The following is a 57,671-nucleotide window of genomic DNA, read 5'->3' as shown; positions in this document are numbered from 1 at the left end:
TTTGGCAAATGACCACAGAAATAGCTAAAGCCGACATGGCCTTTGCCCGTTGTTGGGAGGGGCATAACAATGCGCTTATGCTAATTGACAACTTGGGTAGCTATATTCAAAAAGAAATGTGGTTTTCAGGAGTTGTAAATGAAGGTGAAATATGGACGGTGTGGAGCGGTGAACCTTTGTTGCGAACCCCGGGTCAAAAAAGTACAATTGGCACTTTTCTTACCAAAACCCCCAGTGGTTATATTCTAAATGGGTCTAAAGTGTTTTGCTCAAGTGCCCCTGGCGCGACTTGGGCTAATTTATTGGTAAACACCGAAGGATCTGGTGGTGCCCGTCATGCCGAAGGTAATGCAGAATCTGTCATTATGCTTGGTTGCAAACTGGACGATCCCTCCATCACTTTCGATGATTCCTGGTGGAAACCTATTGGTATGCGAGGCTCGGTGAGTTACAAGGTAAACTTCGACAACACCTTTATTCCCTTGGAAAATCAGATAGGTGGCCCTGGCGACTTCCTTTTGGAAGATTGGCAAACAAGATGGGTTCCTCAATATGCTGCTACATTTTTAGGAGGAGCAGAAGCAGCTTACGACTACACTTTGAAACACATAAAAGTTCAGGGAAGGGAAGATGATCCCTTTATTCAACAAAGAATTGCCAAAATGACCCTCAATATCAAGTCCGCGAACATGTGGCTTGATCATGTGGCCGAATTATGGAATGAAGGACGAATTGATGAAGCTAAATCCGTTGGAAATATGGTTCGCTATCAAGTGGAGCAATTGGCCACGCAAACTGTAGATCATGCCGTTCATATCTGTGGCGCACGGTCGCTGATTAAACCAAGTCCTTTAGAACAGATCGTCAGGGATATTACACTTTATGTACGTCATGACAATGATGATCAGTTACTTGCCACAATAGGCAAATCGGTTTTGGGGAAAGACCATGATCGATCCTTTTATAACAGCAAAAAACAAGGTAACCATGAAAAGTAAAAATGTTAGCATTTGGTATTTGGCATTGGGATATTTTGCCTTTTATGTTCCTTATAGCGGCATGACCAAACTACTGTCTAAGGGAATGTTTTCGGAAACGGGAAATTCTATTTCTGGAGCCGAATTGCTTCCTGCCGTACTTATGGGAACGGTCTTAGGGTTTATTCTTATCCTTTTGTTTACTGGATGGTGGAAATATGCCGGGAAAATTAATATCCTAGGACTAAAAGTTCCATTTGCCACACATAGGTTCACCTTTTTCTCGGGGATTGCAACTGCCGTTATTATTGCAACAACAACCTTGGCATATAGCTTTACAGGAATCTCTATCGTGTTCGCTGCATTGCTTATGCGCGGTGGGGTATTGCTTATGGCTCCATTTATAGACAAGGTATACAAAAGAAAAATACAATGGTATTCCTGGTTGGCCTTTGGCCTTACCCTATTTTCCTTGCTGATTGTTTTTTCGGAAAAAGCAGCATACAACCTTAGTATGGCAGCTGGGGTTAATATCATAGCCTATTTGTCCGGGTATTTCTTCCGACTTCAATTCATGACCTATTCCGCCAAAACAAAGGACAAAAATTCGAACTATAAATTCTTTGTAGAAGAAATGCTTTCTGCTGCACTGGTAATCTTAATACTACCCGCAATACTCGCGCTTATGGCAACTGGTGGGTTTTTACTCCAGATTAGGGATGGATATACGCTCTTTTTGAAAACAGGATTACTTCCAGTAGCGATGGGCATAGGATTGTTATATGCCGGACTCTACATTTTCGGGTCACGAATTTACTTGGACAAACGCGAAAATACCTTTTGTATTCCCATAAATCGCGCTATGAGCCTCCAAGCAGGTGTGGTAGCTGCCCTCATACTTACAATGGTTTTCGAAACGCCATTTTATTCGCCAATGCAAATCACTGGAGCGATCTTTTTAATGCTTGCCATTTTCGCACTTAGTACCCCTAAAATAATCGAGATCATACGCGGGCAACCGTATTCGCAACGCACCTATATGTTCGTTTGCCCCGGTAATACAGGACGCTCGCCCATGGCTCAGGCTATTTGTATAGATAAAATGGTTTCCTTTTTACAAACGGACTCCAAAAAAAACAAATCCCCCAAGGTAACCGTATTAAGTGCGGGCATTAATACCGAGGGAGGCAGGCCTATTCATGAAAATGCACAACAAGCACTACAGCATTTAGGTGTTAGTGTTCTACCGCATCATTCAAAAAGGATAAGTAATGATGACCTTGACAAAGTAGATAAGGTTTGGTGCATGACACAGGATCATAAAGACCTTATCCTTCAAAAATTCCCAGGAATGGAATCCAAAATACATTATCTCGATCTAGATGGTTCCCTCCCCGTCCCTCACGGAAAAGGTATAAGGGCATACATTGAGTGTGCGGAAAAATTGGAGCAGATTATCGATAACCTAATAAGGAAGGAAGAAATTCAATTTACATGATTCCACCTGTACAACATATAACCAAAACGATTCCCGATCTTATCGATTCGGGCAAGAGCTTTGGAAAAAAAGTCTGTATCGTCGCACCGGGTCCAAACGGAGCAGATCATTACCATCGTATTCCAGAAGATTTTAGCATTGTCGCTGTAAACAAGGCTGTACTTATTGAAAATTTAAAACCAGATTGGTGGGTCCTCGCCCATAATGATACCTATTGGTTTCCTGAAGCAGACGAATATTTTACGGGTAACCGGGTGTATCGCGATGTACTCGTTCCTGAGATCACCAAAACAGCGTTTACAAGATCCCCGGAACGCATTTATCAATTCGAAACCGCGGAAGATTCCCTGCAACCTGATAAGGTATTGCCGCTTAAGGGATTCATTAGAAAGGGAGCTTCGGTAAGTAGTTTGTCGGTTCAATTGGCCTATAATTTGGGGGCAACCGAAATACTTCTATGCGGGGTAGATATGTCCGGAAACAAGTATTGGGATAATAGCGAGAACAAAGATCCTAGTGTATTGCATTTGCACGGTACAACTTGGCATAGTGTGTCCAGGTTTAATCCTTTGTTGGATCATATGAGAAACGAACTAGGGGTTACAATTTCTACCCTTAGCAAAACACAATTAAACGTCCCCTTATACGAAAGATCATGAAAAACATTCCTTTACGATTTCATTGGACCCTTTCTCAGGCAGGCGATAACCTTCGGGCTTCTGGAGAATTTAAAAATCTCACCGGACTGCTAAGTTTCGGGGAACAGTTGAAATTGTGTAAAACAGCTGAAGAAAATGGAATCGATTCGGTACTAATGGCTATCGGCTTTACGCGCCCTGACCCATTACTGTTGGCTGTGGCTTTGGGGCAGGAAACCAAGCGTATTAAATTCTTGGTAGCGGTTCGTTCTGGATTAATTACACCTGCCTATTTTGTGCAGCAAATGAACACTGCATCCCATCTCATTGGGGATAGACTGTACATAAATGTGGTAAGCGGGCATACACCCAGCGAACTGAAATACTATGGGGATTTCAAAAATAAGGAAGAGCGAAATGAGCGCACCAAAGAATTTTTGGAAGTATGCCATACTTTTTGGAAAAACGGGAATGGAATAGATTACGACGGCGCATATTATCAAGTAGAGAATGGAGCCATTCACACACCTTTCAATTCTGAAAAAAGAAGACCTACCATTTACATTAGTGGTAATTCTGAAAGGGCTGCCCATTTAGTGGCAGAACATGGGGATTGCTTGTGGCGATTTCCAGACACCCCCGAAATACTTTCAGAAAAAATAAGCCCTGCCATCGAGGGAGGAAAAGAAGCTGGCTTGCTTACTTCAATTATTGCTCGACCTACACAGGAAGAGGCAGAGAAAGCAGCACAGGAATTGCTCCTGAATTTTGTTGGCAATACAAAAGAGGTACACCAAGGTTTTAATGAACGTTATGATTCTGAAGGCTTCCGGGAAATTTTGAATAATGCGTTCAAAAATGATTCGCACTGGCTAACCCCTTATCTCTGGAATGGCGCAGTACCCTATTTAGGTGCTCCCGCTATTGCCATCGTGGGTTCTTACGAGAACGTTGCAAATGCCCTGATGGAATACAAAAGCATTGGAATTACCCAATTCCTTTTTATTGGCTGGCCCGATATTGAGGAAATAGTGCATTTTGGCAAGGGAGTATTGCCTTTGGTTCGTGAAAAAGAAGTGGAACAAATGGTATCGATATCATGAAAAATAAAGACAGTTCAATACATTTTCATTGGAGACTCATCCAATCTGGGGAAGAAAACATGATCACTGCTACCTCTCAAAACGACGGTGCAAAAGCAGCCCTACCCGATATAGAACAGCAGGGCGAATTTTGTAAAATTGCCCAAGAATTAGGAATCGAATCGGTGCTCATAGATATAAATTATGGCAAACCGGACCCAATGCTGCTCCCTTTGGCCTTGGCTAAATATGCCCCCAACATGGGTTATATTATTGCCATACGATCGGGGCTGCTTTCGCCTACTCTTTTTGCCCAGCAGATTAATACCCTTTCTACACTTATAAAAGGGAAAATATTCATCAATATCGTAGCCGGTTACAATCCAGCAGAATTAAAAACGTATGGAGATTTTCTAGATCACAATGAACGATATGCCCGCACTGGGGAATTCCTTGATATCTGCACAAGATTTTGGGCAAAAAAGACACCGGTGAATGTAGATGGAAACTACTTTAAAATTGAAGAAGGCTTACTCAATACGCCATTTGTCTCCGAACATGGGGAAAGACCCTTTCTGTTCATTTCTGGCGGTTCCCAACCAGCCATAGATCTCTCGGAAGCCTATGGCGACTGCTGGATGCAATTGGGAGAGCCTCCAGAGAAATTGCATGCCAAATTAAGTCCTTTATTGGAAATGGGGAAATCGGCAGGATTACGATTTGGGGTAATCTGTCGGGAGACTGCAGAAGAGGCTTTAGCGGCGGCATTTCAGTTAAAAGAAAGCACGGAACAAGACGAACAGCGACAAACATCGCTTGTATTAAAAAGTGATTCGTATTCCCTGCGTGAGAACCTGTTGTTGGCAGACCAGGATTGGCCCAGTAGTCGTGTTTGGACTGGACTAATTAAAAGTGTGGGACCAACGGGAATCGCTTTAGTGGGCAGCTATGAAGAAATCGCCTTGAAGATTATGGAATTCAAGAAGGCTGGGGTATCCCATTTCATTCTTTCGGGGTGGCCCAAATTGGAGGAGATGAAACGATTCGGGACACACGTATTACCCCTCGTAAGAAAAATGGAAGCCCAAGAGGAACCTGCAGATTACCTAGCTTAAAACAGCTCCTTGCTCATTGATGAAGATTTATGTCTCCACGAATCAGAATTACCCAGCTTTAATGAACGGAGCCGGTTCTGAACGAATAATGGACAATATCGTAAAAGGACTTTCCGAATTGGGTCATGAGGTATTCCATCATATAAAAAAGAAGATAAATGGACCCGCATTTAAAGGAGTGACCTTTGTCTCGCAAATGCCCAAAGAAATAGATATCGCGGTAATACAGGATCTTCCTAGCCTAAGAGAGCCTTTTTATCCAAAAATCCCTTGGCTAAAAACACATCACGGCCCCGGTGGCGCACATTTTATTCATCCCAAACTAATGGACCATATCATTTTTGTTTCCCGTGCGCAGGCTCAATTTCATCAAAGCGAGCGATATGTGTACAATGGAATTGATCCATCCGAATTCATGTACTCAGAGACCAAAGAGGATTATTTGCTTTTTATGGTTTCCCATCTGGAAAGGGCGGTCGATAAAGGGATTGAAATCGCACTACAGTTGGCAAAAAGAACAGGCATTCGTTTGTTGGTGGCTGGAGGTGTTCGCAAGGCAGAAACATTAACTCGTTTTTTACCCATTTTCAATACCCACAATGCCGATTATATAGGGCCGATTTCCGGTACCCAAAAAGGGGAACTTCTTGCGGGTGCCAAGGCCGTCTTATTTCCTACACAATTGAACGAAGCTTTTGGCTTGGTAATTACTGAAGCTTTGATTTCTGGGACCCCAGTTATTTGTAGTGATTTTGGCGCGTGTCCAGAGATTGTAACTTCAGATGTTGGATTCGTATGCGAATCGAAACAGGACTATGAAAAAGCAATTGATAACCTAAATACCATTCAATCGGCGCGTTGCCGTAGTAAGGTCATGACTCAATTCCATTACCTAGAAATGGCCAAAAATTATGTGAGGGAATACGAAAAGCAAATTGCGAATTATGCCTAAAATGCTCAACCCTTTCCTCTTCAAAAATTTTGTTTCTTTGGTATGTTTTAAAACCTATGACTTGTTATGAAAAAAATCACCATTGTATCCGCATCCATTCGAGAAGGCAGAAAAAGTCATTGGGTAGCTCAGAGTTTGCTTGAAGCTTTTGGCATTCATGAAGAAGTGAATGTACAGTTATTAGATCTGAAGAAGTATACCTTTCCCGTGATGGAAATTAGGATGAATCAATTGGATTCATTACCCGAAGGGCTCCAAGAATTCAGTGATGCCCTTTCAACTGCCGATGGGATTATTTTTGTAAGCCCAGAGTATAAAAATGGAATTCCGGGCACTTTAAAAAACGCTTTGGATTTCCTAAATCCTCAAATTATAAAGCGAATTCCCTTTGGGGTTGCATCGGTTACCTCTGGAGGGTTCGGAGGGCTCCTTTGTTTATCCCAACTTAGAACCGTTGGGCTTGCCTTGGGAGGAATTGCCATACCCGAGAAGTTATGTGTGTCCAAAGTGAATGATTTGTATTCGGAGGACGGAACGTTACTGGACGAGAGTCTGCAGGAAAAAATAAATGCTTTCGCCGAGAGTGTTTTGTGGTATGTACAACGCTTTTAATAATTAAAACCCCAGAGCATCGTACAATACCCTGGGTTATTCTACCTTTTTTTAGGTGTTATTTACTCAGCATCAATAATTCATTGCATAGTATTTCCGTAACATATCTTTTATTTCCGTCCTTATCGTCATAAGAGCGGTTAAAAATTTAACCACATCCTAAATTTATCCCAGAATCCCTTTCGGTCATTTTCGCAATTAGTCAGTTCATGCTTTTTAGATTTATGCTTCTCTTCAACGGATTTTTCTGTAGAGCCGTAGTACTTCGACTTTATTCTTTTATCAAAAGTGCGATTGCGTTTGATTCGGCTTTCAGACCAGGTTTTTGCCCATACTACCTCACTATCCTCAATCCAATAATGAGAACGGCATTTGAAACTCCAGTTCCCTATAGAAGGGAATAAACTTATATTCTTTCCGTCATAGGCAAGCTTCCAATCTGTTGGTGAAAGAGGGGTGTTTACTTCCTCTCCACAACCACAAGCGCATAAATGTATTACGGCGCCATATTCTAAAGAAATGTAAACAGTTCCTTCCTCGATTTGGTCTGGCATAAAACCGACAAACTTATACTGCATTTTCATTGTTGAAAATTGTATTGACGTTAATTGAATAAGTGCTATGGAGCTCAAGCCGTTGGTCATTAAAAAACCCATAGTACTTTTTCCATTTCATAACAGCGAACAAAGCATTTAGGTCATTTAGGTCGGCAATTTGAATATTGGACCTGTACTCATCCTCATCATCATTGGCGAAACTGATGATGCCTTTATACATATGTTGCCTATGATCTGGTGTGCTGAGGGTCGTCCGCACAATTCCTAGTAGTTCATCCCCAACTCTCTCGACCCCCAATCCACAATCAATGAATGGTAAGTCTAAGGACTCCAGCTTTTTGAATATAACAGGTTTTAACTCTCCTTTATCAATAGCAATAAAAACGAAATCCAATTTATTTAGCAGGCCTAAGTTTTTCTCGTTGATATAGGTAGGGTGAGGGTAAATATGTTTATGCATTTTACCATACTCTTCAGCCCAATGATCAGCCTTGTTATACCCCATATCAATTACCTCTTTTGTAGTTGGGCTTGGCGCCCTAAATGCATTGTTCTGCTTATAAGTATCTCCATCGAAAAGATGAATTTCAGCAACCAAAGTTTTGGCAACCTTATCCAAAATATAAGACCCAGTACCTCCTAAGCCAATGATTCCTATCTTCAATCCAGATAACTTCTCATTTACAGCTTCAATTTCAGCCTTTGATGAATTGGTATCCGTATAGTGTAGAACCGATTTCTTCTCTTTGGGTTCAATAATCCTACCGGTTCTTGCAGTTGCTTTTGGATAAAAGTGTTGAGCCTGAGCAGACAAAATTTTAATATAGGTCACCATTTTTTCATAATAGGTCGGATACATAGGATTAGGCTTATGCGAAAACATATGGTCTGCCACAATTCCATTCCCAAGGTTCCTGCTATTACTGTTATTTATTAATTTCTTCATTGGAGACCCATTCAGGTCGCAAGGGGTTTCGCCAATAAAATAAACAACATGGTCTTTAGGTTTTGGTGATGGCACGTTAGAAACTAACGTGCCATAAACCAATTCCTTTTTCGAGTTCAAATATGGAACATCGTGTATCAAGAGATAACTACCGGTTATCTCTACCACGTAATCATCATTACGCAGTTCTTTGACCCCTTGGCTATGATTTATCTGTTTTGGTGACATTGAATATCATTTTATTGTTAACAGAAACCACATCGCCTGGAAGCATACTGCCCTCAGGCTTGCTAGGAACACCATTTACATAATTCACAGTGTAAATTATATCAGGATTATTCGATATCTCTCCATAAGCAAGAATCACCACTTCCTCGAAGGATATCTCACCTTTAGACCATTCCTTTGGCTTTGCATTCACTATTACACATTCAATTTCAACAGGAATCTCACAAGTTATAAAGCACGAATTCCTTGTAATGGATATCTTATGCTCAACATCATCTTTGTAGGTAACCTCAACACCACCATTTCTGATTTCAATTAAAGAATACCTATCAGAATTGATGCCAGCGGCTTCCATTATTTCCAAGGGTGTCATAATGCACTCTTCAACTTCGACCTCTTTATCATCAACTTTAATGATGAGTTTTTTGTAGGGCCTAGCTCTGAAACCTTCGATTCCAGCTTTTTTGAGGTCTACTTCCTCACCAAGTTGAATCGGGGTAAACCCCTTTTCATTGATTTTATATAGAAGTTCGAAGTCTTCAACAGGCATCAAGCCTGCTATTTCAAGTATTTGTTGTCCAGTAATTTTAGATTCGCTGGATTCGAATCTTCTATTGTTTACCTTGAATTTATACATGGTATATCTATTTAAAGTTTAAAAAAAATATTACCCCAAGGCTCTTTAAAACCTCAGCGTTGAGGGAAGGTTAAGGATCAAAGCTCTGCTTTACCTTAATTAAATGAGGAGAGAATCTTAAAAAATAGACGTACCTAAAATGTGTTTATATTAATACCATTACAGACGGAAATACCAGATTTGGTAGTTTATAGAAGAATATATACCTTTGTAATAATCACAGAAAAAGGATTTCTGGGCTTACGAAACCCAGATTATTCTTACAATAATACCAAAATCAGGTAGTCATTCTGCCTGATTTTTTGTTTTCAGGTGTTATTTGAAAACAATATGAAACAAAGATAAGCAATTAAATTATACCAGCAAAAAATATAAAAAATTCTTTTATTTTGCTTGGTTTACAAGCAAAATTGTTTATCTTTGTAGTATCCAATATATATATGGTAAGCAACAAACAAGCATTCTACAAGCTTATAGGGAGTAATATTAAAAAGCTCCGTAAGAAAAATAAGATTGGGCAAGAAGATCTAGCTGCTAGGATATATCTAAGTAGATCTTCTCTTTCTAATATAGAAATTGGAAACCAACAACCGTCCCTTCACGCAATTTTTGAGATTGCAATTGCGTTAAATTGTGATGTAAACGACATCCTACCTACAATACTGGAATATAAGACTGGTTTTAGCGAGATAGATGCAAATTATATTGATTTATTGAACAAAAGTACCAATTCCGGTAACGTAAAGACAATAAACGTATTGAAAGAAATTCTTCGAAAAGATGACATCGACAACAATTAGGAACATTGAAAACAAAACAGAAGAGCTTTTGTCTGATTTTGACATGTTACAAGCTCCTGTTAAGGTTGACAAATTGGCGAAATTTCTTGGCGCCACTATTGAGTATCAAGACTTAGATGATGAAGTTTCAGGTTTTTTGGTACGTAAGCACAATAAAAATATTATTGGGGTTAACCAGAATCATCCACCTGTCAGAAAACGGTTCACAATTTCACATGAAATTGGGCATTTAATTTTGCATCTGCATAAGCAGGCGCTATTCGTTGATTACTATAAAGATAAAGGAGCTAAGTTTTATCGTAGTACAAATAAGGAATACGACTATAGAATGGAAAAAGAGGCCAATCAATTTGCCGCTTCATTGCTGATGCCTGAGCCACTAATAGAGGTTGAAATACAAAATTTGCCTGAAAACCTTAATTACTCAATGATGATGATGATGTTAAGCAGAAAATTTAAAGTGAGTACTCAAGCTATGGATTTTAGGTTAAAGGCATTGGGTTACTATGATTATGGTTTTTAGCGTAGTGAAAAGCTAACATTTTCCTCATTATAAGCTTATTGAAGACCTCCCTGTTTAATAAAAAATTATTCTGGAGTTGATGGGTGGTACAACCCCAGAATAATACATGAATTATCATTTTAAAAGTCCTACTTACTAAGCATTAATAGCTCGTTGCATAGTATTTCCGTAACGTATCTTTTATTTCCGTCCTTATCGTCATAAGAGCGATTGGTGAGTTTTCCTTCTATGGCAATCTCCTGTCCCTTTACCACATAATTCTCTACCACATTTACGAGCCCGTTTCGTACTACTACATTGTGCCAATAGGTGCGTTCCACTTTTTGACCATCTTTGTCCTTGTAACTATCATCTGTAGCCAAGGAGAATTTTGCCATTTTGTTCCCATCGTTAAAGGTCACGATTTCTGGTTCTTGTCCTAATCTTCCAATCAACTGTACTTTGTTTCTAAGTGCGTTCATAATTTCTTGTTTTAATAATTAAACAGTTAATACTATCTCACCGTCTTTCGGTTCGACAGTGCAAATATGGAACGTCGACCAATTAACAGTCGGTTGCTACGCACTTACTTTCGTTTATAAGCGTTTGTAAGCGTTTAAAAGTGAATAACCCTGATCGTGCCCCCAACATCCAAGACCGCAAAGAAGGCCCTACTACTGGCGTTTTAATCATATTTAGAATAACTAGTCCCTTTCGTTTCTAAAATTTGCCAAATATTTTCAGTTATTACATGGATTTTGATAGCTTTACACTAACGAAAACTTTCGACCCTTCTTCGTTATCCCCAAATCAATTAACTTTTTGATTATGAATTCGTCAATACCCCTTATGTACAAATTACAGCGATTCAATTTTTTACCCTGCATCCTTCTCCTGCTATGTTTATATAGCCCAAACAACTATGCGCAGGAAAGTGAACCCTCTGTAATTGCAGCACAATTAAAGCAGGATATAGAAGCCGCTACCGAAGGTCCCGAAAAATTGAAGTTATTAGACAGCCTTACCCATTGGATCGAGGATCATGAGTTACCTGGATACGAAACGCAACTGCAGGAAACGATCGACTATGCAATACAAATAGATTCCTCTAAGCGGGCCATACAATACGCAACCAAATTTTTGGATTATCTCGCTCCCGAAACCGCTCAATTTCCGAAGGCCATCGCAACCTTCCAACATTACATCCCAATATTTGAACCGTATCAAAACTGGCCAGAACTCTGTGAGTTTTATATGGAAGGCGGCCGCACCTATGCCATGAGTTCACTCTTTGTGGAGAGTCAAGAATATTTGGATCAGGCATATGCATTAGGCGTCAAGGCACAGGACAGTATATTAATCGGGACGGTAAAAGAACTCAATGGGCATAATTTTGCGATGATGGGTGACTTTGAAAAATCGACCGCTACCCTTCAGGAATCCATCGACATTTTTAGCAATGTGAGTCCATCCGATGCTAATTCCGTTAAAACAAGTTTGTCCATTTTATATTCTCAGAATGGCTTACAACAAGAAGCCAAGTCCATACGGGAAGAGGTGGTTGCTTCTGCCAAATCCCAAGGAGATATCAATTTGGTATACACTACTTTTTACAACCAAGCATTCGATGAAATGCTTCATGGCACCAACGAGGAAAGAATTAGGTATCTCGATTCTGCTGCGATATATGTAAACAATATCGAAGACGACTATCCGCATATCGAATTATCCATTTCCCAACTCAGTGCCTATTCACAAATGGGGGACCTTGAAAAAGCCGAAGGAGCCCGGCGCAAACTAATGGCCCGATTGGACAATGCGGAAGAGACCAATTTCCCGGAATTCTTCCTATCTATGGCGCATTATGAATATGCCAAAGGCAATTACAATCAGGCGGCCAATTGGGCAGAAAGAGAACTCGAGGCACTCCAAGAGACCAATTTCTATGAGGGCATCTACACGGTGAATCGATTTTTGTCAAAAACCTATAATAAGCTTGGACAACACAAAAAGGCATATGACTATTTTGAGACTTACAGAGCAATTAAGGACTCTATAGAAAGTGTGCAAAAAGCCAATGGATTTTCTTACTATCAAACCAAGCTCGAGACAGAGAAGAAGGAAGCCAAGATAGCTGTTCAAAATTCAGAAATACAAGTCTTAGACGCGCAAAATAAGACCAAAAACCAATGGATCATTATTGGTAGTATATTGGCTCTATCTCTCATAGTGATCATAATTTTAGGCTACTATGCGCGCTACAATAGAAAGAAGAAGACCTTGCAAACCGAATTCTCCCAGAATCTAATCAAGGATCGTGAAAGTCAATACGCACATATTGCAAGAGAGCTTCATGACAGTATTGGACAAAAACTGATGTTGCTGGTTAAGAAGACAAACCTAGACAAACGGGAAGAGCTTAAATTCTTGGCAAAAGATTCCCTAGAAGAGGTAAGAACTATTTCCCGAGGATTGCATCCGGACAGCCTAAGGAGTACGGGTATAACCGATGCAATTTCCGCACTCGTAGACAGTATAGACCAGACTACGGATATCATATTTATGCTTGAAGTTGAAAACATTGATGGAACCTTAGGGGACGAACGTGAGTTACATCTCTACAGAATATTACAAGAGTCGCTAAATAATCTTGTGAAGCATTCGGGAGCCAAAGCAGCTTTCGTGGATATTGAAAAATTGGATGGGGAAATAAAAGCGACCGTATCCGATAACGGTAAGGGGTTTTCATTTCAAAAAAGCATCAATAAAGGCTCCCTGGGTATGAAAACCCTTTTGGAACGTGCTGAAATTATAGGCTCCAAGTTGCATATCAATTCACAGGAAAACAAAGGCACTAAAATCACACTTACGATTCCTATTTAATTCAATGGGTAATTAAATTGTTTTCCTTCGGCCTAAAGCGTTTGTGTAGACGACGGGAAAAAGGAACCCTCTCAAAACACGCAAATGAGAGGGTTACTCAACTTAAATCAATTATGAAAGAAATAAACACTACCAGCGTAGTTCGTTATGTTATGACTGCCTACTTCGTACACCCCAAGTTCCAAACCTTCCAGATACACTGTGAAACCAAGGCAGTAGTTCTTACTAACCTAAATGTTCTGGGGGTATGCAAAACCGAAGGTGATGTCCTAGGCACAACAACTGCTTACTACTAGCAATGCAACTAAGTTCATTAGTTTTCCTTCTTCTAAATATGTATTCAATTACTTAAAAATTGAAGAATACTGCAATAAGCAGAAATACCCAATAACTAAGTAGCATTACGTAGGTTCGGAAACCATTAATTTGAATCCTACACCAAACCTTCATTGAGGCGGAATTGAAAAGAAATTACAAGATAATTCTGCAGCAAATAAAGAACCCTCAAAGCATATTGCTCCGAGGGTTGCATTACAGGTCCGCACTTTGACAAGCTTCAAACAAGGTTTGGACCAGAATCAAATTTAATTATGAAAAAAATCTATACAACCATCTGTAGTTCGTTATTGCCTATTACCTGATTTACCCACAGTTCCAACTGGTCCAAGTGCGCCTCGGAACCGTAAGCTATTTCGTAATGGCAATCCGTGATAAGATTGGGATTAATTATTTTCCTAACCTTAGTATTCATATCGACTGTTTTCTGACTGTTTTTCATTCTTGTCTCCCCATTTCTGAAAGAAAAAGGAAATAACCAGAATGCTAAAAGCAATGAACAGCTTGTTACATAATATCCTCATACACTATTGCTTTACGATCCTTTTGGTTACCGAACCATAATCGGTATGTACCTTCAGGAAGTATACGGCCCCTGCCATATCTTCCAAGTTCACTTCCAGAAAATCCAACCCATTTCCTGCTTTTTCAACTACGGTACGTCCTTGCATGTCGTACACTTGTACTAGTTGAATACCAGTTGGGGATTGGATGTATAACATTCCATGGGTTGGGTTGGGGACTATCGCTATATTTCCCAGTAAATTATCTGTCGTTTCAAGTACTGAGGAGTAGAACGACAAGGTAAATCGACCCTTAAATTCACCTTCATTACTGCTGAAATAATAGTCCCCTTCTGAAAGATTAAAGGTTAAATTCAAAAGGTTATCGGTTAAGAATACCGTTGCATCGGAAATAGCATCTCCTTCCATATCTGAGATGGAAATACTATAAGTGGCTTCCTCTTCTACTACTGAGTTGAAGCCCATGAGCACTTTGGCATCTGTGGTAAAGGCCCCTAAGGTCTGTATCCCAAGTTCTTCAGGCCTGTCCTCTAGCTGCGAATACAATGAGATGACTGTAGCCAAACGGTTGCTATCATATCCTGGATCGAAGCCTTCTGTTGCTGTTGGATTGAAGGCCACTAGGGTATTACTACCTAGGCCGTACTCTAAGTTGTTTACTTGGAGCCATATCTTATCTACGTTTTCTTCTGCAAGGCGTAAGGTCGTATTCCCGGTAGCACGACGCATGCCGTTGTTAAAGACAACTTCTCCAGCGCCAAAGGCTTTTACCCCAAACCCTTGAGAAGTCGCGATCATGCCATTAGGTGCCGTGTCCGTACCCGTGGGGTCATTGGCTGCTGCCACACCCCCAGATAGGTTGTACATAGAGATGTCGTCCATGCTAAAGTTGATACCGTTGGCTCCAGGGAAAGAGGCGCTTGGTGGCGTTAAGTGCTCCCAGAAATAAAGCTCGCTTACCAATGCATTGGCATTGATAAAATCGTCGGCAGAAATTGGCGAAGCATAAGGGTTGGCGTAAATGTTGGGCGTTCCATCTGGGTTGCTCGATCCATTGTAAATCGCATCCTGTCGAATCGCACCATTATTAAGCGTCCCCAGATCATAGTTGAAATAGTACGCCTCATTGGCAGGATCGGTATACGAATCCTGTGGACGCACAATATAACCCCTTCCGGGCTCGATGGCTCCCCCAACCATCTGCACCCAGAAGTCGCCGTCTTCGTCGGCAAAATTAGTTCCCCCTTGACTTACGTCTGGGTGAGGAATGAAATTGGCCGGGAGGTGATCCAATACCAAAAAAGCAGTATTGTAAACATCCGTCCGGATTTCTTCTGTCATGGGGCTACCCATGACCATAAAGTCTCTTGTTTGTAGCACAGGAGTAGTAACATTGACACTAATGGACCCATTGTTGGTCACCGTAGCCGTATCATATACCTGCACTAAACTTCCCTGATGCTCTACGATTAAGGTTCCATTTACTACAATATCACCTTGAACTTCTACATACTCATCAGTACCGCCAATGGTTAAGGTAACACCCGAATTAACTATGAGTTTACAAGCCTGAATGTCTCCTGCATTCGTGTTGTAATCGGCAGCAATGACCACTTCCATCGTACTATCTGGGGTACCATTGTCCCAACCAACTCCATCCCAGGTGTTGGTAACTCCAGAACAAACAATAGGTATAGCGGCTCCTGTGCAGTCAAAAGTATCACTCGTAATTTGTACTCCTGGGAAATTGAAACAATCCGCACCAAAACTTCCTCCACAAGCGGTGAAGTTAAGATCGGTAAAGCCTGCTCCCGTTTCGAAACAAATCTCAGGATCTGAAGTCGTTTGTCCTGGCAGGTATTGTAACTTTAAATGCGTAAACAATTTGGGAGTAGTATTAATGATCTGGGCCGAACCGTAAGCAGATTCTGGAGCCAACTGTACATAAGCATAGGAAACCCTGGAATCGGTATTATCTGTGTATATCAAATTCCAATAGTTAGTACCTAATATAGACCCCGTATTATTAAATACCCCCGTACCATTGGAAGCTACCGAAGTGCCAAAGACTGCAGTACTATAATTGATATAGAATTGTCCCGTACCCAAGTATAAGGTTGCCGAACTGGAGACCATGACATCTACCTCATAGTAATCATTGGTTCCATCGTTGGTAACTTGGGCATTTTCCAAGGAAAATGTAACGTCTTGCGCCCAGACACCTCCTGCCATTAGGAATGCAAGTATGTATATTAGTTTTTTCATTTTTCTATGTTTTAAAGGGTTGAGTAAGTAGGTTATTATTAATAGGATTGTCCTTTCCCAAGGTTGGGAATTAGCATTAGATTGATGTCCGTGGTCTGTACTTGGCCATTCATATCAAGATCCGCCTCGCTGTAACCAGCTTCCCCCAACAGAGGTATTACCGAATTGAGGTCTATACTTTGTATCTGGCCGTTACCGTCATAATCGCCTGTAATCATGGCATAGATCCCGTTGCCCATGTCCACTACCGAATTGCTGCCTCCGTCTATCACTGTAGTATCCGAGCTAAAATCGAGCGTAGTAGGGCTAAGATCTGTAATGCTCTGGGTTGAAGCGGAGAGGAGTCCTAAATGACTGCGATGGTTCACCACAATGAAGTAGTCTCCCGGTGCGATGTCTTCCATCAAAAATGTAGTGGTAACTCCATCCACATCTACAATATCCCCATCGCGTTGGATAAGCCCGGACCGAGAATTTAAAACAATACTATTGTCAACTACATCACGTAATTCTACCAACACCCAATCAACAATAGCATCATCGCCCGTAACGTCAAAAACCGTAGCATCGCAGGTTAAGGCATCGCTATAGGGAGAGGTGGTCGGGATATCCCCAGACACCCGTAGATCATCACGCATTAGGGATTCTTCCCCTGAGAATGGATCTGATGTGGGTCCCTGCAAAAAGGCCTTTAGGTTAAGCTGAAGGTCTACTTGTAATTCTACTGCTCCGATATCGTCAGCTCCATAAGCCCCTCTCTCATTACCTATCTGATCATTCGGTTCAAGAATATCTCCATCATATAAAGTGCTAAAGTAGTCAGGACCATTTCCTGCATTGTAAGCAGGACTCGCTGTATTGGATATAGGGTGATGGTACGGAGTAGTTCCGCCATTGTTGGTTAAGGCATCCAATCCCGGATCGGTTACACCCACAATATTGCCATCGACCCCATCGGTCAAACCGCCGCCGATTCCGATAAGATTGTAACTACTGGTACTCTCCAAAGTCCCATTATCGATATCCGGTGAGGTTCCACCGGTATTCCCAGATATGATGGAGTTTTGGGCTTCAATCACCGCAAGGCCATCAAATCTAACAGCTGAAGCGTTTGAGGTGTTTTCGGTGATGGTACTATTGTTGATGTAGGCATAGGATGTATTAGCACCTTGTCCTGTGGCCAATATTGCCGAGGTATTCTGATTCGAGACATTACCACTCATAGTGCAGTTATTCATGTTTAAGGTCACATCAAGACCTACAAAATTGGATGCAAACAGCTTTATAGCATCTCTACCTGTGTTATTAATAAAAGAACAGTTGTTCATGTCAATAAGACCCCCCTCGCTTTCAAAGGCAGCTCCCCATTGGTCAGCAAAGTTGCCCTCAAAGGTGACATTTTCGAACAGCCAATGCGAACGTAATGCAGACATAGCACCTCCCCACCGGGTTTCACTGTTTTTAATGGTCACGTTGGTCATTTTAATATCGTAGTCGGTACTATTCACTCCTAGATTCAGGATAGCACCTCCCCAGTTTGGATAGGGTTCACTGCTTTCAGAATCTCCATTGGCCAAGGTCATATCAGAAAGTTCCAATAGCATATGGGCAAACCCCATATAGAATATCCGACTGCTTTTCTGCGCATCTATGGTTAATAGATCTTCACCAGGCCCAATAACCACGTGATTTCCACCGGTACCTCCAGGGCCACCAAATTCGATTTGCCCAAGCGAAAGAACTATGGTTTGCGGATTATCGAATAAAGAAGAGAATCTAATCGTATCGCGCCCGCTCGTTGTGTTCGATGCATGCACCGCCTCGCGTAGCGAGCAATCCCCGTCGCAGACTCCATCGTCGGTATCCTCTATTTTGGTAACCACAAAGGAGGTGGAGCGAAATCGGTTTTCATTTCTTTCTCTTAGAATAGCTTCTAAGTCAACCTTCTCGGCATAACGCTGTCCTGGTCTTGCCACCTGTCTGTTTGAAGAATCATCTTTGTAAAAGTCGTACGTTCCGTCACTGGTGATCTGGACATTCTCAATATTAGAATTAATGTCCTGGGCCCATATACCACTCACCATTAGTAGTGCTAGTATACATATCAGTTTTTTCATAATATTTTTTTAAGGGTTTATTGAATAGTTTAAAATGATTGTCCTTCCCCGAAAGTTGCTATTCATACTAATTCATTATATAGGGTTCGTATTTATTGTTATCATAGTTGCTTCTGCGCAGTAGTAAGATGCCATCGCCCATTTCCACAACAGCGTTGTTGCCACCATCAATTGGGGAAATATTTGAGCTAAAATGGATGGTCATGTAGGCATTGGATAAGGCAATGGCTTTGGTGTTCTTCGGCTCCAGCTGGTCGGTGATAATGCATTTGCCAATATTTTGGATGAAGCCTAATGGAATACTCCTATGGGCAATTCCCTCCAATAAAATAGAAGAGGTCACCTTGGATTTGTTTTCATTTAATACTGTGCATTTCATTTCTTTGGTCAGGTTTATCGGGGTAAAACTATACACCTCTAGTCATGGCATCTAAAAAAAGTGGGTTACAAAAAGGTTACGGTTATCCTACAAAAGGGTTACGGTTTTTGCGCAAATGGCTTAAGGTGTACATGTTCGATATGGTTTTATTAGAAGCTGCTTAAAAAATTATCTAAGTGTATTGTGGTATCTAGGCTGAGTTTTTTCCATAGCCTATTTCCAATCTTCTTCAAAGTCGATAGTTGGATATTTTGAAGCATCGCAAGTTGATTGGAATCAAAATTCATTCGAAAGAAAACAGAATGCTTACCAAGCACTCCTTCAGCAAAAAAGAAGGCGAATGCCAGAGGGATTGTATAACTCAAAGTTCTCTTTTTCATGTTAACTAATTTCTTTGTAAAGAACTTAAAACAGGAAAGACTGCACCATAAGTATTACTACCTTTTAAATAAGTAGTACTACTTACAAATAGACGTTTCACGCCAGAATTCACCTACAAATAAATGCCAAGACCATCATTTGTGCAGCAAGGAATGGAATTCCCTTCCAGTCCCTTCAACAACCAAAAAACCCTCAATGGGTAGATCCATGAGGGTTTCATTGTTGGCTATTAAGGCCAGAATCAATACATCTAATTCAATAAAAAAATCTAAACTTCAATTATATGGTTTGTCATTAAAAAGATTGTCCTTTCCCAAGGTTAGGGATTAATAATAAGTTGATATCGGTAGTTTGTACCTGGCCGTTCATATCCAGATCGGCCTCACTATAGCCCGAACTTCCAATAAGGGGAATCACCGAATTGAGGTCCGTACTCTGTACCTGGCCATTGCCGTCATAATCGCCCGTATACATCGCATAGATGCCGTTCCCCATATCCACTACCGAGTTGCTGCCTCCATTGATCAAACTGGTGTCACTACTTAAATCTATGGTTGTTATTGATAGAGATAAAGTAAAAGCATTGGCACTCATAAGTCCTAAGTGGTTGGTATGGTTTACCGTAACAAAGTAATTACCATCGGTTTGTAAAAAGGTCAAAGGAGAGGTACCATCGGTAGTCACCACATCACCGTCCCTTTGCAATAAAGCAGACTGGCCATCAATGATGATTGTGGTATCTGTTTCATCACGCAATTCTACCCAGACCCAGTCCACAATGGCATCACTGCCGGTGGTGGTGAGTATGGAAGCGTCTATTGTGGCACCGTCAGAATAGGGAGTGTCTGTTGGAATGACCCCGTCTACCCGTAAATCATCGCGCATCAGCGTTTCCTCACCAGAATTGGGATTGGTGAAGGCTCCCTGGAGGTAGACCTTGGGCGAGACTACAAGACCACAAATAAATCCCCCATCTGTAATCGTCCAATTGGGTCCCAAGGGGTCGGTTATGGTATTTCTTGCGGTTATGCCTGCACAGTAGTTGGAATCGGTATCAAAGATGACATTGGGTTGCAAATTAAGCTGGCTCCAGCTAATAAGCAGATTGTCATAGTTTTCCATGGAAAAAGCCGATCCTGTTAGCATCTCACTTGCATCTGTTAGATTGGAGACGTCCCAGGCATCTAAGGCTTGGTTGAAATTACTAGCGTTTTTAAACATTTCTTCCATACTGGTCACGTTGCTTACATCCCAGTTGTCTAAAGGTTGGTTGAAGTTACTAGCGTTTTTAAACATCAAGCGCATATTGACCAAATTGTCTACTTCCCAGTCATTCAAGGGTTGGTTGAAATTCGTGTTATTGTCAAAAATTCCTCGCATATCTTCCACCGAGCTCACATCCCAGTCATTTAGGGGTTGATTGAAAACAAAAGCATCCCTAAACAAAAAGTGCATATTAATGACATTACTTACATCCCAATTATTAATGGATGAATTTGCCACCATAGATTCGCAATCGTCGAACATTCTACTCATGTCCGTAACATTTGAAAGGTCGGGTGCATCTGTAGCGAGCATATCCATTTCTTTACAGTTGGCAAAGGCACCTTCAAAGTTGGTCCAAGCGTTTGTACCCCATTGTTCTATGGTAAGTAATTGATTTGCATTCTCTGGAGTTGATCCTTCAAAATAAATTCTAGGAAAGGTCCCAAAAACAGTCACGGTTTTGGTGCCGTTTGTGGTATAGGTGTGTGTGATATCTCCCGTAACACCATAATCAATATTTCCATCTCCCCAATCCACACTATAATCGTAGGTTTCTCCAGGAAACGTTGGAATGGTAATGGTTCTAGCACCGGTTCTTGATTCCCATGTGGTTATAAATGCATTTTCATCGTTTCTTACTAATGAAAAATCATTTCCGTCGCCCCCCACATAGCTAAGGGTAAACGGAATTCCGTCAATATCAATACTACTCCCTTCCGGCAAGTTTAAAAATGTACCCACGATGGCATCTGTATCATTATTAGCTATTAAGATCAACTCATCCGTATCACTTGGAAGCAAAATAGAGCTGTCTACAGGTGTAAATGTAGCATTGTTGAGTGTGACAGTTCCCTGAACGCTCACAAATGAATAGTTAGTTCCACTATTTATGTCAGAAGCAAAAGTACCGCCGTCAATTGCTATATTATTTGTTGTAAGGGAAGAAGTGGTTGTATATAGTCCTGGTTGAAAAGTTGCATCATTTTCAATGGTAATCAGACCTCCTGTCATGGATGAAGTAATTCCTTGAAAGACCGTGGTTGACCCTGTAAACGAAGCTTCATTCAGAATGGTTATTGAAGTTTGAGGAACAGTGAAAAATAAGCCCCCCGTAACATTGAGGTATCCAAATGTCAAGTCTGATGCGGATCCACCAATATTGATATTTGAAGAGGAAAAATCTGTAGCAGTACTTTGTAACTCCGTAGTGGTACCAGCCAGACCATCATAGGTAATATTTTCATATAAATCTATGGTTTCTGCTGTATATATAATGCTACCAGCATCATGATTAATAGTTGCATTTGTGGAATTACTATCCACTTCGATATCTCCTCCTGTCAAATAGCTGATGTCTGTTCCTGTTTTAGTGATTGCGGTTTCTTCCGTCAGGAAGATCGTACCCGTAGCGGTAATATCGAACTCAGTGGCTGTTAGTGTTCCAATAATCACATCATTAATGTCATTATATGCAACCTCTCTCATGGAAACAGTGCCAAAGGTCTGTAACAATCTAATATTGTTATCGCCGACACCAAGAGTAGCTCTAGTAGAGCCATTAGCCCTTCCACTTAAAGTAAGTACATCTGCACTAATTACCCCACTAATTTGGTTAATAGATGTAAAAGCGCTAAGATGTAACTCTGATACCCCAGCTGTTTGAACATTTCCAGATAATCTTACTGATCCTTGATCAATTCGAATATAATTTTCCCCCAATGTAGGGTCCGTAGCTGTGATATTCTGGAAGGTGGTATTAATCCCATCACCCACAAAGGTAATTCGAGATGCTTCTAAGGACACATCACCTATAAACGTTACATTACGGTCACTGGCATCATCCATGACAATGGTGTTCGTTGCCTGTAGGGTGGTTGTTCCTGTAATTCTAAAGACAGAGGATCCGAGAATTACATTATCTCCTATACTGTTGACATCGGTGATAGATAATCCCGTAGCGGTGAGTGCATCGAGTACTATGTCGGCATTGGGGCTATCAGCAATGGTAAATACCCCTCCAATATCTATAGCATCCGTTTGTGTGTAATCGGTAATGTCATTTAAGGTGATGTCATTATCAACTCCTGATAACGCCAGGGCATTGGCAAAGTTGATACCATTGGTACCCCCTTCCGCATCAAAAACAATCGCTGCTGTAATGTCTGCCAATAGAACACTCACGGTGGTTGCATCCACTAAGGTAAGACCACTTCCGGAAAGCTCTACGGGATCTTCAAGATTACTAATGGTTAAAGTGGTACCGTCATTAGACAAGGTAATATCGTCATCTGAAGTTCCGCCATTTATATCGGTAATGGTAATCGCTCCATTGGTTAAATCAACTTGTGTTTCCATATTTAACACCGTTATGCTAAACGAACACTCGCTGGTATTTCCATCTTCATCTTCAACCTCAAATGTGTTTACGGTGGTTCCTGTGGGGAAGGTACTGCCACTCGATAAGCCTTCCGTTTGTGTTATTGTGATATCTGCTGTAGCAGAACAATTATCGGTAAACGTAGGGGCAGCATAATTGACTACCGCAGAATTTGCGGCAACAGTGTCTTCTATCACCGTAATATCACCAGGGCAAACAATCGTAGGGGATTCATCATCTGTCACGGTGATTGTAAAGGAACTGGTTGCAACATTTCCCTCATCATCTGTGGCGGTATGAGTAATGACGGTATCTCCCAATGGAAATTGCGATCCAGAAGGCAACCCAGCTGTTTGTTGTATCGTTAAGTTAGCATCACAGTTATCTGAAAAAAATGTGGATCTATCGTAAGTATACGTATAGCCGCAGGTCCCAGTATTTGCAGAGAAACTTATATCTCCCGGATCACTCACGGTCGGGGCTTCGTTGTCCTCCACCGTGATTGTTACCTGGCAGGTAGCCGTCTGGCCGTTGCCGTCGTCCACGGTCCATGTGATGGTGTTATCCCCCACTGGAAGTATAGCACCGTTTAGGGTGTTGTTGTTGTTGAAGTTGTTGGTTACTGTAGCCGTGGTACAATTGTCACTGAAGGTAGGATCGAACTCTGTTCCCTGAATTATGTACTCACATTCCCCGGCATCGGTATCCTTCGTGGCATTCGCTACGCAGGTGATCGTCGGGGCCACGTTGTCCTCCACTGTGACCGTTATCTGACAGGTGGCCGTCTGGCCGTTACCATCGTTCACGGTCCATGTGATGGTGTTGTCTCCTACTAGAAGTGTGGCACCGTTCAAGGTGTTGCTGTTGTTGAAGTTGTTGGTTACTGTAGCCGTGGTACAGTTCTCACTAAAGGTAGGATTAAACTCGGTACCCTGAACCGTGTACCCGCATGTGCCGGTATCGACATCTTTCGTGGCATCCGCTACGCAGGTGATCGTCGGGGCTGCGTTGTCCCCAACCGTGACCGTTATCTGGCAGGTAGCCGTCTGGCCGTTGCCGTCGTCCACGGTCCATGTGATGGTGTTATCCCCTACTGGAAGTGCGGCACCGTTCAAGGTGTTGCTGTTGTTAAAGTTGTTGGTTATTGTAGCCGTGGTACAGTTGTCACTAAAGGTAGGATCGAACTCCGTTCCCTGAACCGTGTACTCGCATTCCCCGGTATCGGTATCCTTCGAGGCGTTTGCTACGCAGGTAATCGTCGGGGCCTCGTCGTCCTCCACCGTGACCGTTACCTGACAAGTGGCCGTCTGGCCGTTGCCGTCGTCCACAGTCCATGTGATAGTGTTATTGCCCAATGGAAGTGCGGCACCGTTCAAGGTGTTGCTGTTGTTGAAGTTGTTGGTTACTGTAGCCGTGGTACAGTTGTCACTGAAGGTAGGATCGAACTCTGTTCCCTGAACCGTGTACACGCATGTCCCGGTATCGACGTCTTTGGTTCCACCAGAAGCACAACTAATTGTTGGATCAGTAGTATCTTCAATAGTCACTGTGGTTTGACAAGAAGCGGATTGATTACCCGTATCTACAATGGTTAAAGTGACCTCATTATCTCCTATATCATCGCAGGTAAAGGTATCTTGTAAAAGAATCCGAGAAAGCACACCTATATCATCACTGCTTCCATTGGTTAATGCATTAAAGGTTGTAGTGACTTCTCCGTTTGCATCTAAGGTCAAGGTAACATTATTAATACAATTTATGGTAGGGGGATCATCTTTAACAATAATATCAAAATCCATATCCACACCGGCTCTGTTTTGCCAGGAACCAAGCAGACTTGTTAATCGGCTGAAATTACCACCGTCATACGGATCTGAGGTAGAAATTTGGAATTCAATATCAAGCGATAATTGTTCAAATGTTATGGAATATTCCTGTCCAGCGGTCACATTTATTGGAGATGGAAACGTAATAATGTCTTCCTGTCCCACTTGGTCTTCGTCCGTGAACTCATATCTATAATTCGACAACAAGGTACTACCTGGACTATGTACCGTGCCTTCAATAAATCCAACAAAAACTTCTGGACTAGGATCTGTAATAAGTTCCGTTCGTACCACAACAGCTTCAATTTGACCGGTACAAGGAGCTACCCAAGATTGAGCAGCAGCGACATGTGTCCTTTCGGTATTGCTATTATTTTGAGTTTGAAAAAAGTCATAAAGCCTTGTACATTCTTGAGCAAAAAGATATTGCGAAAAACACAAGGCGACTACTAGGATACTAATTCTTTTCATGATTGTAAGGTTTGCGGACTTGTTGATTTAAAAAATTGATTGTTAATGTCACATTAAAAGGAGCTTAAGAAGTTATCCAGATGTATTCCGGTATCTAGGTTGAGCTTTTTCCGCAACCGGTTTCTGCTCATCTTTACGGAAGAAGGATTGATATTTTGAAGCATCGCGATTTGCTTGGTATCCAAATTCATTCGAATAAGCGCACAAAGCCTGATGTCTGTTTTGGTCAAATTGGGATGTTTCTCCCGTAAGTTTCCATAGAAGGAACTTCCGAGCGACTCTACCTTTTCATAAAACAGCTCACTACTTTCATCAATCTTAATTCTATATTGAATTTCATTCCGCAGATGGTCCAGTGCTTCTTGTTGTTTTTTTCCAGTCGTATTTTGTAGGGCCTTAATCTTATCTAAAAGTTCTATGGCCCATTCTCTCTTTTGTGAAATTTCTAAGGCAAAGTTTTTAAGGTCTTTATTTTTATTTGCCACCTCTTTTTCCAGCAAGTTATTTTTACACTTATCCAGTTTTATACGTCCCAACAATTTTTGGAATACTATAAAGAATAGGATTATAATCAAGGCTGCAATTCCTATTACAACCATTAGAGTTTTCGAATATCCTGTCGATGCTTTTTCCAGTGCAACTGCAGGCTGTTCATTTCCCTGCGATAAAGACAAACTATCTTGGAGCTTCTCATTTTTAAATTCAATACTTCGCTCCAGTTCTTGAGTTTTGCCAGTATTCGGAGTGTTAACTACAGAATCATTTTTATATGACCGCTTGTCATGGGCGTGTAATAAGCTGCTTCCAATAAGTAAGGTTACAATCAAAATTATGTTTGGGGTTTTCAAAACGTTTCTTTTTTAGGGTTATGAATTTTGTCATAGTCATCACACTTGTCCACTTCTGCTTTTCGTCTTTTAAGCGTAAGGCAAAAACAGTATGAAATACGAAATCCAGAATGGGTAAACTGGAACGGTTCATTACTTTCAAAAAATTAGTTATAAGAAATTAGCGCTCCCTCAGATTGGGGGAGCGTTGATATGTTTTAAGATTACAAATACGTAATGGGGATAAAGGAGGGGATAATTTTTTCATCTCAAGGGTCTTAATTGTTTTACCCCTAAACTATAGTGGATAACCCTTCAGAAAAATAACTACTAGTGCTTATTATGTAAGCAATAGTAGGTAAGTATTATACTTAATACCACCTACCATATAAGTAGCGCTACTTATATACCGTGAAAATTGATGCTTATAAACCAGCAATGATATCCTTATTCATCACTGCCCAAATGGACAAGGAATTTGTGCCTTTTGCGAGCCCCAATTTATTGATAATGTTGGCACGGTGCTTATCAATGGTTCTTACCGAAACCCCAATTTCTGCAGCGATGGCTTTTGAGGATTGATTTTGGGAAATGCGCTTCAAAATTGAAAATTCTGATGCAGTCAAACGATTCAATAACTTAAGACCGTGTTCACTGTGATCCAGTAATTCGCTTGAAAGCGATGGGCTGTAAAAAGTCTTATTCTCCATGACTGCCTTTATACAGGCTTCGATAGTAAAAAAAGAATCCTCCTTCAGAAGGTAAGCAGGTATTTTTAAAGCCTTGGCACGCTGTACAATCTCCTTCTCCTTATGATAGGATAAAAGGATAAACTTAGTGTCCGAACGTTTTCCCTGAACTATTTTGAATATCTCGAAAGCATTCAGCATAGGCATTTCGATATCCAACAAGGCCAATTTGGGCTTATGCGTAAGAATGAGTTCAATGGCCTTCACGCCATCACTGGCTTGCCCAATGACATTGTAATTATGCTCCGTTAACTCTTCATATAAACCTTTCAATAACAGCGGGTGGTCGTCTGCTAATACGATTGATATATCTTCCTTTTTATATCCCATTTTCGAAGGGGGTTGTATTGCTTACCGTTATAACTTTACTATATTCTGCTTAGGCGAACACTTCATTCGATGATTTGAAAAGCACTGTAAAATGAAGCTTGGCTTCTAAATCAATTCATTAAAGGTATCATTTTAATCAAGAACCTTACAACTTTTTAAAAGTAGCTTATTTCTTTCATTTACCCAACTTGAGCACCCCTATCTTTAAAACGGCAAAGTTGCATCAGAGCAGAAGGGCTTTTACAACATAAATATGTAGGGCCGAACCACAAAAAAAATGAATTCGAGTTGCTACAATTGGTAGCTTTCACAACCTCCTAATACCGCATCGCCTCAAATCGAGTTTCAATAACAAGATAGTTCTGCAAATATTCTAGTCTGTAACCTTTTTGTATAACAGCTGTAACCCTTTTGTTAACTCTCATTTTTAGATGGCATAAAGGGGTATTTATAGTTTTACCGCAAATAACCTACAAACCCATTTCAATCATGAAAAAAATACTTATTCTCTTTGTATTTGTTACGGCTTACTCCTACGCCCAAGTGGGTATTGGCACGACGGATCCTCAATCCGATTTGCACATAGCCGGAGATAATTCTGAAGTACGTATTGATGGACTAAATGCAACCAATAATGCCAATAACAATGGAACAGACTTGCAACCCGTTTTTGTCGACGCCGATGGTGTACTTTCTTTGGTCACGTCCCCATCCTCAGCAGAATTTAAAATCAATGTGGAGGATGTAATAGACGAAGAAGTAGATACAGGACCTTTGGGACAAGCGAACGAAGAGGAAATTTACACCTCTTCTTCCTTTACCCTAACAAGGCCTGCTATTGTCACGGTTACCTACGGAACAGGAATTACCATCGAAGAGTACCAAGGAGGTCCCTCGACCGTAGTGCACGATGGCAAACCGAAACTATATCGACTATTTTTCAAACTCGGTAACGGTACGACCGCTTCTGGTAACTCCTACGCTAAAGTGGGACATACCTATACGAATAACGTAGATCCTCTGGCCACTGGAGAATCCGTGATTACAGGTTTTATCTATGTTACTGCCAGTGAACATCTGTACCTACCTGCAGGCACCTATAGTGTACACCTTTTTGCAAGGGTAATAGCAAGTACGGGTAGTGGTGGCGGAACCCCCATTGCTTCCGATAGTTTCACAGCCTATTTTGGTGGAGACTCTTATGTAAGGGTCCTTGTACATTATTAGCCCGGAAAGCCCATCCAATAGCATTCATACAAAACAGTATACTGCCTCATCCAAAACCTCCCTTTATGTGTATGTATAGGAAACAAACACATGAATTGGAGGTTTATCTTCTTTCTTTCTCCCATTGGCCTTCTTATGGGAGCTTTGTTAATGCAAGGGATCGGAAACCCGTGGATCCCGATTTTATGGATCCTTTTTTGCCTTCTGGCTGCCTATATGATGGTTCGCTATGATGTACAAAAAAGAGTTCCCTCGGCACTGGCAATCGGAACCCTTTGGGGTATCCTGTACGGTATTCTATGGTTCATTTTCTTTACTGCTTCCCCCGCCAATAACGTAATCTATAAAGCCACCTTTGGCAATCCAGATTGGATTTCACTTCCTTATTGGGTGCTCTTAACAGCCCTCACAACAGGCTTGGCAGCAGGCATTTTAATTGCTATCTTTACATGGATGCTTAAAAAAGTTGTTCCTGTAAAGACGCCTTAATATGACCTTCGAAGAATGTTTAAAACAGTATGACGCCATTATAGACACCCTTCCCGAAATTGATCGTTTGGGAAAGACCATGCCTTACACCTCATCTAATACGTATATGTATTCCTTGGTGAATAAAGCAGGCGAAATGGGGATTCGAATGAGCAAAGAGGATCAAGCTGCATTTTCTGAAAAATATCCAGGCACCGAAGTATACAAATCCTACGGTGCGGTAATGAAGGATTATGTCCATATACCCGAGGAACTCCTTTCAGATACCCAATTGGTAGGCAGTTATCTTAGAAAAGGCCTTGCCTATGTAAATTCACTAAAACCCAACCCAAGAAAAAAGAAGTGAATACTACCACACGAACCCACAGTGCGCATCCCAATTTCGTAAAACTAGTGACAGAACTGGATGCCTTCCTAACTATAGAAGATGGGGACATGCACGAATATTACGATCAGTTTAACGGTATAGAAAACCTGCCCTATGTCGTCCTCATAGATGAGAATGATGTTACAGTGGCCTGTGGTGCGATGAAGCCATTCGATGACCATTCGGTAGAGATAAAACGCATGTTCACCCAGCCTGATCATCGAGGTAAGGGACTGGGCCGAAAAGTGCTGGAAGAATTGGAGAATTGGGCAAAGGAACTTGGGTTTAATACCCTTGTCCTGGAAACCGGCGCCAGTTTCGATGCTGCCATTGCATTGTACAAAAAGTATGGCTTTACACAGATTCCCAATTATGGACAATATATTGGGGTAGAGAGTAGCCGCTGTTTTCAAAAACCCATCTAGCTTTCAGAAGGTATTTTTCGTACCTTGAAACTTCATTATAATCCGTACGTTTTCATATGCACAACGAAGATACATTGCATTCCAGCAAAGGTTTTCTGAACAAATACGAAGCCTACCTAGGTGAGTTCGTCTATGGAGGTATCGATGGTTGTGTAACTACCTTCGCAGTAGTTGCCGGTGCCGTGGGGGCAGGTCTGGACAGTGACATTATCATTATTTTGGGGTTTGCCAACTTACTGGCAGATGGTTTTGCCATGAGTGTAGGTGCCTATTTGTCTTCCAAATCGGAAAAGGACAATTACCAAAAACACAAGCAAGTGGAATATTGGGAGGTAGACAACCTACCAGACGTAGAACGGGAGGAAATCCGTGAAATCTATGCCGCTAAGGGATTCGAAGGCGAGCTTTTGGAACAAGTGGTCGAAGTCATTACTGCAGACAAAGACCGCTGGGTAGATGTAATGATGAAAGAAGAATTGGGCATGATGGAAGAAACCAAATCCCCATTTAAAATGGGACTGGTTACGTATCTAGCCTTTATCTCCATTGGCTTAATCCCCTTGTTAACCTACGTATGGGATTATTTTAAGCCTATTTCTGGCGATCGGTTTTTAATCACTTCTATACTCACCGCCATTGGATTCATCTGTGTCGGTTTTCTAAAAACCTATGTGACCGAAACCAAAATATTGAAAGGTGTTCTGGAAACCCTAGCCTTAGGAGCCATAGCAGCCCTCGTTTCTTACTTTGTGGGAGATCTACTTGAACAATTAATAGTAGGGTCTTAACTTCTTCTAGGTACAACAACTATGCATATCACGATATCAAAAGCTTTGGAAAACGAACTTTCGGAACTCCGGGAACTTGCCATTGTTACCTTTCAAAATACCTATGAGGCTTACAATACCCCGGAAAATATGAAGTCTTATATAGAAACACACTTCAATAAAAATCGTTTGCACGATGAACTTTTTAATGATGATATTCATTATTATTTACTTCGCGCAGACCATGATTTAGCAGGGTATATACGGTTAAATACAGGTCCCGAACAAACAGAATCCCGCTTTCCCAACAGCCTGGAAATAGAGCGTATATATGTAGCCAAAGCACATCATGGCAAAGGCCTAGGGCATGCGCTCCTTAAAAAAGCCATTGAAATAGGCAAAGAACTTGGGCTTGCATATATCTGGTTAGGGGTTTGGGATCAAAATACCAAGGCCATCCAATTCTATGAGCGCAATGGGTTTTACACAGACGGCATACATCCCTTTATGCTGGGAGACGAACCGCAACGTGACTATGTCATGAAATTGGATTTGAATTCAAACTATTAACGGACCATGCCCATAGATAAATGGATAATCTTGCATAAATTAGTTCTCTCATACTTTCAGAAATTACCAAGCAATGAGCCAATACCACATTAAAAACCTAGAAGAATACTTTCAAGTATACCGTAAAAGTGTGCGTGACCCGGAAATATTCTGGGAAGAAATTGCCGAGGAGCATTTTCAATGGAAACGAAAGTGGAACAACGTACTTTCTTGGGATTTCTCCAAGCCTGAAGTTTCATGGTTCGAAGGGGCACAGCTCAATATTACTGAAAATTGCATCGATCGGCATTTAGCTCATAGAGGCGACAAAACTGCCATTCTTTTTGAGCCCAACGATCCTAATGAACCTGCACAGCATATCACCTACAGGCAATTGCACAAAAGGGTATGTCAGTTCGCTAATGTTCTAAAGGATATGGGTATAGAAAAAGGTGACCGTGTATGCATCTATTTGCCCATGATTCCTGAACTGGCAATTTCCGTTCTCGCCTGCGCCCGTATCGGAGCTATTCATTCGGTAGTCTTTGCAGGGTTCTCTGCTACGGCATTGGCCACACGCATTAATGACAGTGAATGTAAAATGGTCATTACGGCCGATGGTTCTTTCCGTGGGGCAAAGACCATCGATCTAAAGGCAATTGTTGATGAAGCGCTCGAGTCCTGTGCCTGTGTGGAAAATGTATTGGTCGCCAAACGAATCCAATCGGATGTGCCAATGAAAGAAGGACGCGACCATTGGTTACAGCCTTTGCTGGATAATGCGTACAAAGATTGTGTGCCAGAAGTAATGGACGCCGAAGATCCATTGTTTATTCTGTATACCTCGGGATCTACGGGAAAGCCTAAGGGAATGGTTCATACCACAGCGGGATATATGGTATATGCTGCCTATACCTTCAAAAATGTATTTCAGTACGAAGAGGACGATGTGTATTGGTGCACAGCAGATATCGGATGGATTACGGGACACAGTTATATCGTTTACGGCCCCTTGGCAAATGGCGCTACTTCGGTGATGTTTGAAGGAGTTCCCAACTATCCGGATTGGGGGCGTTTTTGGGAAATCGTCCAGAAACATAAAATCAATCAGTTTTATACAGCACCCACAGCGATAAGGGCCTTGGCAAAGGAGAATCTAAGCCATGTCGAAAAATATGATCTATCCTCCCTAAAGGTATTGGGAACCGTGGGGGAACCCATTAACGAAGAAGCTTGGCATTGGTACAACGACAATATTGGAAAGAAAAATAGCCCCATTGTAGATACCTGGTGGCAAACAGAGACTGGCGGCATTATGATATCGCCCATACCATTTGCCACACCCACCATTCCTACCTTTGCCACTTTACCCCTGCCTGGGATTCAACCCTGCCTTATGGATGAAAACGGAAATGAGATCAAGCATCATCCGGCAAGTGGTCGTTTGTGCGTTAAATTTCCTTGGCCCAGCATGGCAAGAACCATTTGGGGCGATCACAAACGATACAAAGACACTTATTTCTCGGCCTTTCCCAACAAATATTTTACAGGTGATGGTTCCCTAAGGGACCAGACGGGATATTACAGAATTACGGGACGTGTGGACGATGTCATCATCGTTTCTGGCCATAATCTTGGGACCGCCCCGATTGAGGATGCCATTAATGAACACCCAGCTGTGGCAGAAAGCGCTATAGTAGGCTTTCCACATGATATAAAAGGAAATGCGCTCTACGGATATGTAATACTGAAAGAAGTGGGAGAAGGTCGTAATAATGAAAACCTGCGCAAGGAGATCAATCAATTAATCACCGAACGGATTGGCCCCATTGCCAAGTTGGATAAGATTCAATTTACACCGGGATTGCCCAAAACGCGCAGTGGAAAAATAATGCGTCGTATCCTTAGGAAGATTGCCCATAAGGAAACGGATAACCTAGGCGATACTTCAACATTGCTCAATCCAGAAGTGGTAGAGGCTATTATGAAGGAAGCATTGTAAGCGGGGCAATGCACCTCTCTATACATCGGTTTAGTATATGAAGTGCAGCATCCGGTGGGGTGCTATGATTTTATATACAATGTTATGCCACATTATATCACGCTTACATTATCAAATGACCATTTGTCTATCGCAAATTCATCTAATATTTTTTTGTGCCTCATATCGATTGAAACTTTAGTCCATTTTTCTTCATCAACATAATTTTTGATTTCTGCCTGTTGGTTAAGTAATGGATTGTTTTTATAGGATTTTAGTTTTTTCGAGAAGGCAATATTTCCGATTGATTTGTTATGAGAGCCTGAAATGAGCATTAAGTTTCCTAAACAGTTCAAATAGTCCTCTAAAAACTCTTGGTCATATTTGTTTTCTTTAGTTACTTGATAACCATTTGCTAAAGGGTCCTCGCCATCGGTAGGTGTTTGCGGTGAAATATGTTCTATTTGTTCATCCTCAATATTTCCGTTATTTATATCATATCCCTTATTTTGAATATGGTTTTCATATTTCCAAAGCAAATAGTTCAAAACACTATTCTTGTACATATACCCATTCAAATAATCGTACATTCTATCATCTCCCCAATAATAAGCATCATTGAATTTGTCTTTAAAACGAGTTCTTAATTTTTCTAAATTGCCATCGAAAGATGTCAATATCTCGTTTAATCGACTAATTAAGTCAGCACGACTGTTAATAAGCTTATATCGGAAAACCGCTATTTCGAGTATGTGATATAATATGTTTAGTTTTTTCTTATCCTCTCCGAAAAATTTATAACCCTTTATTACAAAGGGATAAACAAAAACAGGAATTGAAAGATTTCTTAAATCTTTTAGGTATTTGTCCGCAGAATTGTCCATTTTCTTGATGTTTGAAAATGATGTATGAAGTTCATCTGCAAAATCTTTAACCCACTTTACCTTGTTTTTGGAAGAGATAAGTTTTTCTTTAATATCTTCTAATGTCCTATAATTAAAGCCCTTGACATAAGCGTTACAATGATAAATTAAAACACTATCTTCATTTAGTTCCTTTAAATCATTAATTATCAGATAGATAAGCTTGAATATATTAGAGACATAAGCAACATTTGATTCCGTTTCTTCTTCTGGACTATAAACGTACATTTGATACATAAAATAGGATTTGAGTTTTTCCATATTGGTCAAATCCTTGCCTCGATTGTTCTGTAGTTCAAACATTAATGCAGAGTCCTTCTTTCCTGCAAGTTCTATACTTGTCAATTCAGTTTCCTCAACTTTGCTTAGAATTTTAAGTAATACTGAAGTTTCGAGTTTTTTCAGCTCTTTTTTGAAATGATTTTTCGCTTTCAAAATCCTTACTTGTGATGGTGTTGCTGTTGAAAATTTGTCTTTACCGTCAATAATTATACTCTCAAAGCAAGATTGGTCATATTCGACAATTCGAAGCTTTACATTTCCACCATTTTTTAGGTATATACTCTCTTTAATTTCGGGCTCAAATTCAAATTCGTCTTTCGCTTGTCTTGATTTAAGAACGTCAATAATTGATCTAAAAAATATGGAAAGGGTTGTAAGTCTTTGTTGTCCGTCAATTACTTCATAAGTGATATCTTTCTTTATTGTTTCAAAAAGTAAATTACCATAGAAATAATTATTGTCCCCATCTACTTGTTCTTTCAGGTCAGTTAAAAAAGTATTCCAATTATCTAAATCCCAAGAATACGCTCTTTGGTAGACAGGTATTATAAAATGTTTTTGTGAACTGTCAAAAAGCCCTAAGATAGTAGTTTGTTTAAATTGCATTTATGGTGTTAGTTTTAATGTGGTATAACTGAATATTACTGAATGACACTATCTTTCCTAATTAGGTGACAACACCTTATCCAACTGTGCCTGCACTTCGGGATCTGCCAGTCGGGCCTCCATGCTGCGAACGGCCGCCTCCGATAAATAACGACCCAAGGGGATAATAGGCTCAATATCCTCCCCATTCTCTTCGGCAAGACTCTTAAAAAGATTCGTCATTGCCCCCGGTTCCTGCGGAATTGGGGTTCGCTTAGATTGTATGTTATGTATATTCTCTAAGGTTCTTTCCGTTTGTTTAGGGTGTGCAAAGGTAGCACTGGCAATCATGGATAATGGCGCCAATAACTGACTGCTAAAGGTAACCTCGGCCGAAGGCTGCTCAAAATTGGTAATGAACAACTGCCTGATTTCATATTTACCCGTTAGGGTCGTATCCCTCGCCAAAGCCTCCTGCAAACTTCTCGTTAAGGTCACCGTAATATTACCCCCAATATTATTGTAATACCCAGCATCGCCAAACTGCCCTACCCCTTCAACCCTAGCCACTGGACTTAGATAAGGGAACCGTGCATTCATAGACATGGCCGTAGATCGTTTTATCATTCGATTGGGATCTGGATATTCCGCCAACAAGTCGGTAAAAACCCCCAATCCATGTGGGTTCCCTTTAGGGCTCACGGGCGAAATAACTGCCCGTTGTCCCGATTGCAATTCGGTGGCATTGGTAATGATTATAGGCCTTATATAGTCGTGCTGACCCTTTCTGGGCAGTAAATCCAGATAGGCCTGTCCCAATGCATTGTCATCGCGCTCAAAAGCCTCTTTAAACTCCTCTTCCCATTGCATTTCCAATAGGGCCCCACGGTCCAAGAAACTTCCAATATTCGTAATGCTTTTAAACAGGTCCCTTCCCATAAGGCTTGCCACGGAAGCGGACAGATAATCCGAATTATAGATCGAACTGGCCCTATACGTAAAAGGAGCATCGGGCTCACTGTATTTTAAGGGCTTGGCACTTGTATTCTGTAACAATTCGTAAGCTTGGGCGTAGAACATATTATTCCCGCCACCACCTCCAGAAGCACCGGTCATAGAGAATAAGTGTGTCCTGAAGTAATCGGGATTCTTATCGAACAAATAACTCTGCACCAAGAAGGACCAAAGCCCTGCTCGGGAACCCCCTCCCTCGGCCGAGACCAATACAATGGGAAATCGCTCACCTGGGGCTTGACCCTGAATCAATTCCCTACGGTCATCAATCCAAGCATCGATATAATCGTTTACACTTAATCGCTCCTGGGGCGTATGTTCCACCTTATCGGTAGAGCTAGCATCGTAATGCTTAAAGTTATTGCGATTGGCCTGATAGATCCCCAAGATGGCACTAACAATCAATACCATGCTCAATAAGGGAACATCCAATCGCCTTCCAAAAATCCTGAATAAATTAAATATGGTGTAGATCCCAATAAGACAGATCATAATAATGGACAAAGGCGTATATATCTCCAATCCCGTTGGGTTGAAAAACAAAATGGTATACGATAACAGTATGACCGCTATGAACAGGATCGTGAGTCGGCCCACCACATTTTTCTTGAACCAAAGCACATATTTGTTATACGAGAGCGTAAGCAACAGGAACAATACGGCAAGCAGTACCAACGCCCAAAACAATCGTTCGGCATCATTTTCGGTTCCCCCTTGGTTCAGGAAGCCCAGAAATACAATCACCACCACACAGATCCCCATAAGGATCACGGGGCCAAACGTATTGAGCCATACCCAACGTGCCACCCGGGATAATATGGACTCGGTAATTCTGGGGTTCAATGTTAAGAGCATAAAACCAATGGCGATTAACAATCCCCAGTTGCCCACAAAAACAATATTGTGGCCATAAACATCCTGAAAGGTATTGTTTACGGCAAAAGCAGCACAGAGTATCAATACCGCTCCCAGCATCTTGGGGAACACCCTTTTTATATATTGTGGCTGGGTTTCTACATACGTACTGGAGGCACTTACCTCACCTTTGGCCTTTTTTTCCAAATAGATTTCCTTGGCATCCTTGGGGATGCTGAATAGCTTCCGCTTTTCGGGTACGGCATTTACGGCCGAATTCCATACCGAAGGTTTTGGCGGATCGAAATAATCGCCCACCACACTTATAAAGAAAGCAAAAACCGTGAGCGCCATAAAAAACATAGGGACCGCGATCCAGTGGTTACTGGTTTGGTTTACTACAATGATAAGGTCGTTCACTTGGGGAACAAACCACAACATAACATAGATAATGAATACAAAAATGACGGACATTAAATGCTTCTGAATCTCCTTAAGGACATCCAATAACCAGAAGGTAACCTTCTGTACGGGTTTGGAAATGTATTTCATGGTTTCTATTTAAAAATGGGTTGGGTCGTTTAGCTTTTTGGTTTTTTGGCCTTAGCCGTGTCCGTTTTCTTCTCAGTCGCCTTTTTGTCTTTAGCAGGCTTTGCCTGCGTGGTGCTCACTTTGGGTGTCACAGCCCCGCGATAGGTATAATGGTGCAGTTTATTACTAAGCTGATAGGCTACATGCACACTGTCCATGGTCATCTTAAAATTTTCCAATACATAATTGGCCATAAAGCTTCCATCCTCCTTAGGGATGACAGCCGTAGTGTGCCCAGGCACAATACTATCTTTTTTCAACGTACTCTTACCATATAGCGTGACACTTATGTTTTCCGCTTTGGGGAGCAACCCATGTACCTGTACCACTTTGTTTACATTCTGCACGCTCACGTACTGGGCCGGAGGTGTAACCTGCGACAATCTGTTCTGAAAAAATACGGCAAATGGTAAACACACCAAAGTAAATGCCGTTGCAATAGCAACCCAAATGGTCGCATCCTTCGTTTGGGCCGATAGGGTCTTCAGTAATTCACCATAGTCCTGATTAATTTCGGAAGGGCTTCGCATATTGGTATCCGTAATGGCAGGCTCAGAGCCTTTTACCCCTACCCGGTACTTGGCAATAGCAATAAAAATAAATGGGATCACTGCCAGTAGATACACCTCTAGGTGAGGGGACTGGGTATAAGTGGTAAATGTGATACCGCCCAAGAAGGTTCCCGCTGCCAAATAGTTCAGGAATTTATTAAGGGTGGTTAACCGTCTTGTAAATAGGGCCACGCTGTCATCAATTAGTGTGCGTGCCTTTTGCAACCAATACTCATCGTAGCGCACGAAAGGGGTCTCGGCTGCAGCAGTTTCGTTCTTTTTTACTTCACTCATGAGTGTTGGTTTTAGTTGTCTTTTTTCTTTGGATTGTAAAAGGGGATATAATTCTTATGGTCCGTTTCGCAATACACCACCATATAATCGTTGTAGTCTTCCTCGCCGGGGTCGCTCTTCAACTCTTCAATTTCGGTCTTTCCAGAAGAAGTGCTTTCTGGCTGAATGGCCTTGCACCATTCCTTTAGGACTTCCTTGTCCTCATCGGTAAACCCATCGGTTCCAGAATCTGTTTCCGCTTTTTGAATCACCGACTTCATCCGTCGCACCGTATCCATGGAAAAGGTAATCTTCCCGTCGTCGGTTCCACCAATAAGTGGGATTCTTCCGCCTTTGGGATCTACAATAAAATGTGGGGTGGGGCAATCTTTAAAGTAACAGGTAATACGTAACATAGTTAGCTGATTTACAGCTAATTTATGAAAACATAGTAGTAATGAATATACCCAACACAGGGGATTTTTCCTGAATTTGGCTTCAATTATGGTATTACCCTAATATTAGTATGCTTTTAAAGTAATTATTTTGAAAGGATAGCCGAAACCACATAGATCGTCATGACAAAATAGTTGTCATGTGTAAAAATTATTGTCATTTGCTTTTGTATTCCTATTGTACCTTTCAGTTGCGGGAGATCAAACGGCATAGGTTGATGGAGTGGTCAAGCCTATTCCAAGGGGCTCTGTACACTCCTGTCCTATTCCACCACCTTAAACTCCTGGATGGCAGCATTGGGTTCCATAATGGTGTGACCCTGCCAAAAACTTGGATCGTATTGCGAAAGATAGGTAGCCTTCACCTCTGGATTCTCGGGAGCCGAGTCGTAGCGCTCCTTAGAAATGTATTCCGAATCAAATACCACCAATTCGTATTTCACCACGTTAGAGGTCTCCACATTCAGCTCTAAGGAAAGTTCGTTCTGCTTGCGTCTTCCCTTCACATGCTTGTTCTTTTCAATCACCTTTAGCGGACGGTCTACCCCAAAGAAACTACCATCTTCCAACTCGATATAACGGGGCCCATAGGTGCCATCCAATTCCTTGGAAAAAAGCATTTTCCCCCGGAAGACATTCTGTCTAAACTTAATCCCCAGCAGTCCGAAACGCTTTAGGGGACGTACATTATCGAACTCCAATCGCACCACTGCAAAGTCGCTGGTGTTCACATAGAGGGTTCCCTTAAAGTCTTTCTTGCCCTTAGGTTCAAAATCTATAATGTATACGGGTTCGCCGTTAATAAAGGTATAGTCACGCTTGGTAAAACGATAGCGGTTGGACTTATCGAACATATCCAGATTGGAGTCTTCATGAAAGAACAACTGCTCGTACAGTTCAGAAATACGGTCAATGATCCCCTGCTGAAAACGGGAAGGCCGTTGCTGCTTCTCTACCTCTTCCTTCATAGCTTCCCCATCTTCGTTGGCTTCCACGATGGAATCCAGTTCTACCTTGGTACCAAAGATCCCCGATTTAATCTTTAGGTAAGAATCGGGCTTCACGTTCTCCTTAAAGATACGTTCCAGCTTTTCCGAAAGCCCATCGAAAGAAACGTCCTTGCTCTTGTCGTATAACTCTGCCGCCTTATCAATATGCAGCTTGTGGTTTTGGTAGTCGCCATAAAACTCGCCAGCCACTTCCTTATAGTAGTTAGACTGTCGGGGTACCAATTGGGCAATGCTGTCTATAAGTTGTTTGTTCAGTTCGGCAATGGTAGATTTCTGAAAACCGAAATCTACGGTATGCATCTGGTTCTTCTCGCTCTGCCTGAAGAAGATTTTCTTTTTCGAGAGGTCCATTTTGTAGTTGTGATACATATGGTGCTTCACACTGTCTATGATATCCTCTACCCCTAAATTGGTATTGCTAAGAAACACCTGCTTTAACTCGAAGGTCTTGGGGGCAAGGGTAATGGTGGTGTCGGCGGGTTGCCGTACGATCCAACCCACCTTTTCGTAGCCCATGGAAGAAACGTATACAGAATCCTGCGGATGGCGTAGGTCGCCCAATTGCACGGTAAACACCCCTTCTTCGTTGGTAATAAGTCCTTGATTGGCCCCTGTTTGCACGGTAGCAAAGGGAACGGGGGTACCCGTTTTGGCATCGACCACCTTGGCGGAGAAGGATTGTGCCAATGCGCTACCTGTGGCCAATAATATACAGACTAGTAAGGGGACATACTTTTTCATACGATGGTTTTCTTCTAAAGACGTAAGCTTGTTAAAAATGGTTGCTTATAGGATAGACGAGGGAAAGGAAATGTTGTTACGCCGGTTCAAAAATTTCAAGAATTTAGGGCTGCCCATGTCATGAACGAGGTTTTTGCATTCAGATTTTTGTATCTTAAAGGCTCATCATTAACTAATCAACCTATGAAAGCAACGTACTTTTTGGCGATGGTACTGCTTGTGTACCATTTTAGTGTCCATGCTCAATCCAATTATTCAGATGATATGGAAGGCTATGCCGATGGCGCAACTGTCTGCAGTAACTGGTGGACCGACTTTAACAATGACTGTTCTACACCTATACTGGTCTCTTCGGCAGAGTCGTATTCAGGAAATCATTCTGGGGTTATCACGGGGGACGGAACTACCAGTGTCATCCTCGATTTTGGAAGCCATATTTTTAGCGCATGGAATGCCGATATGTGGCTCTATATCCCTTCCAATAAAGAAGCTAGCATGAATCTGCAAGGGCAAGTTCCCGTAGGTTCTGGTAATTCCATTGTAGGAAACATTCACTTTAACCAAAACCTTTCCGCCCCTGGGGAGGGCTATATAGAAGATACTGCATTGGGGCAGGTTAACTTTACCTTTCCGCACGACCAATGGTTTAAAATGGAATTCTTCTTCGATATTTGGAGCGGCATTAGCCTTGCTGCTTGGAGCCTACATATTGATGGGGTAGAAGTGATCCCGGTGGACACTCCATTTACCGATGAGGCTGGCAGCATTCCGTCATCATTAGGGGGTCTTAACTTCACCTCCTTAAATTCGGACCATTTGTTATATATAGATGATATCTGCTTTAGGCATACGGGTGATACCAATTTCTGCCCAACATTGGGTACCGAGAATTTCCAGACGGTATTATTCTCTGTAAGCCCCAACCCGGTGACCGAAACCCTGTACATACAATCCGATCGTTCCCCTTGGCAAACCGCCACCATCTATTCGCTATCGGGCAGTAAGGTAGTACAGACCACTTCCTTGGAAAGCCCTGCGATTGATGTGAGTGCTCTTTCCAGTGGCCTTTATTTTGTGGAGATCACCTCGGAAGAGGGAAGTGAGGTGATTCGGTTTGTGAAAAAATAAAACAGATATATTGAATTTACTACTTCATCATTAAACAACCGCTATATGAAAACAATGTACTTTTTGGCGATGGTACTGTTTGTATGCCATGCTCAAATCTATGCTCAATTCTCGGAAGATATGGAAGGCTATACCGCTGGCGATCCTGTTTGTATCAATTGGTGGTCCGACTGGGATGGCGACTGCTCGGCCCCTATTATTTCTAGTACGGAACAAGTTCGCTCTGGGGCGCATTCTGGAAAGATTCCGGGAGACGGAACCACCCATGCGGTATTGGATCTAGGGAATAAAATTTTTGGGGAATGGTGTTTCAAATTCTGGATGTATGTTCCTTCCAACAAGGAGGCGACCTTGTCTTTGCAAGGAACCGTACCCATTGATGGTAGTGGTGAATCCGTGGTGGGAGATTTCCGATTTAATCCAGACCTGGGTACCCCAGGACAGGGGTATATAGAGGATACGGCCCTAGGGCAGGTTAACTTTACCTTCCCGCACGACCAATGGTTCGATATCTATATCGTTTTTGATATTAATTTTGGGATTGAAATGGCCATTTGGAGAGTGGAAATAGATGATAGTCTCGTTATTCCTCTGAGCACTCCGTATACCAATGAAATTGGGGAATATCCTACCTCCTTGGGGGGTATGGCCTTAAGATCGAGCAATACAGATCATTTATTTTATGTAGATGATTTAACATATTCAAAACCCATTCATGGATGCTTCGGTCTAAGCACAGAAGACTTTCGGGTATCCTTATTTACCCTAAGCCCCAACCCGGTGACCGAAACCCTGTATATACAATCGGAACGTTCGCCTTGGCAAACCGCCACTATCTATTCGCTATCGGGCAGTAAGGTGGTACAGACCACTTCCTTACAAAGCCCTGCGATTGATGTTAGTGCACTGTCCAGTGGCCTCTATTTTATGGAGATCACCTCGGAAGAGGGAAGTGAAGTGATTCGGTTTGTGAAAGAATAAAAACAGATATATTTAACTTACTACTTCATCATTAAACAACCACTATATGAAAACAATGTACTTTTTGGCGATGGTACTGTTTGCATGCCATGCCCAGATCTATGCTCAATTCTCGGAAGATATGGAAGACTATACCGATGGCGATCCCATCTGTATCAATTGGTGGACCGATTGGGAAGGCGACTGCTCGGCCCCTATTATTTCATCTTCTACACAAGTATATGCCGGGGATCTGTCTGGGGTTGTTCCGGGCGATGGCACCACCCATGCGGTATTGGACCTAGGGAATAAAATTTTTGGGGAATGGTATTTAGAATTCCGGATGTATGTTCCTTCCAACAAGGAAGTCACCTTTTCCATGCAAGGAACCGTGCCCATTGATGGCAGTGGTGAGTCCGTGGTGGGAGATTTCCGGTTTAATCCAGACCTAGGCACCCCCGGACAGGGATATATAGAGGATACGGCCCTGGGGCAAGTTGGCTTTGCCTTTCCCCATGACCAGTGGTTTCGCGTGTATATGGGCTTCGATATTACTACTGGGATTTCACTATCCACTTGGTTTCTCGAAATAGATGGAACAGAGGTGATCCCGCCAGGCACACAATTTGAAAATGGCGCCGGAACCGACCCTACGTCCCTAGGTGGAATCAACTTTAGGTCTACGAGCCTAGATCATTTGTATTATGTGGATAACATCTGTTATGTAGATCAAGGAAATTCCTGTAGCCTAGACACGGAAGACTTTCAGGTGTCCTTATTTACCCTAAGTCCCAACCCGGTGACCGAAACTCTGTATATACAATCGGAACGCTCGCCTTGGCAAACCGCCACTATCTATTCGCTATCGGGCAGTAAGGTAGTACAGACCACTTCCTTACAAAGCCCTACCATAGATGTAAGTGCACTTGCGAGTGGCCTCTATTTTGTGGAGATTACAACAGACTATGGGCAAGAGGTGCATCGGTTTGTGAAAGAATAAAAAACAGATATATTTAACTTACTACTTCATCATTAAACAACCACAATATGAAAACAATGTACTTTTTGGCGACGGTACTGTTTGTATCAATTGGTGGGCCGATTGGGAAGGCGACTGCTCGGCCCCTATTTTTTCATCATCCGCACAAGTCCATGCCGGGGATCTGTCTGGGTTTTGTATAACTCAGCAATGCGCGCGCTGTATGGGGTCATTATATTTGACCTCCAACACCTTTAAACTTGTCCACAAACGAAGAGATTTTTTGAAATACGCTTTGTTTTTTTGTCAAATACTGAGGGTTTAATGGACTCATCTTTGGCAATAATGCATTAAGTTCTGTGCCATTTTCACTAGCATATTCCCGTTTTAAAGAAGCAACGATATATCGTTTTGCAGCTTCCTCATTTAGATTTTCATCTGTTATTAATTCTGTGGCTTCTTCCTTCTGTTTGCTTTGTGCATAGGAGAAGAAAGAATCGATAATGCTCGCTTTATCCTGAATGGAATCAAGTTCGGTTTCATTAATGAAATCTACTACTAAACTTTCCTTAGCTCTGTTTCCGATACTCGCACGAATAACTCTACGGATTTCCTCAATTAATGAGGCTTTGTCCTTAGCTTTCTTGTTGTGTTCAAAGATTAGCTCAAGGATGTAATCAAGATTTATTTCTTGTGATTTTAAAAGGTCAACTTCAAAGACAACATCATCCCAATCTATTGTTGATTCTTCGGCTTCTTTACCGCTTCTTTCTCTTCTTAGCCAATCACGAATATCATTATAAGTCGAACGATAATCTTGAATTGTCCGATCAGCAGGCAATTCAATCTTTTGCATTGCTGCTATGTCTTCATCTGTTACAAAGTGCGTTTCTTTGAAATCTTCAACAGATTTTGGATCGTTCAAATCTATTGATTGCAGGGCTTTAAGGTTTGTGAACTCATCATAGTTCTGGAGTATATTTTCTACTCGTAAGTATTCGCCAAAGAGCTTAGCAAAGTCCTTTTTGTCTTTCTCCGTAGCTATTTCATCTGGGTTAGGAAACTTTTCGTTTAGCTCGTTTACTACTTCAATGTATCCTTTTCTTGCTTCTCCTGTTGCAATGTCTGTGAAGCCTTCTAAATATTCCTTATAGCTTTTCTCTAATACTACATTTTTGGTGCTGCTGTCTCCAAACAGCGTAATGGCATCAACAGTCGCTTTTTCTAAATCACGGAAGGTGATTATGTTTCCAAAAGTCTTTGTAGCGTCATAGATTCGATTGGTACGAGAAAAGGCTTGCATTAAACCATGATAGCGAAGGTTCTTATCAACGAACAATGTGTTCAAAGTTGGTGCATCAAAACCCGTTAAGAACATACCTACAACAATGATTAGGTCAATCTCCTTGCTTTTTACTCTTTTAGCAAGGTCACGGTAATAGTTTTGAAATTCTTTGCTTTCAACGCCATAACTGGTTTTGAACATGGAGTTATAATCATTAATGGCTTTGGTCAAAAACTCTTTTGCACTTTGCTCCATTGCAGAAGGCTCAAAAGTTTCATCTACTATCTCGCCAATGGCATTCTGTTCTTCGTTGGCTGCATATGAAAAGATTGTGGCTATTTTTAAAGGCTTTTCACTGTCATTTTGCAGGTTGTTCAGTTCGTCATAATAGCACTTTGCTGCGTCAACACTACTAACAGCAAACATGGCATTGAATCCAGTATTTCCTCCTCTTGTTCTATGTGTTTTTTGTCTGAAATTCTGTAAGATGTATTGTGATATTTCTTTGATACGAACAGGATGGAGTAGAGCTTTATTGTTTTCTGCGGCATTTAATTTCTTTTCGTCAATTTCCGTTTCAATGCCCTTGAACTGCGGACGGACATCATTATAGTCTACTTTGAATTTGAGAACTTTCTCGTCTCTAATCGCATCTGTAATTACATAGGAATGTAATTCACGTCCAAAAACGCTTGCCGTGGTTTCAGAACCCAAAGCATTTTGAGGGAAAATTGGTGTTCCAGTAAAGCCAAATTGAAAATACTTTTTGAACTTCTTTTGAAGATTCTTTTGAGCCTCTCCAAATTGTGAACGGTGTGCTTCATCAAAGATGAATACTACTTGTTTTTGATAGATAGCCAAATCACTTTCACTTTTCATCAGATTGTTTAATTTCTGAATTGTTGTGACTATAATTTTATTATCCTCTTTATCAATATTCCGTTTTAAACCTGCTGTACTCTCTGAACCGTTTACACTATCAGGGGAGAACCGCTGATATTCTTTCATGGTTTGAAAGTCCAAATCCTTACGGTCAACAACAAAGAATACTTTATCAATAAAGTCAAGTTGGGTAGCAAGTCTTGCTGCTTTAAAACTGGTAAGGGTTTTACCCGAACCCGTGGTATGCCAAATGAAACCACCACTTTCATTTGTTGACCATTTCTTAGCATGATACGAGCTTTCTATTTTCCATAAAATTCTTTCTGTAGCTGCTATTTGATATGGTCTCATGATAAGAAGCGTATCACTTATATCAAATACGGAATAATTGATTAATACATTTAGTAGCGTACGCTTTTCAAAGAATGTAAGGGTAAAGTCCTTTAAATCCTTTATCAAGGAATTATCAGCTTTAGCCCAGTTCATGGTAAAGTCAAAGCTGTTTTTATCCCGTTTTACCGTATTGGCAAAATATCGGCTGTCCGTGCCGTTGGAAATTACAAATACCTGTAAGTACTTAAAAAGAGAGTTTTCACTATTGAAGCTTTCTTTGCTGTAGCGATGCACTTGATTAAAAGCCTCACGAATAGCAACTCCACGCTTTTTTAATTCGACTTGCACCATAGGTAAACCGTTTACCAAAATTGTCACGTCATATCGATTGGCATGTGTTCCTTTCTGCTCGAATTGTGAGATTACCTGAATCTTATTGCGAACAATGTTTTTCTTATCTAGTAAATAGATGTTTTGGATATGTCCATCATCAAATACAAAATCATAGATATAGTTATCGTGAATTTTTCTAGTCTTATCTACAATGTTGTCTCCAGGCTTATCTAAATACTCCTCAACAAAACGTGCCCATTCGCCATCTTTAAACTCCATGTCATTAAGAGCTTGTAACTGCACTCTTGCATTAGCCAACATGGCCTCAAGGGTGTTTAGATTCATTGGGTTATCATATCCTTGATTGACTAAGTCTTGGATAAATTCTTTCTCAAGTGCTGATTCTGTTTGATAGCTTGCTTGAGCTTCATTCACCTCAGAGTACTTCGTGTATTTGTCTAATACGATGAAGTTATTTGATTCCGCTATGGTTTTATACTGTGACATTCTCTTGATTTTCAACTTCCATAATTGTTGGTTTAAAGCGGTATAGCTTTATGATTATTTCTTTAACCAAGAAACCCAAAACTCTTTTGTCATTGGCTTCCAGTATTGAAACCTCTTCTCCGTGGTGTTTTGAATGGCTCGACAAATTGATTATGCGATTATAATATGATTCACGGGCATCACTTGGTAGGAGCTCCTCCCATTTATTGAAGCCAAGAAAAGTAGAGGCCTTCTCGAAAATGTTTCGGAGAAAGTTAAAATGGTATTTCTGAATTTCGCCCGATTCAATTGCTTTTTCAAGTTCTGCTAAAAGAAACAAGTGATAAGAAAATGGCGAATCTTTTGGTTGATCAATAAGGTCAAAAGTGCCATCAATTAATTTTTCTAAACGCCATTTTCTTGTTCTACTTACTCTATTAAATTCATTAAAGATTACATTGTAAAATAGTGGGTTGTGCGTGGTGATAATGAACTTTAATTCAGATGTGCTGGATTTAATCAACTTAGCAATGTCAACTGCTAATTCAATTAAATGTGTATCATCTAATGAACTGACGGGGTCGTCAATGAAAACATACTGCAAATCATTAAATTGATTCGTTTCGCGTTCAGCTACTTCAGCTACATTCAAAACATTAATTGTTTGCTCTAATAAACTGTAGAAAACGCTCCATACAAAGCAACTCTCTTCTCCCTTTGAAATTTTCACATCTCTTGAACCTGATTCGTCACCGGTTTCAAATGAGAAATGCACCTCAGAATATTGAGGAACAACAACATCCTTCTTGTCCTTATCCTTGATGGTATACTGTTCGTTAAAGCGGGGTGTTAACTTATCGTTGGTATAGCGTTGAAAATGGCTTGTGATATTAGGTTCTTGGCCTTGTTCGAGAAGAATCCATTTGGTATAACTATTTGGTTGAATCTTTAGCTTTCTATCGGTATCATATTCCAAATCGTTGTCCCAATAGAATAAATCTTCGGTGAATGCATTGTAGTAAAGCACTTTGATACCAGATTCATCTTCGGCATCAGGGTCTTTTGGTGCAATTAAATCCTTAAACTCACGAGATAGCCGTGTTTTTCCAGAACCATTAAATGCATAAATCAGTTGCATTTTTTTATCTGCGTCTCTGAGAGTTTGCGCTATTTCTGGTAAAGATTGTCCCATGTTACACTTCTATATTTTCTTCGGGGAAGGTTAATAACATACTTCGATAATATTCATACTGCCTTTGTCTAAGCTCTATCTCCTTTGGGAGTCCTACACTTATAGAGCTGGTGAGCACGTCAAATTTGTCGAGGATTGAAACAATGCGTTCTTGTTCCTCTTTTGACGGAACTGGAATAACGACTTTACTTAAGCCTTTTGAATTAATCGCAGAAATTTTACCCGAAGAAATATGTTTTCTTATTTGGTCGTGATATTGTCTTGTGCGGGTAAAATATGCTACATATTTTGGGTGTAAAGGACTTCTATATGAAAAACAAGCATCATGAATAACAACACCTTCATCACCTAACCAAGCCGTCCCTTTACCAAGGTCTTCAATTGTTTCACCCGCAGCAACGATGACAACATCTCCATTTTCTGCTACTCTTAGGTTTTTGTTTTCAACAAGCTCTTCGCTAACAAATGATTTAGTTTCATCTGCCCATGTACCATAATGCGTGTACATTTCACCATAATGAATAGTGGGTACTCCTTCGGAGATTAAATCGGTTCTTACAAAACGTTTGCCTCTTTGAAATATACCAATTTCATTTAGCGATTTCATATCTGCTTCTCCATTTTCAAAACAGAACAATTGCTCACGATAGTAACTGTACTGTTTGTTACGTGCTGTAAGCTCTGCTGTAAGCTCTGCTGTAAGCTCTGTGAAAGTATCTAGAATACGTGTGATTTCTTTTTGGACTTCAAGCGATTTTTCAGAATTATCAGGACACGGAATTGGGACTAAAAGTCTTTCTTTAAGTTTGTTGGAACTCAAATTTGGTTGAGCACCACCTCCTGCTAACACATAAAGGAATTCAGCTTTTGTAAGAAGGAAATGGTACAAATATCTGTTATTGAGAATCTCTTCCTTCGGTTCGAATTTTCCCACCCGTTGATTTAGATAAGCTGTTTCATTGGAATTGTAATACCCGATTTTTCCTGTTGTTGCCCCTGACATGGCGATTAGTACATCACCGTTTTCAATTGAATAGTTTAAAGGGTTTCCACTTGAATAGTCTTCAGGATTAAAAAATTTGACATTAGATAAGTCAACATTTTTTCCATCAACATTTGTAATTCGAATAATTGGTAGTCCTGACTCCTTAAATAAACTACTCTTAAAAGCAAAGCCATTTTGAAAACCACATACCTCTCCCAAGGCCTTCCACTCAACTTTAATACCATTTAATAGCTTTTCTAAATAACTCATGCTTCAATTTCTTTTACTATCAAATCAATATCTGCACGAAGCTTGTTTATTCTCTCCACCGTTTCTGAAACATCTTTGTTCAGCTTAACGATATCAACTTTCTCTCGATTATCTTGAACTTCCACATAAGAACTAACAGATAAATTATAGTCGTTTTCAGCAATCTTTGCATTATCAATTGATGCTGCTACATGAGCAATTTCTTCTTTGTTATCGAACATTTCCATAACCTTAGAAATGTGTTTATCAGTCATCACATTGTTGTTGGTTACTTTCTTGAAGAAATCTTCACCGCTTGCATCGATGAACTGTGTTTTTGTATCAGTTTTATGTTTGGAAAGTACCAGAAGGTTTACCGCTATTGATGTTCCATAGAAAAGGTTAGAAGCTAAGGAGATAACACTTTCTACATAGTTATTGTCAACCAAGTATTTTCGAATTTTCTGTTCTGCACCACCACGGTAAAATATACCAGGGAAGCACACTAGAGCAGCGCGACCTTTACTGGATAGATAACTCAAACAATGAAGCACAAAGGCAAAATCGGCTTTTGACTTAGGAGCAAGAACACCAGCAGGAGCAAAACGGTCATCGTTAATCATGGTTGGGTCGGCATCACCAATCCATTTTACAGAATAAGGAGGATTTGATACAATGGCGTCAAAGGGCTTTTCATCAGCTAGTTGTGGGTTCCTTAAAGTGTCTCCTAATACAATGTGAAACTTGTCGTAATTGATGTTGTGCAAAAACATATTCATACGAGCAAGATTGTAGGTCGTATGGTTTACTTCTTGCCCAAAGAATCCTTCTTCAATGATGTGATCATCAAAATGCTTTTTAGCTTGTAGAAGCAAGGATCCTGAACCTGCTGCTGGGTCATAAATTTTGTTCACGGTCTTTTGCCCATGCATTGCCAATTGAGCAATGAGTTTGGAAACGTGTACTGGTGTGAAGAATTCACCACCGGATTTCCCCGCATTGGCTGCATAATTGCCAATTAAAAACTCATAGGCGTCACCAAAGAGTTCTATTTCGCTCTCTTCAAATTTTCCGAAATTCAGCTCTTCAACACCTTTAATAACAGATGCTAATCGGCTGTTTTTGTTTTCAACGGTATTACCAAGTCGTGAACTGGTAGTGTCAAAATCAGCAAACAACCCTTTTATGTCTTGCTCAGATGGATAGCCATTAGCCGAACTTTCAATTGAGTCAAAAATTGCTTTTAAGTCCGTATTGAGATTTGAATTTGTATTTGCGGTTTTGGCAACATTGACAAAAAGTTGACTTGGATAGATAAAGTAGCCTTTTGTCTTAACCGCATCATCTTTTATTTCGGGTGTAATTACATCATCCGAAAGGCTTGGGTAATTCACGTTTTCATCACCGCCTTCAATATAGTTGGTGAAATTCTCGCTGATAAAACGATAGAACAGCGTTCCGAGCACAAACTGTTTAAAATCCCATCCATCTACTGAGCCACGAACGTCATTGGCTATTTTCCAGATTTTAGCTTGTAATTCAGCTCTTTGGTTTATGCTTGTCATTATTTGTCTTTTATTAAGTCTTGTGGTTTAACTTCTAGTATTTCGGCAATCTCGAAAAGCACTTCAAGTCTTGGTTGCTGTCTGTTCTGCACATACGAGTTAACCATGTTATAACTCTTCCCAAGTTTTTCAGCCAACCAGGTTTGTTTGATTCCTTTTTCCTCAAGCACTTCTTTGATTCGATTCATTGCCGTCTAAATTACAATTATATCTCAATTAATAAGATATAAAACGATAATTATCATGTGTAGTAGAGGGTGGGTGATTTGGTTCTTTTGCAAAGCTTGGGTTTTGGGGTGGATTGAGCGGCTTTGCAAATGTGCCAAATGTGGGTTGGCAAAGAAATTTTAAAAAATGTGAAGCTGGGGAAATAAAAATCTTTTCATTCTCAGTTGAATGGTAAAAGCGCAGTTCAGTCGGTTTGTCTGTCCAATTGTTCCATATGTTTCCTATTTCAGTTTCACTTCTTATCAAGGTTCAGGTTCTCTTTTTTTTTGCATGGCGCGCAACTATTCGCTATCGGGCAGTAAGATAGTACAGATCCTCCTTGTAAACCGCTGCAATTGATGTAAGCGCACTTTCCAGCGGCCTCTATTTTGCAGAGATCACCTCAGAAGATGGAAGTGAGGTGATTCAGGTTGTGAGGGAGTATAAATATAATCAATTTATTTATGGCCCCATTCGAATAAGAGCATTGGAGTGGGTTTAGCACTATCAAGTGGTTGTTATTTACACATATAATCGAACAGTGTTTGCGCCAACTCAAATGAAATAGTAAAACCATTATTATAATGACTTTGCACTCTTTCTATCTCTCCTTCAAAAAATAATTTTCACTGCGCTTCTTCTCATCAGCTGCCAAAAACCAAGTCAACCTATTTCTCTACCTCAGCCCATTAGGTTCCTAACTAAGTCCACTTACTTCTAAAGTAAGCCAGCTTACGTACCTAACGTATCCAGATACGTCCCCCAACGTACCCAGCCTAGTCCGATAACCTAGTCAGCTTACTTCCACAACCTAGTCGGCTTACTTATACAACGTATACAACTTAGTATCACAACGTAGTCAGCTTACTTACCTACCGTATCCAGCTTACTTCAAGACTAAGCCAGCTTACTATGACAACGTATCCACCTCCTTTTAACAGGGCATAAAAAAAGACCCGCCGAAGCGGGTCTCTCTTAAAACCATTAATCGGCTACTACTAGAAATCCGTGGGAGGGGTCTCCTCCTCGGTTTCGGTAGTACCACGATTCCCTCGGCTGGCGAAAAACTGCCCGAGATCGTTCAGTTTGTTCTCATAGCCCGGCGTAGCCGTCGCATTCTTGTACTTTACATAATCGTACTCTACCAAACTCGCGCGGTAGTTGTCCCAATCATGCAAGATCTTGGCGTTGTTCAATCCCATTTGCAAATTGGCCAAACGGCGCATCAGGGTTTCTAAAAAAGTACGCGACCGGAAATCCCTGCGAAATTCTTCCCAGTCCACATCGGGACTGCTCAATTCGGGTTCGGTGTCGCTGTACTCCTTTACCTTGTTTACAATAAGCTTGTTCTGCTCGTTGATGCTTCCAAACTGCTGTCGCTCCTCGGGCGATAGATTGGCCAGTTTGTTGGCCAGGGCTTCTTCCATTTCGGTCAAGATCTCGTTTATCTTGTTCTCTTCCTCCGGCATAAAGTGCCGGTTCTCAAAATTGTTAAATGGCATGCTTTCTTATTTTTAAATGATGGGGAGCCCTACGAAGGTACCACAGCCCGCCCTACCCCAAAAGCGAAAAGTAATAAGTGCGTTGTATGCCGTATAAGTGTCCGTTTTGTGTAATAAATGTTTTTTTGGTGTATGCAGGATTCCGTGAATCGGACACCGAGTGGCCTAAACATGGACACCGAGTGTCACGCCGGTACCCTGAGTGTTTTTCGAAGAAAAACGTATCGAAGGGAGGCGTGATGTATCGAGGTGTCCAGTAGAAGGTGGCATAATGTCCCTTCGATACAACTCAGCAAGCTGAATCACTCAGGGACCCAAGATTGGACATCGAGTGGCCTCACCAATCCCAGAGGGGCCCAAACATGGACGCCGAGTGATTGCATCGCAATCGTATCGAGGTGTCCCAGGGTAGTGCAATCATACCGAGGTGTCCAATTGAAAGGTGGCGTGATGCGTGAAAATCACCCCAAACCTAGGACCCTTCGGCACTATTTTTCTCCAAAAAATCACTCAGGGTCCGAAATAGAGGACCGCATGAGGTGTCCAAGAACCAAACGACTAAAACGATTTCGCAGCCAAAAACACCCAAAAACCATAAAAACGGGAGCTATGCAATCCCTTTTTCGGTACCTTTATATAGGTAAAAACACAGGCCATGCGATACACCAAAGAGGAGCGCTTTAACCAATACGTGCTCTCCAAATACCAGATATATAACAGCATCTTTATGACGCTGCCCTTCGATGAGATTACCCAAACCGGGGCCTTACTTCCCCTGTTTCAGGAGGTATGCCAGGATGGGTTTCAAAAACAAAAGAACCCCACCGAGATCGTAACCCACTTTTTTAGTCGGTATGCCGATGCTCCCACCGAAGAAGAAAAGGTAAACCTGCTGTTTCGGTTCATTCAATATATAGAACGGCAGGTCGTTCTGTTCGATGCCATAGAGGATGCCACCTTTACCATCATTAACAATATGGATGGTCGGGGTACCCTGCGAAATGTTCGCGAGGAGGCCGAAGACAAGAATAAAAAAGAAGCCTTAAAAAACTATCTGGAACGGTTTAAGGTGCGCCCTGTGCTTACGGCACACCCCACCCAATTCTATCCCGGGCCGGTATTGGGCATTATTACCGATCTGGCCATTGCCATAGAAGACAATAACCTGGATGCCATTAAGATGCTCTTGGCACAGCTGGGAAAAACACCGTTCTTTAAAAAACAGAAACCCACCCCATACGACGAGGCCGTAAGCCTTATCTGGTATCTGGAAAATGTGTTTTACCATAGTGTAAGTGCCATTTACAATTATATACAGAACAATATCTTTGAAGGAGAAATCCTTACCAATCAAGTCATCAACTTAGGGTTCTGGCCTGGAGGGGACAGGGATGGGAACCCCTTTGTGACCACCGAAATTACCTTAAAAGTAGCAGAAAGGCTCCGCCGAACCCTCCTAAAGAATTATCATAAAGACCTACGGAAACTTCGTCGAAGACTCACTTTTAAAGGGGTAGAACCCCTAATCATTGCCCTGGAAACCGAGGTGTTTGCCCACCTCAACCTTCCGGCAGAAGCGGCTACCATTACCCCAGAGGGGATGTTGTTTCAACTACAGGAGATTAAAACCCGACTCGATGGGGAACATCAGTCGCTATTCGTAAGTGAGGTAGAAGACCTTATCTACAAGGTGCAGCTCTTTGGAATGCACTTTGCTTCCTTGGATATCCGTCAGGATTCACGGGTACATACCCGGGTTATGACCCATATCGCAGCACAGCATCCCAACCTGTTTACCAAGGCCTATGAGGATTTATCGGATACCGAAAAGATTACTGAATTGGCTGCCCTTACAGGGCAGATAGACCCTACCTCCCTAACCGATGAAATGGCCGAGAAGACTTTGGCCTCCATGTATGCCATGAAGCAGATACAGGAGTACAATGGCGAACAGGGATGCAACCGATACATTATTAGTAACAATGGGAGTGTGGTAAATGTATTAGAGGCCTTTGCCATGATCCGTCTGTCCGATTGGGAAGATCCCACGGTAGACATTATCCCTCTTTTTGAAACGGTAGACGATCTTCAGGTAGCCAATGAAGTAATGGAAACCCTTTACACCAATCCGCATTATGCTGCCCACCTAAAGCGCCGTGGCAATAGGCAATCTATTATGCTGGGCTTTAGCGATGGTACCAAGGATGGAGGGTACCTTATGGCCAATTGGAGTATTTTCACCGCCAAGGAACGTCTTACCGAAGTATCCCGAAAGTATGGGATTACGGCCCTATTTTTCGATGGACGTGGGGGCCCGCCAGCCCGCGGGGGTGGAAAAACACATCAGTTTTACGCTTCCCTTGGCGATACCATAGAACACGAGGAAGTACAGCTTACGGTACAGGGACAGACCATCTCCTCTAATTTTGGAACCATAGAATCCTGTCAATACAATATGGAGCAGCTAATCAGTTCCGGAATTACCAATGAGGTGTTTAATGATGAGGATACCTCCCTTTCGGATGCCGACCGCACTACCATGAACCAGTTGGCTGCCATGAGTTATGAAGCATACAAGGATTTTAAAAGCCATCCTAAGTTCCTGTCCTATCTGGAGCAGATGAGCACATTGAAATACTACGCCAAAACCAACATTGGAAGCCGTCCCTCCAAGCGGGGCAAGGGTTCGGAGTTGGTATTTAGCGATCTAAGGGCCATTCCGTTTGTGGGGAGTTGGAGTCAGTTAAAACAAAATGTCCCCGGTTTTTATGGGGTAGGATTGGCATTGGAGTCTTATGAAAAACAAGGGGAGTTCGATAAGGTGGTTTCCCTATATAAACATTCGCCCTTTTTTAGAACACTCCTTGAAAACAGTATGATGAGCCTGACCAAGTCTTTCTTCCCGCTTACTGCCTATATGAAGGATGATCCCGAATACGGTGCCTTTTGGTCCCTTATTCATGAGGAATACGAGCGTAGCAAGCGTATGTTGCTGAAGGTAACGGGCTATTCGGTGCTCATGGAAGATTCTAAGGCCATGCGGGCTTCCATTAGGGTGCGCGAACAGATTGTATTGCCTTTATTGACGATACAGCAATATGCATTGCGGGAAATTCAGAAGTTACGTGCCCAAGGTGCCACTGAAAATGAGCTCGAGGTATATGAAAAGATGGTGACAAGGTCATTGTTTGGGAACATTAATGCAAGTAGGAATTCGGCATAGTGTCCCTAAATTGGACGCCGAGTGATTGCCGAAGTGTCCATCTGAAAGTGCAGAAGGGCGGTGCAATGTCCCTTCGATACAATTCAGCAAGCTGAATCACTCAGGGACCCAAACATGGACGCCGAGTGATTGCATCGCAATCGTATCGAGATGTCCATATAATAGGTGTCCAGCGAAATGTACGGTAATTAGAAATCCCCTTAAAAAGAGTAGCTAGCCGCGACAATCAGGTTACGGCCGGGAGCGGCAATTCCAGAGGAATAAGGTCGATACCGTTGATCTGTCAGGTTTTCTAGGGTAGCTGTTAACTGCAAGGCCTCCGTAATTTGATATTGCCCAGCAAAGTTTACAGTGTACCAAGACGGGGCATATGGATTTCCATTGTCATCTAATGCATATAAAAACGCATTGTTTTGTTGACTGGGCGCCAAGTCTTCGAAATCGAATTGACCATTGTATTCCACAAAGCCATCCAATTTCCACTTTTCCTTCTTGAAAAGCAGATGGCTATTTCCAAACATAGGGGCTATATGGCGCACCGGCACCCTGCTGCCATCTTCCTCTTCGGTATAGCCTTCGGTAATATTAAGTTGGGAAGTAAGCTGTAACGCCTCCGAAAAGTTGACTTCCATGCCTGCTTCAAAACCGTATACCCGAGATCGTCCTGCATTCTGAATGGCCTGCACATTGCTCAATTCGCCCTGATATTCAATTTGGGTTTCCCCATTCAAACTGAAATCACGACGTACCAAGGCATCTTTTAAACTGGTATAATAGGTGGCCAAATCGAACGTAACCACATCTTTAAAATTAAGGTTGGCACCGACTTCAAAATTATAGGAATACTCTGCTTCTACCTCTGGATTGGGAACCACTACACTTCCTGGTTCACTATCAAAAATCTTTCCTATATCGTCTATATTGGGTGCCCTAAATGCGGTTCCGAAGTTGAAACGCCACCCCAGCGTACTGCTTGCTTGCCAAGTTACACCTGCGCTTCCAGTAAGGGCTCCGGTATTTACCTTTTTTCCCGTAAATGGAAAATCGAAGAATTGATTGTTCTCCGTAAAATCGGCATCGATCAGGATATGATTGTAACGCAGTCCTCCTTGAAAGGATGTTTTAGAAGATAGCTTGGCCTGCAAACTGGCATAGGCAGCCATGGACTGCCAAGTAGATCCATCTGGATAACGGGAAGCGTCCTTACTACTTGTACCAGTGGTAATATCGGTTTGGGAGGCGTTACTATTTACCGTATTGTGCACGTATTCCACCCCATAAAAAATGGTGCTTTTGGGTGCTACTTTCTTGGTAAAATCCAACCCTCCAGTTAGGGCGGTTACCGTTTCATCGCCTTCGAATAGAATGGTATCCCCAAAATCACGATCATGCCTACTTTCCTTAAATCGCTGATAGCTTAGGGTTAGCTTACTATCATCGAACAAAGCCACGCCATCCTGTTGGTGGGACACCTGAAAGTTACCGCTTATCCATTCCTGCGGACCATAATACCATTCGGCCGAACGGAGCTGTCCATCGCTTTTACGAATGAGCCGATCGTATCTTGGGTAATCGCTGGTGGTTGTATAGAAAAGGCCCACATTTAAGTCCCATTGTTCTGACGGCATGTACCGTATCTTTTGCATGAAGTTAACCTGATCGTAACCCGTAAATCGTTGTACTTCGGGATCGTCATTTTCTACTACGGTATCTACCCCATTACTGGTTTCTACATATTCGTTGCGCAAGTAATCGTCCGGGCCATTACTTCCCATTTTAAGGTCTTCGAAATCGCTGTAGGATACACTGGTAAGGAATGCCCATTGTTTTCCCCCTATATTAAGATCGAAATGGCCTGTCTTTTCTTCGTTGGCCGTAGCATATCGACCTGTTACATTTCCAGAGAGGTCGAACCCTTTCTCGAAAGAAAAACTGGGGTTCTTGGTATAGAAATTCATAACACCCCCAACAGCATCACTACCATACACCACAGAACCCGGAC

47 protein-coding genes (2 of these 47 running past the window's edge) are annotated in these 57,671 nt (G+C 41.6%); 23 read left to right on the top strand and 24 right to left on the bottom strand.

Annotated elements, in window-relative coordinates:
- The 7 genes from AC6JAD_RS07725 to AC6JAD_RS07695 all read left to right on the top strand — a co-directional run.
- Positions 1-998 carry the 3' portion of an acyl-CoA dehydrogenase family protein gene (locus tag AC6JAD_RS07725; protein WP_461304667.1) on the top strand. 220 nt of this gene lie to the left of the window's left edge, so only the last 998 of its 1,218 coding nucleotides appear in the window; its start codon lies beyond the left edge, outside the window; it ends in the stop codon at positions 996-998.
- Positions 988-2,475 (top strand): arsenate reductase/protein-tyrosine-phosphatase family protein, encoded by a 1,488-nt coding sequence (locus AC6JAD_RS07720; RefSeq protein WP_461304666.1) that lies wholly within the window; start codon positions 988-990, stop codon positions 2,473-2,475. Before AC6JAD_RS07725 ends, AC6JAD_RS07720 begins: the two co-directional genes overlap by 11 nt.
- Positions 2,472-3,134: a 6-hydroxymethylpterin diphosphokinase MptE-like protein gene (locus AC6JAD_RS07715; RefSeq protein WP_461304665.1), complete on the top strand. Its 663-nt coding sequence runs from the start codon at positions 2,472-2,474 to the stop codon at positions 3,132-3,134. The genes AC6JAD_RS07720 and AC6JAD_RS07715 overlap by 4 nt, the downstream gene beginning before the upstream one ends.
- Positions 3,131-4,216, top strand: coding sequence for an LLM class flavin-dependent oxidoreductase (locus AC6JAD_RS07710; protein ID WP_461304664.1), 1,086 nt, complete (start codon positions 3,131-3,133; stop codon positions 4,214-4,216). Before AC6JAD_RS07715 ends, AC6JAD_RS07710 begins: the two co-directional genes overlap by 4 nt.
- Positions 4,213-5,310, top strand: coding sequence for an LLM class flavin-dependent oxidoreductase (locus tag AC6JAD_RS07705; RefSeq protein WP_461304663.1), 1,098 nt, complete (start codon positions 4,213-4,215; stop codon positions 5,308-5,310). Before AC6JAD_RS07710 ends, AC6JAD_RS07705 begins: the two co-directional genes overlap by 4 nt.
- 19 nt (positions 5,311-5,329) lie before the next feature.
- Positions 5,330-6,262: a glycosyltransferase gene (locus AC6JAD_RS07700; protein ID WP_461304850.1), complete on the top strand. Its 933-nt coding sequence runs from the start codon at positions 5,330-5,332 to the stop codon at positions 6,260-6,262.
- 66 nt (positions 6,263-6,328) lie between these two features.
- A complete protein-coding gene (locus AC6JAD_RS07695; protein ID WP_461304662.1) occupies positions 6,329-6,874 on the top strand; it encodes an NADPH-dependent FMN reductase in 546 nt (181 codons plus the stop codon).
- A 140-nt stretch (positions 6,875-7,014) separates the two neighbouring features.
- Here the strand turns inward: AC6JAD_RS07695 and AC6JAD_RS07690 are convergent, their stop codons facing one another.
- The 3 genes from AC6JAD_RS07690 to AC6JAD_RS07680 are packed head-to-tail and all read right to left on the bottom strand — an operon-like array spanning position 7,015 to position 9,242.
- Positions 7,015-7,458 carry a ubiquitination-like system serine protease family protein gene (locus AC6JAD_RS07690; RefSeq protein WP_497866238.1) on the bottom strand — a complete coding sequence of 148 codons (444 nt, stop codon included), beginning with the start codon at positions 7,456-7,458 and terminating at the stop codon, positions 7,015-7,017.
- A complete protein-coding gene (locus tag AC6JAD_RS07685; protein WP_461304660.1) occupies positions 7,442-8,605 on the bottom strand; it encodes a ThiF family adenylyltransferase in 1,164 nt (387 codons plus the stop codon). The genes AC6JAD_RS07690 and AC6JAD_RS07685 overlap by 17 nt, the downstream gene beginning before the upstream one ends.
- Entirely contained in the window at positions 8,580-9,242 is a 663-nt protein-coding gene (locus AC6JAD_RS07680) for a multiubiquitin domain-containing protein (RefSeq protein ID WP_461304659.1), read from the bottom strand. The genes AC6JAD_RS07685 and AC6JAD_RS07680 overlap by 26 nt, the downstream gene beginning before the upstream one ends.
- A 440-nt stretch (positions 9,243-9,682) precedes the next feature.
- On the opposite strand from AC6JAD_RS07680, the gene AC6JAD_RS07675 reads away from it, so the two are divergent.
- Both AC6JAD_RS07675 and AC6JAD_RS07670 read left to right on the top strand, forming a co-directional pair.
- Positions 9,683-10,042 (top strand): helix-turn-helix domain-containing protein, encoded by a 360-nt coding sequence (locus AC6JAD_RS07675; protein ID WP_461304658.1) that lies wholly within the window; start codon positions 9,683-9,685, stop codon positions 10,040-10,042.
- The gene (locus AC6JAD_RS07670; protein WP_461304657.1) at positions 10,023-10,565 is read left to right on the top strand and encodes an ImmA/IrrE family metallo-endopeptidase; all 543 of its coding nucleotides are present in this window, start codon (positions 10,023-10,025) and stop codon (positions 10,563-10,565) included. The genes AC6JAD_RS07675 and AC6JAD_RS07670 overlap by 20 nt, the downstream gene beginning before the upstream one ends.
- Positions 10,566-10,693: 128 nt before the next feature.
- Here the strand turns inward: AC6JAD_RS07670 and AC6JAD_RS07665 are convergent, their stop codons facing one another.
- Positions 10,694-11,026, bottom strand: coding sequence for a single-stranded DNA-binding protein (locus AC6JAD_RS07665; protein ID WP_461304656.1), 333 nt, complete (start codon positions 11,024-11,026; stop codon positions 10,694-10,696).
- Positions 11,027-11,372: 346 nt separating this feature from the next.
- Here AC6JAD_RS07665 and AC6JAD_RS07660 point away from each other — a divergent pair, with 346 nt between their 5' ends.
- Entirely contained in the window at positions 11,373-13,427 is a 2,055-nt protein-coding gene (locus AC6JAD_RS07660) for a tetratricopeptide repeat-containing sensor histidine kinase (RefSeq protein ID WP_461304655.1), read from the top strand.
- Between the two features lie 113 nt (positions 13,428-13,540).
- Entirely contained in the window at positions 13,541-13,723 is a 183-nt protein-coding gene (locus AC6JAD_RS07655) for a hypothetical protein (RefSeq protein WP_461304654.1), read from the top strand.
- A gap of 305 nt (positions 13,724-14,028) precedes the next feature.
- Here the strand turns inward: AC6JAD_RS07655 and AC6JAD_RS07650 are convergent, their stop codons facing one another.
- From AC6JAD_RS07650 to AC6JAD_RS07615, 8 genes are all read right to left on the bottom strand, one after another.
- Positions 14,029-14,178 carry a hypothetical protein gene (locus AC6JAD_RS07650; RefSeq protein WP_461304653.1) on the bottom strand — a complete coding sequence of 50 codons (150 nt, stop codon included), beginning with the start codon at positions 14,176-14,178 and terminating at the stop codon, positions 14,029-14,031.
- Between the two features lie 112 nt (positions 14,179-14,290).
- Positions 14,291-16,552 (bottom strand): T9SS type A sorting domain-containing protein, encoded by a 2,262-nt coding sequence (locus AC6JAD_RS07645; protein WP_461304652.1) that lies wholly within the window; start codon positions 16,550-16,552, stop codon positions 14,291-14,293.
- 38 nt (positions 16,553-16,590) lie between these two features.
- Entirely contained in the window at positions 16,591-18,669 is a 2,079-nt protein-coding gene (locus AC6JAD_RS07640) for a CSLREA domain-containing protein (protein WP_461304651.1), read from the bottom strand.
- A 67-nt stretch (positions 18,670-18,736) separates the two neighbouring features.
- Positions 18,737-19,048 carry a hypothetical protein gene (locus AC6JAD_RS07635; protein WP_461304650.1) on the bottom strand — a complete coding sequence of 104 codons (312 nt, stop codon included), beginning with the start codon at positions 19,046-19,048 and terminating at the stop codon, positions 18,737-18,739.
- Positions 19,049-19,197: 149 nt separating this feature from the next.
- Complete coding sequence (locus tag AC6JAD_RS07630) at positions 19,198-19,428, bottom strand: hypothetical protein (RefSeq protein ID WP_461304649.1); 231 nt, start codon at positions 19,426-19,428, stop codon at positions 19,198-19,200.
- 295 nt (positions 19,429-19,723) lie between these two features.
- Positions 19,724-25,369, bottom strand: coding sequence for a BspA family leucine-rich repeat surface protein (locus tag AC6JAD_RS07625; protein ID WP_461304648.1), 5,646 nt, complete (start codon positions 25,367-25,369; stop codon positions 19,724-19,726).
- A 53-nt stretch (positions 25,370-25,422) separates the two neighbouring features.
- On the bottom strand, positions 25,423-26,217 hold the full coding sequence (locus AC6JAD_RS07620; protein WP_461304647.1) for a helix-turn-helix transcriptional regulator: 795 nt from the start codon (positions 26,215-26,217) through the stop codon (positions 25,423-25,425).
- A 404-nt stretch (positions 26,218-26,621) separates the two neighbouring features.
- Positions 26,622-27,275 carry a response regulator gene (locus AC6JAD_RS07615; protein WP_461304646.1) on the bottom strand — a complete coding sequence of 218 codons (654 nt, stop codon included), beginning with the start codon at positions 27,273-27,275 and terminating at the stop codon, positions 26,622-26,624.
- Positions 27,276-27,764: 489 nt separating this feature from the next.
- Here AC6JAD_RS07615 and AC6JAD_RS07610 point away from each other — a divergent pair, with 489 nt between their 5' ends.
- From AC6JAD_RS07610 to acs, 7 genes are all read left to right on the top strand, one after another.
- Entirely contained in the window at positions 27,765-28,502 is a 738-nt protein-coding gene (locus AC6JAD_RS07610; protein ID WP_461304645.1) for a hypothetical protein, read from the top strand.
- 90 nt (positions 28,503-28,592) lie between these two features.
- The gene (locus AC6JAD_RS07605) at positions 28,593-28,991 is read left to right on the top strand and encodes a hypothetical protein (protein ID WP_461304644.1); all 399 of its coding nucleotides are present in this window, start codon (positions 28,593-28,595) and stop codon (positions 28,989-28,991) included.
- A 1-nt stretch (position 28,992) separates the two neighbouring features.
- Positions 28,993-29,337 carry a hypothetical protein gene (locus tag AC6JAD_RS07600; RefSeq protein ID WP_461304643.1) on the top strand — a complete coding sequence of 115 codons (345 nt, stop codon included), beginning with the start codon at positions 28,993-28,995 and terminating at the stop codon, positions 29,335-29,337.
- Complete coding sequence (locus AC6JAD_RS07595; protein WP_461304642.1) at positions 29,334-29,783, top strand: GNAT family N-acetyltransferase; 450 nt, start codon at positions 29,334-29,336, stop codon at positions 29,781-29,783. The genes AC6JAD_RS07600 and AC6JAD_RS07595 overlap by 4 nt, the downstream gene beginning before the upstream one ends.
- A gap of 56 nt (positions 29,784-29,839) precedes the next feature.
- The gene (locus AC6JAD_RS07590; RefSeq protein ID WP_461304641.1) at positions 29,840-30,571 is read left to right on the top strand and encodes a VIT1/CCC1 transporter family protein; all 732 of its coding nucleotides are present in this window, start codon (positions 29,840-29,842) and stop codon (positions 30,569-30,571) included.
- Between the two features lie 45 nt (positions 30,572-30,616).
- The gene (locus tag AC6JAD_RS07585; RefSeq protein WP_497866234.1) at positions 30,617-31,120 is read left to right on the top strand and encodes a GNAT family N-acetyltransferase; all 504 of its coding nucleotides are present in this window, start codon (positions 30,617-30,619) and stop codon (positions 31,118-31,120) included.
- Positions 31,121-31,193: 73 nt separating this feature from the next.
- The gene (acs, locus tag AC6JAD_RS07580; RefSeq protein WP_461304639.1) at positions 31,194-33,101 is read left to right on the top strand and encodes an acetate--CoA ligase; all 1,908 of its coding nucleotides are present in this window, start codon (positions 31,194-31,196) and stop codon (positions 33,099-33,101) included.
- Positions 33,102-33,193: 92 nt separating this feature from the next.
- Here acs and AC6JAD_RS07575 read toward each other — a convergent pair whose 3' ends face one another.
- From AC6JAD_RS07575 to AC6JAD_RS07555, 5 genes are all read right to left on the bottom strand, one after another.
- Entirely contained in the window at positions 33,194-34,891 is a 1,698-nt protein-coding gene (locus AC6JAD_RS07575; RefSeq protein ID WP_461304638.1) for a DUF262 domain-containing protein, read from the bottom strand.
- Positions 34,892-34,948: 57 nt separating this feature from the next.
- Complete coding sequence (locus tag AC6JAD_RS07570) at positions 34,949-37,291, bottom strand: hypothetical protein (RefSeq protein ID WP_461304637.1); 2,343 nt, start codon at positions 37,289-37,291, stop codon at positions 34,949-34,951.
- A 29-nt stretch (positions 37,292-37,320) separates the two neighbouring features.
- Positions 37,321-38,175, bottom strand: coding sequence for a hypothetical protein (locus AC6JAD_RS07565; protein WP_461304636.1), 855 nt, complete (start codon positions 38,173-38,175; stop codon positions 37,321-37,323).
- Between the two features lie 11 nt (positions 38,176-38,186).
- Positions 38,187-38,570 (bottom strand): hypothetical protein, encoded by a 384-nt coding sequence (locus AC6JAD_RS07560; protein ID WP_461304635.1) that lies wholly within the window; start codon positions 38,568-38,570, stop codon positions 38,187-38,189.
- Positions 38,571-38,872: 302 nt separating this feature from the next.
- A complete protein-coding gene (locus AC6JAD_RS07555; RefSeq protein ID WP_461304634.1) occupies positions 38,873-40,360 on the bottom strand; it encodes a carboxypeptidase-like regulatory domain-containing protein in 1,488 nt (495 codons plus the stop codon).
- A gap of 183 nt (positions 40,361-40,543) precedes the next feature.
- Here AC6JAD_RS07555 and AC6JAD_RS07550 point away from each other — a divergent pair, with 183 nt between their 5' ends.
- Genes AC6JAD_RS07550 through AC6JAD_RS07540 form a run of 3 tightly spaced genes read left to right on the top strand, consistent with a single transcriptional unit; the run spans position 40,544 to position 43,448 of the window.
- Positions 40,544-41,488, top strand: a complete 945-nt coding sequence (locus AC6JAD_RS07550) for a T9SS type A sorting domain-containing protein (RefSeq protein WP_461304633.1) — start codon at positions 40,544-40,546, stop codon at positions 41,486-41,488.
- A gap of 45 nt (positions 41,489-41,533) precedes the next feature.
- Entirely contained in the window at positions 41,534-42,469 is a 936-nt protein-coding gene (locus AC6JAD_RS07545; protein WP_461304632.1) for a T9SS type A sorting domain-containing protein, read from the top strand.
- Positions 42,470-42,515: 46 nt separating this feature from the next.
- Complete coding sequence (locus AC6JAD_RS07540; RefSeq protein ID WP_461304631.1) at positions 42,516-43,448, top strand: T9SS type A sorting domain-containing protein; 933 nt, start codon at positions 42,516-42,518, stop codon at positions 43,446-43,448.
- Positions 43,449-43,659: 211 nt separating this feature from the next.
- On the opposite strand, the gene AC6JAD_RS07535 is transcribed toward AC6JAD_RS07540, so the two are convergent.
- From AC6JAD_RS07535 to AC6JAD_RS07515, 5 genes are read right to left on the bottom strand one after another with little or no spacing between them, the layout of a single operon-like run.
- Positions 43,660-46,767 (bottom strand): type I restriction endonuclease subunit R, encoded by a 3,108-nt coding sequence (locus tag AC6JAD_RS07535; protein WP_461304630.1) that lies wholly within the window; start codon positions 46,765-46,767, stop codon positions 43,660-43,662.
- Positions 46,754-47,938, bottom strand: coding sequence for an AAA family ATPase (locus AC6JAD_RS07530; RefSeq protein WP_461304629.1), 1,185 nt, complete (start codon positions 47,936-47,938; stop codon positions 46,754-46,756). The genes AC6JAD_RS07535 and AC6JAD_RS07530 overlap by 14 nt, the downstream gene beginning before the upstream one ends.
- 1 nt (position 47,939) lies before the next feature.
- Positions 47,940-49,193: a restriction endonuclease subunit S gene (locus tag AC6JAD_RS07525; RefSeq protein WP_461304628.1), complete on the bottom strand. Its 1,254-nt coding sequence runs from the start codon at positions 49,191-49,193 to the stop codon at positions 47,940-47,942.
- Positions 49,190-50,737 (bottom strand): type I restriction-modification system subunit M, encoded by a 1,548-nt coding sequence (locus AC6JAD_RS07520; RefSeq protein ID WP_461304627.1) that lies wholly within the window; start codon positions 50,735-50,737, stop codon positions 49,190-49,192. The genes AC6JAD_RS07525 and AC6JAD_RS07520 overlap by 4 nt, the downstream gene beginning before the upstream one ends.
- Positions 50,737-50,925: a helix-turn-helix transcriptional regulator gene (locus AC6JAD_RS07515; protein WP_186992328.1), complete on the bottom strand. Its 189-nt coding sequence runs from the start codon at positions 50,923-50,925 to the stop codon at positions 50,737-50,739. Before AC6JAD_RS07515 ends, AC6JAD_RS07520 begins: the two co-directional genes overlap by 1 nt.
- 374 nt (positions 50,926-51,299) lie before the next feature.
- Between AC6JAD_RS07515 and AC6JAD_RS07510 the strand changes: the two genes are divergently transcribed.
- Positions 51,300-51,446, top strand: a complete 147-nt coding sequence (locus tag AC6JAD_RS07510) for a T9SS type A sorting domain-containing protein (RefSeq protein ID WP_497866292.1) — start codon at positions 51,300-51,302, stop codon at positions 51,444-51,446.
- 496 nt (positions 51,447-51,942) lie between these two features.
- Here the strand turns inward: AC6JAD_RS07510 and AC6JAD_RS07505 are convergent, their stop codons facing one another.
- A complete protein-coding gene (locus tag AC6JAD_RS07505) occupies positions 51,943-52,446 on the bottom strand; it encodes a hypothetical protein (protein WP_461304626.1) in 504 nt (167 codons plus the stop codon).
- A 655-nt stretch (positions 52,447-53,101) separates the two neighbouring features.
- Here AC6JAD_RS07505 and AC6JAD_RS07500 point away from each other — a divergent pair.
- Entirely contained in the window at positions 53,102-55,669 is a 2,568-nt protein-coding gene (locus AC6JAD_RS07500; protein ID WP_461304625.1) for a phosphoenolpyruvate carboxylase, read from the top strand.
- Positions 55,670-55,869: 200 nt separating this feature from the next.
- Here the strand turns inward: AC6JAD_RS07500 and AC6JAD_RS07495 are convergent, their stop codons facing one another.
- Positions 55,870-57,671, bottom strand: partial view of a TonB-dependent receptor plug domain-containing protein gene (locus AC6JAD_RS07495; protein ID WP_461304624.1) — the 3' portion only. Its footprint extends 616 nt past the window's final position; 1,802 of the gene's 2,418 nt are visible here — the last part of the coding sequence; its start codon lies beyond the right edge, outside the window; the stop codon is at positions 55,870-55,872.

The sequence above is a fragment of the Aureisphaera sp. genome, from assembly GCF_059726885.1.
The sequence above is the reverse complement of the archived record's forward strand: the minus strand, read 5'-3'. Positions and strand labels throughout refer to the sequence as shown.

Bases quoted from the DNA above. Each gene is read 5' to 3' on its own strand.
- AC6JAD_RS07720 (WP_461304666.1), top strand. From the start codon at position 988: ATGAAAAGTAAAAATGTTAGCATTTGGTATTTGGCATTGGGATATTTT.
- AC6JAD_RS07715 (WP_461304665.1), top strand. From the start codon at position 2,472: ATGATTCCACCTGTACAACATATAACCAAAACGATTCCCGATCTTATC.
- AC6JAD_RS07710 (WP_461304664.1), top strand. From the start codon at position 3,131: ATGAAAAACATTCCTTTACGATTTCATTGGACCCTTTCTCAGGCAGGC.
- AC6JAD_RS07705 (WP_461304663.1), top strand. From the start codon at position 4,213: ATGAAAAATAAAGACAGTTCAATACATTTTCATTGGAGACTCATCCAA.
- AC6JAD_RS07700 (WP_461304850.1), top strand. From the start codon at position 5,330: ATGAAGATTTATGTCTCCACGAATCAGAATTACCCAGCTTTAATGAAC.
- AC6JAD_RS07695 (WP_461304662.1), top strand. From the start codon at position 6,329: ATGAAAAAAATCACCATTGTATCCGCATCCATTCGAGAAGGCAGAAAA.
- AC6JAD_RS07690 (WP_497866238.1), bottom strand. From the start codon at position 7,458: ATGAAAATGCAGTATAAGTTTGTCGGTTTTATGCCAGACCAAATCGAG.
- AC6JAD_RS07685 (WP_461304660.1), bottom strand. From the start codon at position 8,605: ATGTCACCAAAACAGATAAATCATAGCCAAGGGGTCAAAGAACTGCGT.
- AC6JAD_RS07680 (WP_461304659.1), bottom strand. From the start codon at position 9,242: ATGTATAAATTCAAGGTAAACAATAGAAGATTCGAATCCAGCGAATCT.
- AC6JAD_RS07675 (WP_461304658.1), top strand. From the start codon at position 9,683: ATGGTAAGCAACAAACAAGCATTCTACAAGCTTATAGGGAGTAATATT.
- AC6JAD_RS07670 (WP_461304657.1), top strand. From the start codon at position 10,023: ATGACATCGACAACAATTAGGAACATTGAAAACAAAACAGAAGAGCTT.
- AC6JAD_RS07665 (WP_461304656.1), bottom strand. From the start codon at position 11,026: ATGAACGCACTTAGAAACAAAGTACAGTTGATTGGAAGATTAGGACAA.
- AC6JAD_RS07660 (WP_461304655.1), top strand. From the start codon at position 11,373: ATGAATTCGTCAATACCCCTTATGTACAAATTACAGCGATTCAATTTT.
- AC6JAD_RS07655 (WP_461304654.1), top strand. From the start codon at position 13,541: ATGAAAGAAATAAACACTACCAGCGTAGTTCGTTATGTTATGACTGCC.
- AC6JAD_RS07650 (WP_461304653.1), bottom strand. From the start codon at position 14,178: ATGAATACTAAGGTTAGGAAAATAATTAATCCCAATCTTATCACGGAT.
- AC6JAD_RS07645 (WP_461304652.1), bottom strand. From the start codon at position 16,552: ATGAAAAAACTAATATACATACTTGCATTCCTAATGGCAGGAGGTGTC.
- AC6JAD_RS07640 (WP_461304651.1), bottom strand. From the start codon at position 18,669: ATGAAAAAACTGATATGTATACTAGCACTACTAATGGTGAGTGGTATA.
- AC6JAD_RS07635 (WP_461304650.1), bottom strand. From the start codon at position 19,048: ATGAAATGCACAGTATTAAATGAAAACAAATCCAAGGTGACCTCTTCT.
- AC6JAD_RS07630 (WP_461304649.1), bottom strand. From the start codon at position 19,428: ATGAAAAAGAGAACTTTGAGTTATACAATCCCTCTGGCATTCGCCTTC.
- AC6JAD_RS07625 (WP_461304648.1), bottom strand. From the start codon at position 25,369: ATGAAAAGAATTAGTATCCTAGTAGTCGCCTTGTGTTTTTCGCAATAT.
- AC6JAD_RS07615 (WP_461304646.1), bottom strand. From the start codon at position 27,275: ATGGGATATAAAAAGGAAGATATATCAATCGTATTAGCAGACGACCAC.
- AC6JAD_RS07610 (WP_461304645.1), top strand. From the start codon at position 27,765: ATGAAAAAAATACTTATTCTCTTTGTATTTGTTACGGCTTACTCCTAC.
- AC6JAD_RS07605 (WP_461304644.1), top strand. From the start codon at position 28,593: ATGAATTGGAGGTTTATCTTCTTTCTTTCTCCCATTGGCCTTCTTATG.
- AC6JAD_RS07600 (WP_461304643.1), top strand. From the start codon at position 28,993: ATGACCTTCGAAGAATGTTTAAAACAGTATGACGCCATTATAGACACC.
- AC6JAD_RS07590 (WP_461304641.1), top strand. From the start codon at position 29,840: ATGCACAACGAAGATACATTGCATTCCAGCAAAGGTTTTCTGAACAAA.
- acs (WP_461304639.1), top strand. From the start codon at position 31,194: ATGAGCCAATACCACATTAAAAACCTAGAAGAATACTTTCAAGTATAC.
- AC6JAD_RS07575 (WP_461304638.1), bottom strand. From the start codon at position 34,891: ATGCAATTTAAACAAACTACTATCTTAGGGCTTTTTGACAGTTCACAA.
- AC6JAD_RS07570 (WP_461304637.1), bottom strand. From the start codon at position 37,291: ATGAAATACATTTCCAAACCCGTACAGAAGGTTACCTTCTGGTTATTG.
- AC6JAD_RS07565 (WP_461304636.1), bottom strand. From the start codon at position 38,175: ATGAGTGAAGTAAAAAAGAACGAAACTGCTGCAGCCGAGACCCCTTTC.
- AC6JAD_RS07560 (WP_461304635.1), bottom strand. From the start codon at position 38,570: ATGTTACGTATTACCTGTTACTTTAAAGATTGCCCCACCCCACATTTT.
- AC6JAD_RS07555 (WP_461304634.1), bottom strand. From the start codon at position 40,360: ATGAAAAAGTATGTCCCCTTACTAGTCTGTATATTATTGGCCACAGGT.
- AC6JAD_RS07550 (WP_461304633.1), top strand. From the start codon at position 40,544: ATGAAAGCAACGTACTTTTTGGCGATGGTACTGCTTGTGTACCATTTT.
- AC6JAD_RS07545 (WP_461304632.1), top strand. From the start codon at position 41,534: ATGAAAACAATGTACTTTTTGGCGATGGTACTGTTTGTATGCCATGCT.
- AC6JAD_RS07540 (WP_461304631.1), top strand. From the start codon at position 42,516: ATGAAAACAATGTACTTTTTGGCGATGGTACTGTTTGCATGCCATGCC.
- AC6JAD_RS07535 (WP_461304630.1), bottom strand. From the start codon at position 46,767: ATGTCACAGTATAAAACCATAGCGGAATCAAATAACTTCATCGTATTA.
- AC6JAD_RS07530 (WP_461304629.1), bottom strand. From the start codon at position 47,938: ATGGGACAATCTTTACCAGAAATAGCGCAAACTCTCAGAGACGCAGAT.
- AC6JAD_RS07525 (WP_461304628.1), bottom strand. From the start codon at position 49,193: ATGAGTTATTTAGAAAAGCTATTAAATGGTATTAAAGTTGAGTGGAAG.
- AC6JAD_RS07520 (WP_461304627.1), bottom strand. From the start codon at position 50,737: ATGACAAGCATAAACCAAAGAGCTGAATTACAAGCTAAAATCTGGAAA.
- AC6JAD_RS07515 (WP_186992328.1), bottom strand. From the start codon at position 50,925: ATGAATCGAATCAAAGAAGTGCTTGAGGAAAAAGGAATCAAACAAACC.
- AC6JAD_RS07505 (WP_461304626.1), bottom strand. From the start codon at position 52,446: ATGCCATTTAACAATTTTGAGAACCGGCACTTTATGCCGGAGGAAGAG.
- AC6JAD_RS07500 (WP_461304625.1), top strand. From the start codon at position 53,102: ATGCGATACACCAAAGAGGAGCGCTTTAACCAATACGTGCTCTCCAAA.